This window comes from Rhizobium sp. 01L419 (assembly GCF_056400025.1).
On sequence record NZ_JBFTSM010000003.1, the window covers coordinates 560446 to 607710 of the forward strand.

At 58.6% G+C, this 47265-nt stretch carries 39 protein-coding genes, 1 tRNA gene and 2 pseudogenes (1 of these 42 only partly in view); 20 read left to right on the forward strand and 22 right to left on the reverse strand.

Annotated elements, in window-relative coordinates:
- The 7 genes from AC1DUP_RS09785 to AC1DUP_RS09815 all read right to left on the reverse strand — a co-directional run.
- On the reverse strand, window positions 1-1811 hold the 5' portion of the coding sequence (locus AC1DUP_RS09785) for a GcvT family protein (RefSeq protein ID WP_477832538.1). Its footprint begins 640 nt before the window's first position; only the first 1811 of its 2451 coding nucleotides appear in the window; it begins with the start codon at window positions 1809-1811; its stop codon lies beyond the left edge, outside the window.
- Window positions 1812-2687 carry a phosphotransferase gene (locus AC1DUP_RS09790; protein WP_477832539.1) on the reverse strand — a complete coding sequence of 292 codons (876 nt, stop codon included), beginning with the start codon at window positions 2685-2687 and terminating at the stop codon, window positions 1812-1814.
- A gap of 70 nt (window positions 2688-2757) precedes the next feature.
- Entirely contained in the window at window positions 2758-3834 is a 1077-nt protein-coding gene (locus AC1DUP_RS09795) for an ABC transporter ATP-binding protein (RefSeq protein ID WP_477832540.1), read from the reverse strand.
- 16 nt (window positions 3835-3850) lie between these two features.
- Window positions 3851-4924: a Gfo/Idh/MocA family protein gene (locus AC1DUP_RS09800; RefSeq protein ID WP_477832541.1), complete on the reverse strand. Its 1074-nt coding sequence runs from the start codon at window positions 4922-4924 to the stop codon at window positions 3851-3853.
- Between the two features lie 36 nt (window positions 4925-4960).
- Window positions 4961-5839 carry a carbohydrate ABC transporter permease gene (locus AC1DUP_RS09805; RefSeq protein WP_018114858.1) on the reverse strand — a complete coding sequence of 293 codons (879 nt, stop codon included), beginning with the start codon at window positions 5837-5839 and terminating at the stop codon, window positions 4961-4963.
- Between the two features lies 1 nt (window position 5840).
- Entirely contained in the window at window positions 5841-6800 is a 960-nt protein-coding gene (locus AC1DUP_RS09810) for a carbohydrate ABC transporter permease (RefSeq protein WP_162748416.1), read from the reverse strand.
- Window positions 6801-6806: 6 nt separating this feature from the next.
- Window positions 6807-8093 (reverse strand): ABC transporter substrate-binding protein, encoded by a 1287-nt coding sequence (locus tag AC1DUP_RS09815; protein WP_477832542.1) that lies wholly within the window; start codon window positions 8091-8093, stop codon window positions 6807-6809.
- Between the two features lie 208 nt (window positions 8094-8301).
- On the opposite strand from AC1DUP_RS09815, the gene AC1DUP_RS09820 reads away from it, so the two are divergent.
- The 5 genes from AC1DUP_RS09820 to AC1DUP_RS09840 all read left to right on the forward strand — a co-directional run bounded on the left by AC1DUP_RS09820 (window position 8302) and on the right by AC1DUP_RS09840 (window position 13607).
- Entirely contained in the window at window positions 8302-8976 is a 675-nt protein-coding gene (locus tag AC1DUP_RS09820) for a TetR/AcrR family transcriptional regulator (protein WP_477832543.1), read from the forward strand.
- 133 nt (window positions 8977-9109) lie between these two features.
- Complete coding sequence (locus AC1DUP_RS09825) at window positions 9110-10258, forward strand: Gfo/Idh/MocA family protein (protein WP_113307156.1); 1149 nt, start codon at window positions 9110-9112, stop codon at window positions 10256-10258.
- A 3-nt stretch (window positions 10259-10261) separates the two neighbouring features.
- The gene (locus AC1DUP_RS09830) at window positions 10262-11425 is read left to right on the forward strand and encodes a dihydrodipicolinate synthase family protein (RefSeq protein WP_477832544.1); all 1164 of its coding nucleotides are present in this window, start codon (window positions 10262-10264) and stop codon (window positions 11423-11425) included.
- Window positions 11426-11455: 30 nt separating this feature from the next.
- A complete protein-coding gene (locus tag AC1DUP_RS09835; RefSeq protein ID WP_115035987.1) occupies window positions 11456-12286 on the forward strand; it encodes a sugar phosphate isomerase/epimerase family protein in 831 nt (276 codons plus the stop codon).
- A 46-nt stretch (window positions 12287-12332) separates the two neighbouring features.
- Window positions 12333-13607 (forward strand): Gfo/Idh/MocA family protein, encoded by a 1275-nt coding sequence (locus AC1DUP_RS09840; protein ID WP_477832545.1) that lies wholly within the window; start codon window positions 12333-12335, stop codon window positions 13605-13607.
- 6 nt (window positions 13608-13613) lie between these two features.
- Here AC1DUP_RS09840 and AC1DUP_RS09845 read toward each other — a convergent pair whose 3' ends face one another.
- Genes AC1DUP_RS09845 through AC1DUP_RS09855 form a run of 3 tightly spaced genes read right to left on the reverse strand, consistent with a single transcriptional unit; the run spans window position 13614 to window position 17515 of the window.
- Window positions 13614-14624, reverse strand: coding sequence for a hydroxyacid dehydrogenase (locus AC1DUP_RS09845; RefSeq protein ID WP_477832546.1), 1011 nt, complete (start codon window positions 14622-14624; stop codon window positions 13614-13616).
- Window positions 14621-16477, reverse strand: coding sequence for a DUF2264 domain-containing protein (locus AC1DUP_RS09850; protein WP_477832547.1), 1857 nt, complete (start codon window positions 16475-16477; stop codon window positions 14621-14623). The genes AC1DUP_RS09845 and AC1DUP_RS09850 overlap by 4 nt, the downstream gene beginning before the upstream one ends.
- Window positions 16478-16486: 9 nt before the next feature.
- Window positions 16487-17515, reverse strand: a complete 1029-nt coding sequence (locus tag AC1DUP_RS09855; protein WP_477832548.1) for a LacI family DNA-binding transcriptional regulator — start codon at window positions 17513-17515, stop codon at window positions 16487-16489.
- A 158-nt stretch (window positions 17516-17673) separates the two neighbouring features.
- Between AC1DUP_RS09855 and AC1DUP_RS09860 the strand changes: the two genes are divergently transcribed.
- Entirely contained in the window at window positions 17674-18957 is a 1284-nt protein-coding gene (locus AC1DUP_RS09860; RefSeq protein ID WP_113298574.1) for an ABC transporter substrate-binding protein, read from the forward strand.
- Window positions 18958-19023: 66 nt separating this feature from the next.
- Here the strand turns inward: AC1DUP_RS09860 and AC1DUP_RS09865 are convergent.
- From AC1DUP_RS09865 to AC1DUP_RS09885, 5 genes and pseudogenes are all read right to left on the reverse strand, one after another.
- Window positions 19024-19976: pseudogene (locus AC1DUP_RS09865) on the reverse strand (glycoside hydrolase family 26 protein).
- A 22-nt stretch (window positions 19977-19998) separates the two neighbouring features.
- A complete protein-coding gene (locus AC1DUP_RS09870; protein ID WP_113298048.1) occupies window positions 19999-20502 on the reverse strand; it encodes a DUF995 domain-containing protein in 504 nt (167 codons plus the stop codon).
- A 12-nt stretch (window positions 20503-20514) separates the two neighbouring features.
- The gene (locus tag AC1DUP_RS09875; RefSeq protein WP_477832549.1) at window positions 20515-22398 is read right to left on the reverse strand and encodes a glycosyltransferase family 2 protein; all 1884 of its coding nucleotides are present in this window, start codon (window positions 22396-22398) and stop codon (window positions 20515-20517) included.
- Window positions 22395-23378 carry a UDP-glucose 4-epimerase GalE gene (galE, locus tag AC1DUP_RS09880; RefSeq protein ID WP_113507273.1) on the reverse strand — a complete coding sequence of 328 codons (984 nt, stop codon included), beginning with the start codon at window positions 23376-23378 and terminating at the stop codon, window positions 22395-22397. Before galE ends, AC1DUP_RS09875 begins: the two co-directional genes overlap by 4 nt.
- A gap of 1 nt (window position 23379) precedes the next feature.
- Window positions 23380-24402: a UDP-glucuronic acid decarboxylase family protein gene (locus AC1DUP_RS09885; RefSeq protein WP_113507272.1), complete on the reverse strand. Its 1023-nt coding sequence runs from the start codon at window positions 24400-24402 to the stop codon at window positions 23380-23382.
- A 541-nt stretch (window positions 24403-24943) separates the two neighbouring features.
- Here AC1DUP_RS09885 and AC1DUP_RS09890 point away from each other — a divergent pair.
- The gene (locus AC1DUP_RS09890) at window positions 24944-25201 is read left to right on the forward strand and encodes a hypothetical protein (protein ID WP_477832550.1); all 258 of its coding nucleotides are present in this window, start codon (window positions 24944-24946) and stop codon (window positions 25199-25201) included.
- Window positions 25202-25205: 4 nt separating this feature from the next.
- Here AC1DUP_RS09890 and AC1DUP_RS09895 read toward each other — a convergent pair whose 3' ends face one another.
- Complete coding sequence (locus AC1DUP_RS09895; protein ID WP_113298043.1) at window positions 25206-25988, reverse strand: response regulator transcription factor; 783 nt, start codon at window positions 25986-25988, stop codon at window positions 25206-25208.
- Between the two features lie 873 nt (window positions 25989-26861).
- Here AC1DUP_RS09895 and AC1DUP_RS09900 point away from each other — a divergent pair.
- From AC1DUP_RS09900 to AC1DUP_RS09925, 6 genes are all read left to right on the forward strand, one after another.
- Window positions 26862-27872 (forward strand): MSCRAMM family protein, encoded by a 1011-nt coding sequence (locus AC1DUP_RS09900; protein ID WP_113298042.1) that lies wholly within the window; start codon window positions 26862-26864, stop codon window positions 27870-27872.
- A gap of 137 nt (window positions 27873-28009) precedes the next feature.
- Complete coding sequence (locus AC1DUP_RS09905; RefSeq protein ID WP_477832551.1) at window positions 28010-30076, forward strand: hypothetical protein; 2067 nt, start codon at window positions 28010-28012, stop codon at window positions 30074-30076.
- Between the two features lie 25 nt (window positions 30077-30101).
- Entirely contained in the window at window positions 30102-32378 is a 2277-nt protein-coding gene (locus AC1DUP_RS09910) for a type I secretion system permease/ATPase (protein ID WP_477832552.1), read from the forward strand.
- A 5-nt stretch (window positions 32379-32383) separates the two neighbouring features.
- The gene (locus tag AC1DUP_RS09915; RefSeq protein WP_477832553.1) at window positions 32384-33733 is read left to right on the forward strand and encodes an HlyD family type I secretion periplasmic adaptor subunit; all 1350 of its coding nucleotides are present in this window, start codon (window positions 32384-32386) and stop codon (window positions 33731-33733) included.
- A 79-nt stretch (window positions 33734-33812) separates the two neighbouring features.
- Window positions 33813-34301, forward strand: coding sequence for a hypothetical protein (locus AC1DUP_RS09920; RefSeq protein ID WP_113298038.1), 489 nt, complete (start codon window positions 33813-33815; stop codon window positions 34299-34301).
- A 135-nt stretch (window positions 34302-34436) separates the two neighbouring features.
- Window positions 34437-36083, forward strand: coding sequence for a GNAT family N-acetyltransferase (locus AC1DUP_RS09925; RefSeq protein ID WP_477832554.1), 1647 nt, complete (start codon window positions 34437-34439; stop codon window positions 36081-36083).
- Window positions 36084-36147: 64 nt separating this feature from the next.
- On the opposite strand, the gene AC1DUP_RS09930 is transcribed toward AC1DUP_RS09925, so the two are convergent.
- The 5 genes from AC1DUP_RS09930 to AC1DUP_RS09950 all read right to left on the reverse strand — a co-directional run bounded on the left by AC1DUP_RS09930 (window position 36148) and on the right by AC1DUP_RS09950 (window position 39848).
- On the reverse strand, window positions 36148-36924 hold the full coding sequence (locus AC1DUP_RS09930) for an anti-sigma factor family protein (RefSeq protein ID WP_477832555.1): 777 nt from the start codon (window positions 36922-36924) through the stop codon (window positions 36148-36150).
- On the reverse strand, window positions 36921-37448 hold the full coding sequence (locus AC1DUP_RS09935) for an RNA polymerase sigma factor (protein WP_115036000.1): 528 nt from the start codon (window positions 37446-37448) through the stop codon (window positions 36921-36923). The genes AC1DUP_RS09930 and AC1DUP_RS09935 overlap by 4 nt, the downstream gene beginning before the upstream one ends.
- Window positions 37449-37510: 62 nt before the next feature.
- On the reverse strand, window positions 37511-38968 hold the full coding sequence (locus tag AC1DUP_RS09940; RefSeq protein ID WP_477832556.1) for a YncE family protein: 1458 nt from the start codon (window positions 38966-38968) through the stop codon (window positions 37511-37513).
- Between the two features lie 12 nt (window positions 38969-38980).
- Window positions 38981-39466 (reverse strand): DUF305 domain-containing protein, encoded by a 486-nt coding sequence (locus tag AC1DUP_RS09945; protein ID WP_477832557.1) that lies wholly within the window; start codon window positions 39464-39466, stop codon window positions 38981-38983.
- Between the two features lie 220 nt (window positions 39467-39686).
- Window positions 39687-39848 carry a hypothetical protein gene (locus tag AC1DUP_RS09950; RefSeq protein ID WP_477832558.1) on the reverse strand — a complete coding sequence of 54 codons (162 nt, stop codon included), beginning with the start codon at window positions 39846-39848 and terminating at the stop codon, window positions 39687-39689.
- Between the two features lie 336 nt (window positions 39849-40184).
- Between AC1DUP_RS09950 and AC1DUP_RS09955 the strand changes: the two genes are divergently transcribed.
- From AC1DUP_RS09955 to AC1DUP_RS09985, 7 genes and pseudogenes are all read left to right on the forward strand, one after another.
- Window positions 40185-41345, forward strand: coding sequence for an HlyD family secretion protein (locus AC1DUP_RS09955; protein ID WP_115036649.1), 1161 nt, complete (start codon window positions 40185-40187; stop codon window positions 41343-41345).
- On the forward strand, window positions 41338-42909 hold the full coding sequence (locus AC1DUP_RS09960) for an MFS transporter (RefSeq protein WP_477832559.1): 1572 nt from the start codon (window positions 41338-41340) through the stop codon (window positions 42907-42909). The genes AC1DUP_RS09955 and AC1DUP_RS09960 overlap by 8 nt, the downstream gene beginning before the upstream one ends.
- Before the next feature lie 79 nt (window positions 42910-42988).
- On the forward strand, window positions 42989-43930 hold the full coding sequence (locus AC1DUP_RS09965; protein WP_477832560.1) for an aldo/keto reductase: 942 nt from the start codon (window positions 42989-42991) through the stop codon (window positions 43928-43930).
- A 112-nt stretch (window positions 43931-44042) separates the two neighbouring features.
- Window positions 44043-44600 carry a TetR/AcrR family transcriptional regulator gene (locus tag AC1DUP_RS09970; RefSeq protein ID WP_477832561.1) on the forward strand — a complete coding sequence of 186 codons (558 nt, stop codon included), beginning with the start codon at window positions 44043-44045 and terminating at the stop codon, window positions 44598-44600.
- A gap of 136 nt (window positions 44601-44736) precedes the next feature.
- Entirely contained in the window at window positions 44737-45288 is a 552-nt protein-coding gene (gene mug, locus AC1DUP_RS09975; RefSeq protein ID WP_113298029.1) for a G/U mismatch-specific DNA glycosylase, read from the forward strand.
- 71 nt (window positions 45289-45359) lie between these two features.
- Window positions 45360-45743 (forward strand): annotated as a pseudogene (locus AC1DUP_RS09980) (nuclear transport factor 2-like protein).
- Between the two features lie 422 nt (window positions 45744-46165).
- Window positions 46166-46789 carry a DUF1684 domain-containing protein gene (locus AC1DUP_RS09985; protein WP_477832562.1) on the forward strand — a complete coding sequence of 208 codons (624 nt, stop codon included), beginning with the start codon at window positions 46166-46168 and terminating at the stop codon, window positions 46787-46789.
- A 328-nt stretch (window positions 46790-47117) separates the two neighbouring features.
- Here AC1DUP_RS09985 and AC1DUP_RS09990 read toward each other — a convergent pair.
- A tRNA-Met gene (locus AC1DUP_RS09990) sits at window positions 47118-47194 on the reverse strand.
- Between the last annotated feature and the right edge of the window lie 71 nt (window positions 47195-47265).

Genomic DNA, 47265 nt, shown 5'->3' on the forward strand with positions numbered 1-47265 from the left:
GAGACGTCGCTGGTCGTGACCTTCTCCAGAATGGAACGGGAATTCGGCCCCATCAGCGAGAGCACGGTATAGGCGGAGGTAACGTCAACGAGTTCGGCGTGGAGACCGTCGGGGATGTTGCGCGAGATCCAGTCGAAATCATGCGTGGCAAAACCGGTGCCTGTGACGATGTAATATTCGTTTTCGGCGATGCGGGCGCAGGTGAGGTCGCATTCGATGCCGCCCTTGTCGTTCAGCATCTGCGTGTAGATCAGCGAACCGACGGGCTTTGCAACATCGTTGGCCGCAAGCCAAGACAGCGCCGCTTCGGCATCCCTGCCCTTCAGCATGAATTTGGCAAAGGAGGTCTGGTCGAAAATGACGGCCGCCTCGCGCACCGCCTTGTGTTCGCGGCCGACGGCATCGAACCAGTTCTGGCGGCCATAGGTATAGATATCCCGGGGCTCTTCGTTGGCGAAGAGATCGGCAAACCAGTTCGGCCGCTCCCAGCCGAGTTTCTCGCCGAAGCTCGCGCCCTGCGCCTTCAGCCTCTCGTAAAGCGGCGACTTCCGGCAAGGGCGGCCGCTTGTATATTCCTCAAGGGGGAATGCCGGCGTGTAGTGCTTGCCATAGGCCTCGAGCGTGCGGGTGCGGACCCAGTCCGTATCGAAGTGCGGGCGGCCGAAGCGGCGGATATCGACCGGCCAGAGATCATAGGGCGGCTCGCCCTTCGTGACCCATTCGGCGAGCGCCATACCGGCACCACCGGCCGATGCGATGCCGAATGCATTGAAGCCGGCACCGACGAAGAAGTTCTTCAATTCCGGTGCCTCGCCGAGGATGAAATTGCCGTCGGGTGTGAAACTCTCCGGCCCGTTCAGAAGCTGCTTGATGCCGGCATTTTCGAGCGCCGGCACGCGGCCGAGCGCCTGTTCCATGATCTGCTCGAAATGGTCGAAATTGCTGTCAAGGAGGGTGTAGTGGAAACCCTCAGGAATGCCGTCCAGGGCCCAGCCAATCGGATTCGGCTCATAACCGCCCATGACGATGCCGCCGACCTCCTCCTTGTAGTAGGTCAGGCGATCGGGATCGCGCAGCGTCGGCAGATTGGAGGGCACGCCGAAGGATTCGGTGATGATGTATTGATGCTCAACTGACACCAACGGCACGTTGACGCCGAAGCGGCTGGCGAAGCTGCGCGTCCATTGGCCGGCGCAGACCACGACGCGCTCGCATTCGATGCGGCCTTGCGCGGTAATGACGGCGCGGATCCTGCCCTTGTCGATTTCGAGATCGAGAACTTCGGTATCCTCGAAGATCGTCGCGCCAGCCATGCGGGCGCCCCTGGCGAGAGCTTGTGTGATGTCAGACGGATTGGCCTGGCCATCCGTCGGCAAGTAAGCAGCACCAACGAGATCGTCTGTTGTCATCAGTGGCCACAGATCGAAAGCTTCCTGCGGGCTCAGGATATGCATTTCGAGGCCGAAGGATTGGGCCGTCGTCGCCTGGCGTTTGACCTCTGTCCAGCGCTCCTGATTGCAGGCCAGCCGCAAGCCGCCATTCATCTTCCAGCCTGTGCCGAGGCCTGTCTCGGCTTCCAGCTTCTTGTAGAGATCGACGGAGTACCCGAGAAGCTGGGTGATATTGGCGCTGGTGCGCAACTGGCCGACGAGGCCCGCGGCGTGGAACGTGGTGCCTGATGTCAGCTTCTTGCGTTCCAGGAGCACTGTATCGGTCCAGCCGAGTTTTGCCAGATGATAGGCGGTGGAGCAGCCGATGATGCCGCCGCCGATGACCACGGCCTTTGCCGTCTTCGGTAATTCCTTCGTCATTCAATGATCCTGTTCAAATGCCCGATAGGCGCGCTCAAAACGGCTAAGATTTTCGGCCGTATAGGTTGCGTAGTCGAAATCGATGGCCGAATGGATTTCGGAGATCATGCTCCACAGCGTCTCGCGCAGCAGCGAGGCGCATTTCATAGCCTGGTAGCGGCGGCGCAGATCATCCGTCAGCGGTCGCTCGAAATAGGTCTCCAGCATGAGCCACTCCGCCTCCCCGGAAAACTCGCTGTTGGAAGCGAGACCACCGAGATCGAAGAGCGGCGTGTTGAAGCCGGCATAGTCCCAGTCAATCAGCCAGAGCCGTTTGCCATCATCCAGGAAATTGGCAGCGAGCAGGTCGTTATGACCGAAGGCGATCTCGAAGGGCCCCGCAGCTTCTTCGAGATACTCGGCTTTCCCCAGCAAGCCATCCAGCAATGGCGCATAAATGGTGTTTGCTGCCTTCAGGTTTGCGACATAGTCGCGGATCACGTGGAAGACCCAGAAGATCATCGCCTGACCGCGAAAATGGCGGGCCATGTCGTAATGGCAGGTGCGGATCAACGGAATGAGGCGAGCAAGCGTTTCCGGCTTGCTCACATCGCCGGGCGATAGCGGCGCGGCGTCGATAAAATCAAGAACCAGCACACCCGGCACGTGATGGATAACGGCAGGCGAGATGCCGGCCGCATGTGCGGCGCGGCTTGCGGCAAGCTCGTTCTGCCTGTTGATATGATGGACCGGAATATCGTTGCCCAGGCGGACGACCCGCCGCAGCGCACCATCTCTCACCAGGTAGTTCCGGTTGGTGAGGCCGCCGGTGATCGGGACTATGTCGATCGGGCCCTGCCAGATGCCAAGCGCATGAATCCTCTCTTCAGGCGTCACGCATATCCCCCTCGTAGCCCTCAAGGAAATGATGGGCTTGAGAGGGATCGGCTGTCAAGCTGCGGCTATTTCAGATCGTCTTGCCACTCGCGTCGAAAACGTGACAGCGGGCGGGATCGAAGGAGGCTTTCACGTTTGTGCCGCGCTCGACCTTCTGCTGGCCATCGAGCGCGATGGTCAGCGGCTGGTTGTCCGGCGTCGTGGCGTACAGCATCGTGGCGCCGCCGAGGTTTTCGACGAGATCGACATTGACGGTCGAAAGGGCAGTGCCGCCTTCCATCAGGGAGAGATGTTCCGGCCGGACGCCGAAGGTGACGTCCTGGCCCGGCTGACCTGCAAGCCGGCGGCCGAGTTCGATGGAGTTGCCGCAGACATTGATGGTCGAGCCGGCATCGCCAATGCGCTCGATTTTGGCGCTGAGAAAATTCATCTTCGGGCTGCCGATGAAGCCGGCGACAAAGCGGTTCGCAGGATTGTTGTAAAGATCGAGCGGGGCGCCGACCTGTTCGATGCGGCCGGAATTCAGCACGACGATCTTGTCGGCCATCGTCATGGCCTCCACCTGGTCGTGGGTGACGTAGATCATTGTGTTTCCAAGGCTGCGATGCAGGCGGGAAATCTCCACGCGCATCTGTACTCGCAGTTCGGCATCAAGGTTGGACAGCGGCTCGTCGAAGAGGAAGATACGCGGCTCGCGCACGATGGCGCGGCCGATCGCAACGCGCTGGCGCTGGCCGCCTGATAGCGCTTTCGGCTTGCGTTCGAGCAGCTTCTCGATCTGCAGGATCTGTGCGGCGCGGCGCACTTTCGGCTCGATCTCGGCTTTCTTGTAGCCTGCCGTCTCCAGACCGAAGGCCAAGTTCTTGTAGACCGACATATGCGGATAGAGAGCGTAGGACTGGAAGACCATGGCAATGCCGCGCTTGGCGGGGGTCACCTCGTTCATGCGCTCATTGTCAAGCAGCAGAGCGCCGCCGGAAATTTCCTCAAGGCCGGCGATCATGCGCAGCAGCGTTGACTTGCCGCAGCCCGAAGGGCCGACGAAGACGGCGAATTCACCGGGATCGATCGTCAGGTCGATGCCGTGGATGACATCCAGTTGGCCATAGCGCTTTTCGACCTTCTGAAGAACGACACTCGTTGCCATGTTCCGAAATCCCCTCTTATTTGGTTCTTGCACGCCAATCGGCGTATTTCGGGCTGTCTGGACCGATCGGCAGGGCGACATCGGCGCCGCTATCGGAGGATTGATAGATGGCCGTGACCAGTTCCAGCGCGCGCCTTGCATCGGCGCTCGTCACCGGAAGCGGACCCTTGGCCATCAGATAATCATGGAAGCGCAGCATCTGCGTGTTGAAACGCAGCGGCACAGGCTGCCAGTCGGCGATGACGGCATCGATCTTCGCCTGCACTTCATCGTCGGCAGCGATGATCTGCCAGGGGTCTTGGCCGGGCGCATAGGCCTCATGATTGCTTTCGAAGGTGATGTTCTCGAAGTTCAGCCTCAGCCGACTGATCTCGTTCTGCGAGCCGAGCGTGCAGGAGAGCGAAACAAAGGCGCCATTCTGCATCTGCAGGCTGACCGAGGCGCAATCTTCGACCTCGATCTCGTTGACGCGGGTCGCGACGCGGCCGAAGACACGGGTGGCGGGACCCGCGAGATAAAAGAGCATGTCATGCAGATGGAGCGCGTGAGTGACGAGCACGCCGCCGAGTTCGGATGCCCATTTGCCGCGCCAGGGAACGGCGTAATATTCCGGCTTCCTGCGCCAGAAGGTTTCGACCGAACCCATGTAGAACTTGCCGGCGAGACCGGCATCGATGATGCGCTTGGCCTTTTCGACGCCATCGCCATACCGATACTGAAAGATCGGCATCAGCGTGCCCTTGGCGGTCTTTTCGGCCTCGATGATTTCGTCGGCGCCGGCGAGCGAGCCGGTAAGCGGCTTTTCGCAGACGACGTGCTTGCCGGCAGCCAAGGCCGCGATGACCTGCTCCTTATGGATACCGGGGGGCGTGCAGATATCGATGATGTCGATACTGTCGTCGGCGAGCAGCTCAGCGAAGGAGGTGGTGCGCCGTTCGATGCCGAATTCGTCGCCGATCGACTTCAGGCGCTCCTCGTTCAGGTCGCAGATCGCTGCGACCTTGAACTTGTCCGGATGCGGCAGATAACCCTCGACGATGTGGGAGCGGCCGATACCGCAGCCGATGATCGCGACTGTCTTGATGCTCATGTCATTCTTTCCTGTCTGGCTTTCCTGTCCGATCCATCAACGCTTCATACCGGTCGTGGCAATGCCTTCGATCAGCAGGCGCTGGAAGAACAGGAAGAAGAAGAACACGGGCACGAGTGTCAGAGTCGACATGGCAAACAGTCCGCCCCAATCGGATGCGCTGGTGGAGTCCACGAAGGTGCGCAGGCCGAGCTGGATCGTGTAGGTGTTCATGTCGTTGAGGTAGATCAGCGGACCGAAGAAATCGTCCCAGGTCCAGATGAAGGAGAAGATCGCGGCCGTGGCCAGAACCGGCAGCGACAGCGGCAGCATGATCTTCCAGTAGATGCGCCAGGCACTGCAGCCGTCCATCATCGCGGCCTCATCGAGTTCGCGCGGGATGCCCCGGAAGAACTGCACCATGAGGAAGATGAAGAAGGCGTCGCTGGCCAGGAACTTTGGCACGACCAGCGGCAGGATGGTGTTGACCCAGCCGAGGTCGAGGAAGAGCACATATTGCGGGATCAGCGTCACGTGATAGGGGATCATCAGCGTGCCGAGCATGATCGCGAACCAGAAATTCCGGCCGGCAAAACGTAGCCGCGCGAAGGCGAAAGCCGTCAGCGAACAGGCAATGACATTGCCTGCCACGACCAGCAGCGAGATGACGAGCGAATTCCAGAAGAAACGGCCGAAGCTAATGTCGAGGCCGGTCCAGCCGCGCACATAGGAGGAGAAATCGACCGACGACGGGATGAGCGAGGTCGAGGAGAAGATCTCGTTTTCCGGCCTGACCGACGCCGATACCATCCAGAGCAGCGGATAAAGCATCAGCAGAGAGGCGGCGATCAGCAGCGCGTGGATGACGAGCGTTGCCGGCAGGCTGCGCTTGGTGATGTCAGATGGCGGCCTGGCCGCAGTGACGGAAGCGGTCATCTCAGTCATCGTAATGCACCCAGTAGCGCGAGGTCAGGAAGGAGAAGGCGGTGAAGATCGCAATGATCACCACGAGGATCCAGGCGAGTGCCGAGGCATAGCCCATGCGGAAATTGCCGAAGGCTTCCTGATAGAGATAGAGCGTGTAGAACAGCGTCGAATTGATCGGGCCGCCTGTGCCGCCGGAGATGATGAAGGCTGGCGTGAAGGCCTTGAAGGCATCGATCGTCTGGACGACGGCGTTGAAGAAGATCACCGGTGTCAGAAGCGGCAGGGTGATCTTGTAGAACTGGCGGAATTTCGAGGCGCCGTCGAGGCTGGCGGCCTCATACATATCCTGCGGGACCTGCCGCAGGCCGGCAAGGAAGATGATCATCGGCGAACCGAACTGCCAGACGGAGAGCGCGACCAGCGTGTAGATCGAATAGCTCGGATGCGAGATCCAGCTCGGGCCGACGATGCCGAAATGAGAGAGTGCAGCATTGACGAGGCCGTCGCTTGCAAAAAGCTGGCGCCACAACACAGCAATCGCCACGCTGCCGCCGAGAAGCGACGGAAGGTAGAAGATCGCACGGTAGACCGGCAGCCCGCGGATGCCCCGGTTCAGTGCGAGTGCGACGAGCAGTGCAAAGGTGAGCTTGAAGGGAACCGACAGCACGACGTAAGTCAGCGTGACGGTCATGGCCGACGCGAATTTCGGATCGGCCGTGGCGATGCGCACGTAATTTGCCGCTCCTACCCATCCAGGCGCCCTCAACATGTCGAAGTCGGTGAAGGAGAGATAGAGCGAGATCAGGGCCGGGCCGAGCGTCAGGCCGAAGAAGCCTACCAGCCAGGGGAGCAGAAAGAGATAGCCGGGAGCATTGGCATTCCACAGCCGCCGGAAGCGTCCGTCAGCCCGTACTCCCTGATATCTTTCAACAGTTACCGTCCCTGCGGACGTGCGCATCGCATTTGTCATATAAGATCAACCCCGCGCGAGAAGTCGCGTGATTTCGTCCACGAGCTGCTTGCCGGCATCGGCCGGAGTAAGCTGGCCGAAAGCGACCTGTTCAGAGATGGTGCGCAACACGACCTGGCCTTCACCAGCGCCGGTCGGCGGCGGGGGCGGAAGCGGGCCTGCGAGATCGCCGAGACCGCTGACATATTCGAGCGGGACCTTGCCGGTTTCATCGAGCGTGCCGGCAACGACGTCACGCATCGCCTTCGATTCCGGAATGCCCCGTTCGACATCGAGAATCTTGGCAGCATCAGGGTTCTTGACGAAAAAGTTGACGTAGTCGACAGCCTGATCGACCACCTTCGACTGGGCGGAGACCGAGAAGAACATCGAAGGCTTGCGGTAGTGGCCGCCCTTCGAGTCCGGATTGATCCTCATGTAGTTGCTGAGCATCAGCTTGTCCTTGACCATCGCCTGATAGCCAACGAACTGGTTGGAGTGGGCGTAATCGCAGGCAGCCTTGCCGACGGTCAGCGGGCTGGTGTCGATCGTATCCTTGTAGAGCGCCTGAATGTCGGGCGTTACGCAGGCTTTAGCTTCACGGAACTTGGCCCACATGTCGAACCATTCGGAAGCATCCTCGGCACCGAAAGCGATCTTCGAATCGGCCGTATACAGCGCCTTGCCGCGCTGGCGCAGGTAGTTTTCCAAGAGCGGCTCGCCGCCGCTGCCATCGGCAAAGCCGAAATAGCCCTTGCGCTTGCCGGCCTTGGTGATTTCGGCACCGATCTTGCCGAATTCTTCCCAGGTCGTCTTGTTGGTCGGGACGTCGATGCCGGCTTCCTGGAAGGCGACGGTATTGATGACTGTCGCTGCTGAGTTTGCACCAAGGCTGACGCCGTAAAAGTGGCCGTCGACCTTGCCGCCTTCGATCTGTGCCGGATCGAAATCATCGATCTGCAGTTTCGACGGCATATAGGATTCCAGCGGGGCAAGCGCGCCGCGCCGAGCGTATTCGACGATGTAGCGATAATCCATCTGGATGATGTCGGGCGCGTTGCGGCCAGCCACCTGCGTGGCAAGGCGCGGCCAGTAATCGGCCCATCCGAGGAATTCGCCGGTAATCGAAACGCCGCTATTCTTGGCTTTGAAAAGGTCCGAGACCTTGTTGGTGCGGTCAGCGCGCGGCTGAGAGCCCCACCATATGAGGCGCAGGCGGTTTTCCTGCGCAAAAGCGCTGTTTCCGAGCGCTGACAGCGAAAGGAGCGTGGCTCCGCCCGCCATGAAATTACGTCTGCTTACACGAAAAGTCATATTGGTTTTCCTCCTCCCAACAAGAAGCGCCTCCACACGCTTCCGAATTAGCTATCTTGCAACAAATAACTAATTGGTTACAAGTTATGTTCAAAGCCTCCGGGCTGTCAAGCGGTGTTGGTGGTCCGGTTGCGCCTGCCAATTTGAGTTTTTACATTGTCCCGCTTTGGCCGTATGAGCGCAACATGGGGAAAATAGGGGAAATCCGATGAACGACACCGGGGAGAGCGCAAAAAAGAAAATCAGGCGCCCATCCACCGAGCGCACCGCCCAACGCGATCCGGAGCGCACCCGCGCGGCCATTCTGGAAGCCGCTACGCGGGAATTTGCCGAAAACGGCATGGGGGGAGCACGTGTCGATGCCATCGCCGAGCGGGCCGGCACCAACAAGCGGATGCTTTACCACTATTTCGGCGACAAGGAGCAGCTCTATCTGCGCGTTCTCGAGGAGGCCTATGTCGGTATCCGCACCGCCGAGCGAGCGCTGAATATCGGCACCCGCAGCCCGGAGGAAGGCATTGGAGAGCTTGCGCTCTTTACCTGGCGCTACTTCCTGCAGCATCCGGAATTTCTAAGCCTGCTTGGCACGGAAAACCTGCACCGCGCACGCTGGCTGCGCCAATCCGTTCGGCTCAAGGAGCTGCATTCGCATCTGATCGGCGAACTTTCGCAGGTGCTGGAAGAAGGCAAGAAGGCCGGTGTCTTCATCGAGAGCGCCGATCCGCTGCATGTCTATCTGACAATTGCCTCGCTCGGGTATTTCTATCTCTCCAATCAGTACACGCTTTCGACGATCTTCGGTCGGGACATCATGACGTCAGCCAATCTCGACGCCTGGGAACACCAAATAGTCCACGTCACGCTCGCCTCGATAAAGCGCTGATTTTCAAAAAACCGAAATGGCTATTGACAGCAATATTCCACTTCTGCCATCAAGTAACTGTTTAGTTACTGGCACGGGAGGGCCGGGCTGACTGCCCACTCCCGACGCGGAAGAGCTCGCAGGGAGAGAACAAATGGCACGCTTGGGGATCATTTTGCACGGCGTCACCGGCCGTATGGGCTATAATCAGCACCTCGTTCGTTCGATCCTTGCCTTTCGCGATCAGGGCGGCATCACGCTGAAATCGGGCGAAAAACTGGAAATCGACCCCATTATCGTCGGCCGCAACGGCGCGAAGATGGAGGAGCTTGCCAAGAAGCATAACATTAAGCGCTGGTCGACGGACATCGACGCCGCGCTTGCCAATCCCGATGATACCGTCTTCTTTGATGCCGGGACGACGCTGATGCGCGCCGAGCTGCTGTCGAAGGCGCTCGACGCCGGCAAGCATGTCTACTGCGAAAAGCCGATTTCCGATGACCTGCAGGTGGCGCTCGACCTCGCCCGCAAGGCGCGCGCCTCCGGTCTCAAACATGGCGTGGTGCAGGACAAGCTCTTCCTGCCAGGCCTGCGCAAGCTGGCGCTGCTGCGCGATTCAGGCTTCTTCGGCAAGATCCTCTCCGTGCGCGGTGAATTCGGCTACTGGGTCTTCGAAGGCGACTGGGGCGTTCCGGCCCAGCGCCCCTCCTGGAATTACCGCAAGGCCGATGGCGGCGGCATCATCCTCGATATGCTGTGCCACTGGCGCTATGTGCTCGACAATCTCTTCGGCGAAGTGAAGTCCGTTTCCTGCCTGGGTGCTACGCATATTCCAAGCCGTATCGACGAACAGGGCAAGCCCTACGACTGCGACACCGACGATGCAGCCTATGCGACTTTCGAGCTGGAAGGCGGCGCGATCGCGCAGATCAACTCATCCTGGGCGGTCCGCGTTCGCCGCGACGATCTCGTGACCTTCCAGGTCGACGGCACGCATGGTTCTGCCGTTGCCGGCCTGACGAAATGCTGGAGCCAGCACCGCGTCAATACGCCGAAGCCGGTCTGGAACCCGGACCAGCCGCAGACGATCGACTTCTACAAGACCTGGGACGAAGTGCCGGATACGCAGGCCTTCGACAACGGCTTCAAGGCGCAGTGGGAAATGTTCATTCGCCACGTCGTCGAGGATGCTCCTTGGCCCTACGGCCTGGAAGCCGGCGCCAAGGGCGTCCAGCTTGCAGAACTCGGCCTGAAATCCTGGGCAGAGCGCCGCTGGCTCGACGTTCCGACGCTGGAGTTCTAAGCCGTGACGACGATCAATCTTCCCCTCGACGGCAAGATCGCTCCTTATACGCTGACCGGTGCGCCGATCGAGCTTAAGAAGCGGGACGCTAAGAGCTTCCCGCGTGTCGCTTTCGCCGCCGCTCATGTGGTGGCCGATCCACTAGCCGACAATGATCCGTGGCTGACGCCGGCGATCGACTGGGAACGGACACTCGCTTTCCGCCACCGCCTGTGGGATCTCGGCCTTGGCGTCGCCGAAGCGATGGATACGGCCCAGCGCGGCATGGGCCTCGGCTGGCCGGAAGCCCGCGAGCTGATCCGTCGCGCGCTTGCCGAAGCTGCCGGCCGCAAGGACGCGCTGATTGCCTGTGGCGCCGGCACCGACCATCTGACACCCGGCCCCGACGTGACAATCGACACGATCATCCGGGCTTACGAAGAGCAGATCGAGACGGTGGAAGCCGCCGGTGGTCGGATCATCCTGATGGCAAGCCGCGCGCTTGCCGCCGCCGCCAAGGGGCCCGACGACTATGTCAAGGTCTATGACCGGATCCTTCGCCAGGTAAAGGAACCTGTCGTCATCCACTGGCTCGGCGAAATGTTCGACCCGGCGCTTGCCGGATACTGGGGCAATGGCGACCATCTGAAGGCAATGGAAACCTGTCTGCAGGTGATCGAAGCCAATGCAGCGAAGGTCGATGGCATCAAGATCTCGCTCTTGTCGAAGGAGAAGGAAGTGACGATGCGTCGGCAACTGCCGAAGAGCGTGCGCATGTATACCGGCGACGACTTCAATTACGCCGAACTGATCGCTGGCGACGAGCAGGGCCATTCGGATGCATTGCTCGGCATCTTCGATGCCATCGCACCGGCAGCCTCCGCAGCACTTGATGCGCTCGGCCGCAAGAGCGACCACGAATTCTTCGACCTGCTCGAGCCGACCGTTCCGCTGTCCCGCCATATCTTCAAGGCACCGACCCGTTTCTACAAGACCGGTGTCGTTTTCCTCGCCTATCTCAACGGGTTGCAGGATCATTTCACGATGATCGGCGGCCAGCAGAGCACGCGTTCCCTGACACATCTGGCGGAGCTTTTCCGCCTGGCCGACAAGGCTCGGGTTCTTGCCGATCCGGAACTCGCAACCGCGCGCATGAAACAGGTGCTTGCCATCAACGGCGTTCACTGATCGCCCGCACGGCAATGGGAGGGGAATGACATGCAGGTCGAGGGACTTTCGATCAACCTTGCGACGATCCGCGAGCAATGCGGCTTTGCCGAAGCCGTCGATATCTGCCTGAAACACGGCATCACCTCGATCGCGCCCTGGCGCGATCAGGTTGCCAAGGCAGGCCTCGACGAGGCGGTGAGGATCGTCAAGTCGAACGGTATCAAGCTGACGGGGCTCTGCCGTGGCGGCTTCTTTCCGGCCGCAAACGATGCCGACTGGCAGAAGAACCTCGACGACAACAGGCGCGCCATCGATGAGACGGCAGCGTTTTCTGCTGATTGCCTGGTGCTCGTCGTCGGCGGATTGCCAGGCAGCTCAAAGGATATCGTCGCGGCCCGTCAGATGGTGTTCGACGGCATTGCCGCCGTGCTGCCGCATGCGCAGGCTGCCGGTGTGAAGCTCGCCATCGAGCCGTTGCATCCGATGTATGCCGCCGATCGTGCCTGCGTGAATACGCTCGGCCAGGCGCTCGATATGTGCGAAGAGCTCGGCGAGGATGTCGGCGTTGCCGTCGATGTCTATCACGTCTGGTGGGATCCCGATCTTGCCAATCAGATCGCCCGCGCCGGACGCTTGAAGCGTATCTTTGCCCATCACATCTGCGACTGGCTGGTGCCGACCAAGGACATGCTGCTTGACCGCGGCATGATGGGCGATGGCGTCATCGATCTCAAAGGCATAAGACGGATGGTGGAGGCTGCCGGCTTCTTCGGCGCGCAAGAGGTTGAAATCTTCTCGGCTGAGAATTGGTGGAAGCGCCCTGCCGACGAGGTGATTGCCACCTGCGTCGAGCGCTTCAGGAACTGCTGCCAGGTTTAATTTTAAAGTCCAATCGTTTCATCACGTATGAAGGAGGAATCATTCGATGGAGAAACGCCGTTTTGCCCTGATCGGCACCGGTAACCGCGGCACCACGATGTGGGGCAAGGATCTCTTGGCGGGCTGGCGCGAGCATGTCGACCTGACCGCAATCGTCGAGACGAATTCGCTGCGTGGCGAGCGTGCCCGCACCATGATCGGCAGTAATGCGCCGCTCTACGAAAACATCGATTCGATGCTGACAGAGCAAAAGCCGGATCTGGTCATCGTCTGCACGCCCGACCATACGCATGACGACATCGTCGTGCGTGCCTTGGAATCGGGCATCGACGTCATCACCGAAAAGCCGATGACCACTTCGGTGGAAAAGATTCGCCGGATTCTGGATGCCGAAAAGCGCACTGGCCGCCGGGTCGACGTCTCATTCAACTATCGCTATGCGCCGACGGCCGCCAAGATCAAGGAACTCTTGAATTCGGGGGAGATCGGCCGCGTCACCTCAGTCGATTTCCACTGGTATCTCAACACCAAACATGGTGCTGATTATTTCCGCCGCTGGCATGCCTATACGGAAAATTCCGGCAGCCTTTTCGTTCACAAGGCGACACATCATTTCGACCTTCTGAACTGGTATCTCGACAGCGATCCTGATGCCGTGACCTCTTTTGCCGACCTGCAGAATTACGGCCGCAAGGGGCCTTTCCGCGGCCCGCGCTGCAAGCTCTGTCCGCATATGCAGGAATGCGACTACTATCTCGATCTCGAAAAGGATCCCTTCCTCGATACGCTCTATGAGGACCCCTCGAAGATCGATGGCTATTTCCGCGACGGCTGTGTCTTCCGTGAAGATATCGACATTCCCGATACGATGGTCGTTTCGCTCCGCTACCGAAACAATGTCCACGTCTCCTATTCGCTGAACACGTTCCAACCGATCGAGGGACACCACCTGGCCTTCAACGGCACCAAGGGCCGCATCGAGATCCGCCAGTATGAGGCGCAGCCCTGGGAGGAGCCGCGGGAGGATACGATCCTGCTGATCCGCAACTTCCCGCATGGCAAGGAGGCGGTGGAGCGCATCACAGTGCCGCATTTCTCCGGCGGCCATTACGGCGGCGACGACCGAATGCGCAACATGATCTTCAAGCCCGACATGCAAGACAAGCTCGCGCAGCGGGCCGGCACGCGCGCCGGCGCCATGTCCGTGCTTTGCGGCATCGCGGCCCTGACAAGCTCGCGCACTGGCAAAGTCGTCAATATTTCCGACCTCATGCCGGAACTTGCCAATGACGGCTCGCCCAACTCGCTGAAGACGTCGTAAGACGCCTCAGGCGATGTTTTCGAGACTTTCGAGGGTGAGCCCGTAAAGCAGGGGTTCACCCTGGATGAAGCGTTCAGCTTCGTCTGCCGCCATTTCGCCGAGGCGGGTGCGCTCCAGGCCGACTGCGCCAGCAATATGCGGCGTCAGGAAGACATTCGGCAGATCGTAAAACGCCGATTCCGGTCCCGGTATCTCGGGATCGGTCACATCGATGATGGCGTCGACTCGTCCGGTTTTCAGCACATCAAGCAAGGCATCCTCATCGATCAGCACGCCACGCGCGGTATTGATCAGTGTTGCCCCATCCTTCATCAGCACCAGCTTTGCGGCATCGATCATATGCCGGGTGGAGGGTAGCGACGGGGCGTGAATGGAGACGATATCCGACTGGCGCAGGAGATCGTCGAGTTCGACCTTCCGGGTGCCCATGGCACGTGCCTGGTCCGGATCGACGGTCGGATCGAACAGCAGCACCTGATAGTCGAAGGGCATCAGCAGATCGATCACGCGGCGGCCGATGCGCGAAGCGCCGATGATGCCGACCGTGCGGCGATAATTGCCGATAGCCTCGCTCTGCATCGGATGCGTACGGTCGCGATTGCGATCACCGACATAGAGGTCACGGAAGCGGAAGACATGCTTACCGGCAAAGATGATGGCGGCAAGCGTGAATTCGGCGACCGGTGCGGCATTGGCCTCAGCCGCGTGGCTGACGGCGATGCCGGCATCGAAAATCTCGGCATCGATGAGGCCTTTTACCGTTCCAGCCGCATGAACGACAAGTTTCAATTTCGGGGCAAAGGCCAGAACCTCACGGCCGACATAGGGCGCGCCCCATCCCGTGATCAGGATTTCCGCCTCGGAAAGCAGGCGTTTCGCCCGCTCGTCATCGAAGCGCTGGAGCGGTTCGGCATCAAGCAGGCGCCCAATACCATCCAGCCGGCGAAGAACCTCCTCGGGTAGCACATGCTCCGTGCGGGAAGGCTGCATGGCGAGGACGATGGCGGGACGGTTCATCGCATATGTCCCGGCGCTTCGATGGCGCTGACAGTGATGCCCTTTTCGCTGACCAGCTTTTGAAGGGTGGCGATATCAGGCGCTTTCGGCGGCGTGGTCCATGCCCCCGATACGGCAGCCGGATCGTTCAACGCCAGTACAGCCGTGACCAGAACCGTTTCGCCGGCCGGAATCTCACCACGGAGTTGAGGCACGAGCGTCTTGGAAACGATCAAGTTGGTATTCGGCAGTGCCTTCTGGACAAGGCCGTTTCGCTTGATCGAAGAACCGAGGTCAAGGATGCCGGTGAAATCCATTTCGCCGATCGCATGAGCAGAGCCTTCGGTCGCCGAAAGCGGGTCTGCATCGAGATCGCGCTTGGCAATCGCGAAGCCGCCTTCTGCCGTCTGCAGCGGGCGTGGTGTTGTTATGCGGTGAACGCGGATATGCCACGCGGCCGATGGCACGAGCCAGGTTTCGACCTTCACGTCCCTGAAAGCCGACCATCTGGAGTAAAGGATGTTGCCGGCGATCTTCGCTTCTTCATTGGTTTCGCGGACGCGGTAATGCAGGCCGTCATCACTGAAGGCGAGCGCGGAATCGAAGGCGCCAAGTGCGAAGGCTCGCTCGTCGGCCTCGACGCTGAACCCATAGCGAGCAGAATAGGCGAATTTTGCGTATTTCTCCGTGCCGAACCGCATCTGCAGGTTCTCCTGGCCGGAAGACAGCGCCACGACATCATCGCCGGCGCGCATGAGCACCATACCCGGATGACGCTGCGGAACGACCTCGGGGGCTTGCTCAGGCGCCTTTTCTTCTGCCGTCCAGAAAGGGTGATCCTCGGCAATGGCAAGCGGCAGGAATGCCTTGAAGGCCCAGTAGGGCGAGCCGGCGGAATTATAGCTCTCCGACATCAGGAGGTTCGGATAGCCGAAGCCGATGGAGAGCACGCCATCGTGGCTGGCAATCGGCTTGTCCCGCCACCAGCGCAGATGCTCGAGGCAGAGATGCTTGATCTCTCCCCAGGGCAGCGCCTCCAGATCGGCAAAGGCGAGCGCCGACCAGAACCCTGCGCATGCGAAACGATAGGTCAGGCTGCGGCCGAAGGGAATGGTGGCGCCGTCAGGCGCAAACCAGTGACGGAAATCTTTCGCGAACAGGACGGCGCGCTCGCGGTAGCGCTTGGCGTATTCATCGTCGACCAGCTTGGAATAGATCAGGCCATAGAAATGCATGGCAAAGGGAATGTAGTGGTCGATACGGCGAATATTGCCGTCGCGATACCAGCCGTCACCGATGTAGAAGCCTTCCAGCTCTTCGAGATATTGCTTCGTCAGGCTACGGTCGAAATCGGCGCCGAGGCGGTCGAGGGCAATATCGACGAAGATGCGGAAGAATTTCCAGTTGTTGTCGGCGTAATCGAACTGTCGAACATGCTTGAAGTAAGCGACGATGTTGCCGCGGGCGCGTTTGTCGAGCGGCTCCCAGATCTTCTCCGGCACCAGCGCCAATGCAAAACCGAGGGCTGCCAGTTCCACCATACGCTGGTCGCGGGCGTTGACCGTACCCCAATATTCCGGATGGGACGGATCGCAGCCATTCGCGAGACCCTCGGCAAAGCGGTGCCAATGGGCGAAATCATTATTGCCGGCGCCGAGCGGCGCAAGCCCCCAGAGCGGACGAGCAAAACCTTCGAGATCGGCAGCGGCCCGGTCGAAATGAGCGCCGGCGCCGTCGAGCCGGACGCGAGCATTGCCATCCGAGAAGAAGGGAAGCAGCGGATCGAAGAGATCGTTGACGGCGCGGATCATATCAGACCGCGTCTTCAGCGGATTGCCTGCGAGCGGGTTGGCGCTGGCGGGATCATAGGTCATCGGCATCACTCACAGCTTGTCGGTATTGGGAACGGTGCCTCCAACGACAGGAATGACCGCCTGGCAGATGTGCCGGGCGGGAGCAGTCCTGTCGCGGTAGCGGGACATCATCAGGGAAACGGCCTCGCGGCCAAGCGCTGCGCGGTCGACGCGCATGGTGGAAAGCCGGGGATTGGTCATGACGGCGCAGGGAAGATCATCGAAGCCGACAATCGCAAAATCCTCGGGAACCCGAAGGCCCGCTTCCGTGACGGCTTCCAGCACGCCGACGGCGATGAAATCATTCATGCAGAAGGCCGCCGTATAACCCGGATCCTCCGCGAGCATTGCGACCGTTCGCTCATGTGCCTCGCGGCTCGCGCTGCCCTGGAAGGTAAGTGGAACAAGGCGACCCTCGGCCCCGGGAACCGCGGCAATGGCCGCCTCGAAGCCGCGCACGCGTTCGCGGATCGTGTGGCGGTGCGAGCCGGTCAGATGCAGGATGCGGCGATGGCCGGCTTTCGTTAGCCGGCTCGTCGCCTCGTAAGCGCCGAAGAAATTGGAAGGTGAAACGCCGTCGAGGCGCAGTCGCGGATCGGTGCCGTTGACGAGAACGGTCGGCATTCCGGTCTCTTCCAGCCACGCCCGTAACGTATCACTAGGATCGATGCCGACGAGGAAAAGCCCTTCGGCTTCAGCCGTCTGCATATATTCGCCGACCACGTCGGGCGTGGTGCGGTCCTCCCGCACGAGACGAACCTCAAAGGGCATGCCGGCTTCGGCCGCACCGGCGCGGAGGCCTTCCACAATGGACTCGTAGAAGACGCTCAGACCGCCCGTCGCCCCATCGCTCGCAATCAGGGCAAGCCCGCCGGCAACATTTTCCGGCGTGACCTTCACCGGATAGCCGTGTTCGGCAGCGACTTTCAAAATATGCCGGCGCACACTTTCGCTGATGCCGGGCTCATTGGCGAGCACCCGCGAGACCGTTGAAACGGACACGCCAGCCAGGCTGGCAATATCGGCCTGGCGCGGTCGCCTGGTCTTGCTCTCATTCATTTTGATTTCATTCATGCGGCAAATATTATGCAAATTACGCAAATTTGCAAGATAATCATAATTTCTTGCAAAGAGAAATTTTTTGCGTACTCTAGCCGCCGGAACGCCTGGAAAGACCATTGGAGGATGGCACCGGGCATCAGACACAGGAGGAAATCATGCAGGTCAATCGCCGTTCATTCTTGATGGGAACCGCAGGCGCCGCGGCCGGCCTCGCCTTCGGCGCCGGCAGCTCGATCCCCGCATTCGCCGAGGATGCTTCGCTCCGCGCCATGTGGTGGGGCTCGAACGATCGCGCCAAACGCACGCTCGATGTCGCCAAGCTCTACCAGTCGAAGACGCCGGGCGTCAGCATCGTCGGTGAATCGCTGGCCGGTGATGGCTACTGGACGAAACTCGCAACGCAAATGGCCGGTCGCGCGATCGCCGACGTCTTCCAGCTTGAGCCGGGCACGATCTCGGACTATTCCAAGCGCGGCGCCTGCCTGGCGCTCGATGAGTTCGTGCCTTCGACGCTGAAGGTCGATAGCTTCGGCGCAGACATGCTGAAACTGACAACCGTCGACGGCAAGCTCTATGGCGTGGGCCTCGGCCTCAACTCCTTCGCGATGTTCTACGACACCGTGGAATTCGAAAAGGCCGGTATTCCGCTGCCGACACCCGATCTCACCTGGGATGAGTATGCCAAGCTCGCCGTAGAGCTCGGCAAATCCTCCAGCAAGAGCGGCCCCTACGCGGCACGTTACACCTATGTCTTCGACGCCTGGCTGCGCCAGCGTGGCAAGAGCCTCTATGACAAGGAAAGCCCAACCCTCGGCTTCACGGTCGATGATGCCAAGGAATGGTTCGATTACTGGGAGAAGCTGCGCAAGGCCGGCGGCACCGTTGCTGCCGACGTGCAGACACTGGACCAGAACAATATCGACACGAACTGCCTCACCCTCGGCAAATCGGCCATCAGCATGGCCTATTCCAACCAGATGGTCGGCTACCAGCTGATCATCAAGAACAAGCTCGGCATTGCCATGCTGCCACGCGAGAAGAAGGGTGGTCCGTCGGGTCATTATTATCGTCCGGGATTGATCTGGAGCGTCGGCGCCACGACGAAGCAGGGCGAGGCAGCTGCAAAATTCATCAGCTTCTTCGTCAACGATCCGGAAGCCGGCAAGATCCTCGGCGTGGAGCGCGGCGTGCCAATGTCGCCGGTGGTGCGGGAAGCCATTCTGCCGCAGCTCAACCCGACGGAGCAGGAAACCGTCAAATACATCAACCTGCTCAAGGACCAGGTTGGTGACTATCCCCGGCCGGCACCAATGGGTTCCACCGAATTCGACCAGCGCGTCCTTCGCCCGACCTGCGACGAACTCGCTTTCGAGCGCATCACGGTTGCCGATGCCGCGCAGCAGCTTGTCGAAACCGGCAAGGCCACCATCAAGGGCTAATCATAGCCCATATGAACGCGCGAGAAGGCCCGCCACCGGCGGGCCTTTCTTTTGGATTATACCGGCTCAGTTGCTCGCATCCTCTATAACGCGCCAGTTGGGTCTGCCGAGATTGAACGGCCAGGCGTGCACCTCGCGGTCATTGAAATAGACGACCTCCTGAAGCTCAGGAAAGTCGCTCTGTTTCATCGTCGCGGTCTCCATCCACGGCTTGATGTAGACGTCACCGCCCTCATAGCCGAGCTCGGCGACCCAGATGGGCTTGTTATACAAGGCGACAAGGTCGTAACCAGGCTTCAATGCCTCGGTGAAGGTTCGCGGGCCGTTGTGAGCGATCTTGTCGTAGGCCTCCAGTCCGAAGACCGAGAGACCCACGAAATCCACGTAGGTGTCGCCGGGGTAGTAGGCATTGAGGCCGGGCTCTCCCTTGGGCGACCACATGAGCCTCGTACCGGGCGCTTCTTGCCGCACGATATCCATCATGCGCCTGTAGGCAGCGATATAGTCCGGAGGATTCCAGCCGGACCAGGAAAAGCGGCCGGATTTGTCTTCCATTTCCTGCCCCCAACGGACGATGACCGGGCTCTTCAACTCATCGATCATTTTGGCAATCGCGCGCATGTTCGCATCGAAATCGCCGCGGAGCAGCTTTGCGCGAAGCTCCGTCGAGGTCAGCCGCCAGTCCACATCCAGGGTTCCACCGTGATCAGCAGGTTGCGACCTCTCGCCAGCGCATAGGCATCCGCCACGCGCAGCGTTTCGAGATCGACGTCTTCCCACGGAAGGAACAGGTGCTCCGTCGTTACGCTCTGCTGCGCGCCGAAATCGCCATGCGGATCGTAGGCACCGAACTTGATGCCATCGGCGTGAATAGTGGGCCGCTTGTCGGTGATCGTCTGCGCACCCGCATTCATGACGGCAGTGGCGTTCTGCGCCTCGCTTCGATGCGAAAGATCGGCAACGCCAACCAGCAGCATTGCTATCGCTGCAGTCGAAATTCTCTTCGCCAGGGTTTTCATGATCCTATCCTCCGCCCTCCGGCTATTTGCCGGTCGCAAGAACCTGTTTCAGCTCCTTGGCTTTCAGGCTCACCGTATCTGCCGGAACCAGCTTCCGGAACTCATCGTCGGGTTTTGCGGAAGCGTGCCGGAACACGTACCAGTCCCCGTTCGGCTGACGCCGCTGATAGATCGTGTTGCCGATCTTGCGGTGGCCGAAGCAGGTACTGGCACGTGCCGCCCCCTCATTATTGGTCCATGTAGCCCGCATGCACATCTGACCGAAATCGTCGACGAACCAGCGGCCTTCGGCGAAAGACTGCTTGCCGCCATCGTTGACCCAGGCGACGAAACGCCTGCCCTCGCCGATGAAACGGCCGCCACCGGTATCCCAGGTCCAGGTCCTGTCGGCGTAGATCGCGTAGAGCTCGCCGGCGTTAAGCGGCGCCGGTGCTTTTTTCTGTTCCACTGCGAGTGCGCTCATCGGGAAGACAAGGACGAGGCACAGAGCCAGCGCTCCTCCCGTCAATCGTGTTGCCATGCTCATTTTTTACCCTCCTCACGCATTTCTGCTCTCCCAAATACCCCTTCCCGTGCGGTCGGCTTCGGCAAGGCCGTGCCATTTGAGACGGAACTTCACGATCCTGGTTTTGCCGCCGCCAAGCCCCGCACCCGCCACGGCAAATTGTGACTGGGTGAAGGTAACGAAGGGCTGGCCGTGCGAAAGCGCTTCAAGGGCGTTCAGCCCATGATTGGCAAGCTGTGCGCCGCCGACAAGGCAGGCAACGAGACCACCGGCGGCGGCGAGCCTGAGCCCCTGCGACTGCGGCAAGAGCGGCTGGTTGTTCTCGATGGCGTGGCGGGCGACAATCAGAATTGCGAGCGACGCGTAGATCAGCAGATTGATCGCCGCGAAGATCTGGAAGCCCCGTGCCCTGTCGCCGTCGACGGCAAAAGCCATGGTGGCAGCGCAGATGCCTGTCAGCACGATGTAAGGTGCGATGATGCGCGCCGGTAGTTTGCGTTGTCCCTGATCACCCTTCGGGGTGATGCGGAAATCCACGAAGGAGCCGCTCATATGATCGCGCGCGGCAGCGAGGCTGCCGGCAAGCGACCAGGGCCAGCGCAGGAGGACGAAGACCACCCCTTCCCAGCCGAAGAGCTTCGCATCGTATGGCCGGAATGTGCCTGACGCGCGCCAGAATATGGCGAATGCCGTCAGCACGATCGAAAGCGGCAACGAATGCTGCAAGAATTCCGGGTAGGTGACATTGACGAAAACATGACCCGTGAGCAGAGCTGCGACCGGCAGCAGGAACATCGCGGCCATGAAGGTCGAAAACAGCGGATACCAGAGTTGTGAAAACACAAACTGGAACTTCAGCTTCAAGGGCAGGCGGGCGACATGCCTGCGGGAATATTTCAGAAAAATAGTGACCAGGCTGCGCGACCACTGGTACTCCTGAACCACCAGATCGGTAAAGGTCGCCGGCCCGTCGCCATGGGCAATTGCATTGACCGCATGGACCCCGCGCCAGCCGCCCGCATTCATCATCAGCGTGGTCGAATGGTCTTCCGCAAGTTCGGGGCCGAGCCCACCGATCTCTCGCAGGGCAGCCGTGCGGACGGCATAATGGGAACCGATACAGAGCGGCGCCCAACCATTGTTATAACCTGCCTGCAGCGAACCATGCAGGCTTGCTTCGGCGTAAAGCCTGCCGCGGGCAGCCCAGCTTTCCGCCGCGTTGGCATCGCAAATGCTAGGTGCAGAGACGTAGCCGACTTCGGGATCGCGAAAGGGCCGCAGGACTTCGCGAAGATAGGTCGGCGTCGGCACATGATCGGCATCGAACTGGGCGACGAAATCATAGCGCTCATAGCCGAAGCGATCATAAAAGTAGGCGAGATTACCTTCCTTGCAGCGCGTGCGGCGCGGCCAGACGGGGCGATGATATTCGCTCACGCCCTTGCGGGTGGAGATCATGACGCCATGCTGCCCACACCACCTCTTGGTCTCCTCGGAAGGGTCTTCGTCGGCGAGCCAGATATCGAATTCGACGCCCTTCTGATCGAGCATCGCAAGAAGCGTCTTGCGCAGGACGGAGAAAGGTTCTGATGGAGCCTTGGTGACCACCATGGCGACGCGGCCCTTCGGCAGGTCGCCGGACGATTTGACCTGCCTTGCATCCAGGAAGATCAGGATGAAATAGGCCGGTATCAGGGTGACCCAGGCAAGGATGAGGGTGACGAGCAGGAATGCCGGCCATGAAACGATATGAGTGGGCTGAGCCCACCAGAGCCAGAAATAACCGAGCGCCGCCAGCCAGAAAACTATGCCAATACCATAGGCAGCTCGATTCCAGCCGGTAAAGACGGGCTCGAACATCCCGGATTTGGAGGCTGAAGACTGATGCGTACGGTCGATTCCGGCTCTGGTGCTCATGCGATCACCTCCAGTCCGAAAGTCGGGCCGGCCGTGCGGATGATCGTATCGATATCCGAAAGCGCCGGCATGAAGTCCAGTTCCAGGCGAGCCCTTTTCGTATCGGCGAAAAGCGCAGGCGGATCGCCGGCGCGGCGCGGCTGACAACGCACCGGCACCCTGTGGCCTGTCTTTCGTTTGACGGCATTGAGAATCTCGCCGATCGATGTGCCGCGGCCGGAGCCGAGATTGACGCTCAAGGAGTCGCCGCCAACCAGGAGATGGCGAACGGCAGCAAGATGCGCCGCGGCGAGATCGCTGACATGGATGTAATCCCTGACGCAGGTGCCGTCTTCGGTCTCATAGTCGGTGCCGAAAATATCGAGGCTGTCGATACGGCCGCTGGCGGCAAGAAGGGCGCGCGGGATCAGATGGGTTTCAGGATAGTGCCGCTCGGCAAGCTGACCCTCCGGATCGGCGCCGGCAGCGTTGAAGTAACGAAGCGCGGCGAAGCGAATGCCATAGGCGGCCGCATAATCCTCCAGAGCCATCTCAAAGATCAGCTTGGTCCGACCATAGGGATTGACCGGGTGTTGCGGCGTTTTCTCGCCGATCGGCAGCATCTCCGGGATGCCGTAGGTCGCGCAGCTGCTGGAAAAGACGATTCTGTCGATATTGCAATCGAGGCAGGCGTCCAACAGCGACAAGCTGCCGACGACATTGTTGCGATAATAGAGGCTTGGCTTTTCGACAGATTCACCGACATAGGCATTGCCACCGCAATGGATGACACAATCCGGCGAATACTCCGCCATGACCTGCCGCAGCCTTGCGCCATCGGCGATATCCGCCCGGATCAGCGGCCCCCACCGGACACAATCGATGTGTCCGGTTGAAAAATTGTCGTAGGTGACCGGAACCATGCCGGCGCGCGCAAGCGCCTTGCAAATGTGGCTGCCGATGAAGCCGGCGCCACCTGTAACCAGGATGTAGCGGGGCATCTCATACGGCCTCCGCCACTTCCTTGCGGGTCAGCAGTGCATCGAAATAGGCTATCGTGCGCTTCAGCCCGGTCTTCAGCTCCGTCGTCGGCCACCAGTTCAGCTCTTCCCTGGCTCGGGAAATATCCGGCCGACGCTGCTGCGGATCATCCGCGACGGCCGGCAGGTAAATGATGCGCGAACGTGAATTGGTCAGATCGAGAACGATTTCGGCAAGATCCCGCACGGTGATCTCCGCCGGGTTGCCGAGATTGATCGGGCCGACGCAGCTCGGATCGGTATCGGCGAAACGCAGAAAACCATCGACGAGATCGTCGACATAGCAGAAGGAACGGGTCTGCCGGCCATCACCATAGATCGTTATGTCGGTGTTGGAGAGCGCCTGGACGATGAAGTTGGACACGACCCGTCCGTCATCCGGGCGCATGCGCGGGCCGTAGGTATTAAAGATCCGGCCAACCTTGATATCGACGCCATATTTGCGGTGATAATCGAAGAACAGGGTTTCGGCAGACCGCTTGCCCTCGTCGTAGCAGCCGCGCGGGCCGATCGGGTTGACGTTGCCGAAATAGGTTTCTCGCTGCGGACTCTGATGCGGATCCCCGTAGACTTCCGAGGTCGAGGACTGGACGACCGTTGCACCGCTGCGGCGTGCCGCATCCAGCGTATTGACGGCTCCAAGCACGTTGGTCAGCAAGGTGCCGACGGGATCGCGCTGATAATCCGGCGGCGATGCCGGCGAAGCGAAGTTGAAGATGACGGAAGCTTCGACATCGTAGGGCTGGCGAACATCATGTTCCAGAAGCCGGAAACGGGAATGCCGTAGCAGGGGCTCGATATTGGCGCGGCGGCCCGTGTAGAAATTGTCGAGACAGATGACCTGATGGCCGCGCTCGAGAAGCCGCGTGCAAAGGTGGGAACCCAGAAAACCGGCGCCTCCGTTGACCAGCACGGTTTTTGACCGCTGTCGTGGCGATGCGGGTACAGATTCTGAATGGCCTTCGGTGGGAATGAAACTACGCACTACAAACTCCTTCCCATGTCGTGGGGTCTTTAGACCCTTCTATACTTTCAGCTCTCCCTCACCCGCTTCGATAGCCTCAACATAAAGTAGCATCGTTGGAATAACAAACTTGGCTATTCTTCAGGTAATTGTATAAGCGTCTAAAACGATAAGAGAATATTAGTGAAGGTCAACTTCAAAACACGGGCGCAATTCTAAATAGCTACAGTATTAAATGCCCGAATTCGCTTGATTAATCCCTCTTAAGGATTAAGGTACCTGAAGCGCCGTGCGTTCATTCGGACGCACAAAGGACGCTCCAACTCGTTGAATCTACGCATCGGGCCTTCCGAAAAATCGATTCCGATTTTCAGGTCGATGCGGTCGCTTTCCGTCCCGCCGCTCCAGCTTCAATCAATGAAGCTAATATAAGGGGTGGCCAGACACTGGGTGTGCAGGGGCGCGTCGCTATTGCCCTGATGATAGAGGGGGTCCTTCAATGAAGGCTCGTGATCGCATGCATGGCAGAGCGCCATGCAGTTTCAGCTCTCTGGCTTTGGCTGTGACCATTGTTTTCTCGGCTGTCGGACCGCTGTCATGTGCGGTCGTCGACACGGCGATCGTAGGAAGCACGGAGAAGAATGTCGTAGTGGCAAGTGTGCCACATGCCGCGAAGGACTTCGCCTATGCTGCCGGACCGAAGACCGCCCCGACTACTGTCGGCGCCGCGGTCTATCCCGGTTCTGCCCCTTACATCTGCTCGCCGAGCGGTTTCGGCCAGAAATCGCGCTGCTTTGCCCGCTCGTCCCGGATGGATTGATGGCCTAGTGCGGCCACTTGCCGGAGAGATCGCCGTTGTCCGAAGTATCGTTGAAGAAACGTGAGGCCGCTTCCGTGCGATTTCTCACATTCATCTTCTTATAGATATTGCGAACATGGACCTTCACCGTGTTTTCGGACAGGTGAAGCTTGTCAGCGATGATCTTGTTCTGGGTGCCCTTGCAGATGAGGTCGAGAATCTGCACCTCGCGCGTGGTCAGAGTCGCCATGCTGTTGCGGCGAAGCTTCAGCGCATTGGCGCGCGCCGCGTCGACCGACTTCGTCTGGTACAGCGAGGGCTCGAGCTGTGCCGTCGCCCGGTTGGACAAACGGCCGAGAAGCGCGGATGGAAAATGCTCCCCGCCCTTCATCAGCAGATCGATCGCCGCCATGAAGACATCCAGACGCAGATTGAGCGGCAGGACGCCATCGATGACGCGCGCCTCGACGAGGCGACTGATATAGGGCTCCATCATGTCGATGGCTTCGACGACGAGGCCGATCGATGCATCCGGACGGTTTTCACGAACGGTCTGCATCGCATCATGCAACTCGGCGCCGGCGACATGATAGAACAGGACAAGCCGCATGTCGTGAATATCCTTCTCGGATATGGACTGCGCGCTCGGTACGCTTACAACATCGAAATTCGGGAATTTCTTCGCCAGTGCCTCAACCATGCACTCGGAGAACAAGTCCGCCTTGGCGATTACCAGGACTGTTTCTCCATTCGGACCCAGTCTTCTTGCCTGATCCGAATCTCCTACTTCCGACCCAACCATGAACATATACGCCTCCCCTAGCGCTACACTATACTCAAACACGGAGCTTCTACTCCCATTGGCGCGATGGCGGGTATTACATGCCGACGAACATTGCCCCTAGGCATGTGGCCGCCTTATCTTTTAGGCATTTCTTAATTATGGTAATATGGATTTCAAAGGAAAGAAATGGCCCAAATGGGTTAGTTGTCGCGAAGTTATATTTATTTTTTGCCACTTTATGGTTGCATTTCGGACAAGAAACATACTGGTGGGCGGTATTTCAACTAGATCACGGTATAAAGCACCATGTATTAGTTCGAGACATACGAAAGCAAAGCGGTAAAGGGCAGACGATATTTCAAAATAAGACGGAGAACCTTTCGGGCTTAACTTCGCGATACCGCAATCAGTCGAATCCGGCGGATTCCGAGGTATGGGACGCCGTCCCGAATTCATACACAGGTTTCCGGGCCTGCCGCCCGGCACAGGCTTAACCAGAGTATTGAACCGGCTTTCAACTACCTTAGCCCGAATTGATATCTATCGGGACCCACTTTTTTCCATCAGTCTGTGATGGTCGCCAAAGCGGCGACGTGAAAACCGAGTATCGGCATGTGTTTTTGATACTTGGTCTTCTTTCGAGGGAACTCAAAAAGAAGTTCGACTGCCTTGCTCGCGCTCATATCGAGTCCGGGACCGGATTTGTGCGTCTTTGTACTGCATAGGCACAATCCCAATACAGAATTTGGCCAACAAATCACTATGAAGCTGCAGGTGAAAAGGTATCGAGTCCATCTGCCGATATTAACGCATTGGAGCAAGCGCGAGCAAAGATCCCATTTGAGATGAGAGGGACTTCGAAAGCTGCTCCAGTTTTTTTTCTGGAGGAAAACTGAAATGCCTTATGATCCCAAGCCCGGTCCACAGGGCTCCGACGACGACACCGTTAAGGTGGGCGCCCTGGCCGACGGCCTTTCCAGCGCTATCAACTCGACCGAAATCGATGACGATTCTACGGGTTACGTCGGCGGCATCGCCAACGGCGACAATCGCAACAACACCGACAATAGCACAGATGTTGATGTCAAGGCCAACGTCGATGTCGATGTGAAGACTGACAACGGCGACAACCGCGACAACGAATACGACTGGAGCTACAAGTCGGACGACGATACCAATATCAAGACCACCAATATCAACGACAACGATACGACCACAACCACGAAGTCGGACTACGACTGGAGCTACGATTCCAAATCCTACAGCGACGACGACACCAAGACGATCAACGACAACGACACGACCACAACCACGAAAACGGATATCGACACCGACATCAAGACGGTTAGCGATAACGACACCAGGACGGAATCGACCAGCAACAGCCACAACACCAGCGACAGCTTCAACAAGACGGACACGGATTTCGCCGTCATTGACGATGTCAAGGACTTCGGAAACCTCGGCGTTGCCGGTCATGACCTCACCTTCGACATCGGGGACGACTTCTCCTTCACTCTCGATATCGACAACATCCTCAACGGTTCGCTCGCCGGCGGAGGCGCCGACTCAGTCTTCAACACTGTCCAGGCGAACCATCTGGCGGACCAGGATCACGCCTGGAACGTTGCGCAGAACAACACCGACGCTCAGAACCACTTGAATGCAAACGCCGGCACCGCCCATGGTGCTGACGGCGTCGATATGGACGGCAAAGGCTGGGACCTCAAGGCAGGCGACGACGTCGCAGGTACATCGACGGCAGATGCTTCCGCAATTCTCGCCAACTCGGGCTTCCATCTGGAGCTCGTTCAGGGCGCGAACATGCTCAGCAATGCTGTGGACTCTAGTGTGATCGGCGGCAACTCGCACGTCTCCGATGTCGGCGAAGATACCAGCGGACACTAACCTCCAAGACCAAGAAAGGGCTGCACCGGCTTCGGTCGGTGCAGTTTGAATGCTTGCGTGCGAATTGACGAACAGCGCGGCCCCCGCAGAAGGATGCCGCATGGCCGGTTGTCTTTTCGAAGGGGAGGGCCAAGGCAATGCAAATTGAGAAATTCTCGGAAATCATCGCCCATTTCGTCGGCATATTCGAAACGACGACCGAAGAGATGAGGCTGCGCGCGGAGCTGGCGGAGGGTAAAGGCCCTGCCGAAAATAATCCGGCGCTTGACGATCTGGTCGCCAACACGCCCACTTTCGCCTCCGATCTCGCGCTCCAGGACTACGATCCTGATGTCAACTACAGAAGCGTCAGCTATGAGATCGTTTATGGCGGCGCCCGCCGGTTCGGCCGCCCCTTTGAGGAAAGCATCGAAAAGCTCTCCGAGATCGCCCACCGCGACGTATCGCTGCCCCGGTTCGGCAGCCCACAAGACATCGACATCGGTATCGAAACCGAAGAAGAGCTGCAGGTTTTCGACGGGTCCGGCTCGGCAATCCGCTTCACCACACAGGTCAACGTTCTCTACGACGACGATTACCTCGATATGACCGGTGGCAATCATGCCCCGCGCGATACGAGTTTCGTCGTCGAAAAACTGGCGGAATTCAGCGCCGAGGCCGAGATTTTCTCTCCGTTTGCCAATTTGCAGCGGACGGACACGCTCGAGGGGGTCAAGCAGATCGCCGGGGATATGGAAACCTATATCCAGGAGACAAAGGATTCCGGCCAGACATCGCTCGGAACGGACGAACCGCCGGCAGACAATCCAAATGATCAGGTCCATGATTTCGTGCTGGCCGGTGACGAGATCACCGCCGGACCCTATATAAATGGCAAGCTCGCTTCCGAAATTCCTGTTCTCGACGACCTGCTGCCGGACCGGGGCCTAGCCAAGTTGGCTGAGGAACCCGACGAAACCCAGACATCCGTCGAACAGCATGACCCGGCTGGAAGCAGCCTGGAGGTCACCGCGGGCGCAAACCTCGTCGCCAACATTGCTTCCGTCGTCAATACCGCTGTGATCTCTTCCGTGACGGCTGTCATGGGTGACTATCACCAAGTCGATGCGATCACGCAGGTCTATGTCTACAGCGACAATGACAGCATCTCCTCGGTATTCCATTCCTCAGCTGAGGCAGCCGAAAACGCGGGCGTCACCGCCTACAACATTGCAAGCTTCGAACGGGACAGTTTCCAGTCGACGCAACCGCAGACGACGGTCGATGCACATGGCGACCCGATCTTTCCGATGGCCTGGCGTGTCAGCGTCATCGAGGGCGATGTTTCCTTCGTGAACTGGATCGAGCAGTATCATTTCGTGACCGACAACGACACCATGACCGTGATGACGAGCGGGTCGGAAACGACGGTGCTGACGGGCGGCAATACGACGCTGAATTTCTCTTCCTACTTCCAGATGGGCCTGCAGTACGACCTGGTGATCGTTGGCGGAAATGTTTACGATATCAATAGTATAACGCAGATTTCACTTCTTTACGACAATGACTGGGCCCGCGCCGAGGATGGTGTCGACGATAGTGCCACCATCCAGTCCGGCAATAATCTCATCTGGAATCTCGCGGCGATCCACAATGTCGGCGCCAATGACCGGTTCGAGGCCATGCCTGACTATATGTCCCAGGCAGAGAAGGGGATCCAGGAGCGCGATCCGACAATGCCCGAGGGCTTGTCTACCGATTCCAATTTCCAAGGCTATGTCGGCCTGAATGTTCTCTACATCACCGGCAATCTCTTCGACATGACGATCATCAAGCAGGTCGCGGTGCTCGGAGATTCCGATGACGTGACCCTGGCTGCAGCCGCGATTCTGAAGAACAACCCGGACGCTGTGGTCACGATTGATACGGGCAGCAATACCGTCGCCAATATCGCTGAGATCGTCGATTACGACAGCTTCGGCAACACCACCTACGTTGCCGGTCAGCTCTATTCCGACGCCATTCTCATCCAGGGCGGCATCATAGACCATGATGTCAGCCAGCCCGAGACGGCAGGCGAAAGACTTGCCAATGAAGTCATCGCCTTTCTCGACGACGATAGCCTCCAAGGCGGGGACAGCGGCGATGGCGTCATCAACGGCGGGCATGACCTTTCATGGTCCTCCGCTCACCCCTCAGATGTAATGCAAGCCGTGGTCGCGTGACCTGCGTATATTGGGAGAGACCGCGATGAACCAAATCTCAAAACAGATTTTTGCCAATGGCAGCGCACTCGATCTGCGTGGTGACAAACCATCCCCGACCGCCGCAAATCCTCAGGATTTTCTGACGCAGGCCTGCGTTTCGGCGATCGACCATGCGGTGGACCATCTTCGCCAACTGACGCGCAAGGCGCCTTCCTATCCCCACGAAGTCGAGGCTGTCGAGGCTGTCGCTGAAGAGAAAGTGGATGACGTGCAAACCGTAATGCCGACCGAACGATCTGAAAGGCAGCTTTCCGGCCACGACCTACCCGTCGTCGATGCTATAGAGCCGAAAACAAAGCCGCAGCCGGCTGAAGAACTTTGGGCGACGCCCAATATCGAGGCGCGGCGGGCACCCGATGAAATCAACGAACTCAAGGCCAAGCCGGATATTCCTTTCGCCAAGACGATCGACGGCGACACCGGGCCGGTGAAAGATAATGAGCGCCGCCTGCGTGCAGGCGGCGGTGGTGGGGGCGGCAAGGAACCGGATTTCGGTGGCGGCGGCGGTGGTGGCGGCGGAAACAACGGCTTCCACAAGCGCAGCGAGCCGGTGAATTTCGCTTTGAGCCTTGCGAGAGGCGTCGCGGTCATCAGGCGCAACCTCGCAATCGTGATGGTCTTCACAATCGCGATCAATGTGCTCCTGCTGGCGATCCCGCTCTACCTCTTCCAGATTTCCGACCGCGTCCTGACCAGCCGCTCCATCGACACGCTGGTAATGCTTTCCATCGTGGTGGTCGGCGCCGTCCTCTTGCAGGCCTTCATGGATTCCATCCGTCGCTTCATCCTGATGCGGACTGCCGTGGAACTGGAAGTCCAGCTGGGTGCACCCATCCTCAGTGCCGCCGCTCGCGCCTCGCTGCATGGAAGCGGCAAGGATTACCAGATTCTGCAGGACCTACAGTCTCTCCGCAGCTTTTTGACTTCAGGAACGCTGATTGCTTTCCTCGACGCGCCGCTGATGCCGCTGTTCGTGGTCGTGGTCTATCTGGTGCATCCGCATCTCGGCATCATCATCATGGTCTGCTGCGCGGTGCTGTTTCTGATCGCCTTCCTGAACCAGAAGTTCACGGCCAAACAATTCGCCGAATCCAACAGCTATCTCAGCCGCGCGAATTTCCATCTCGATTCCATGTCGCGCAATTCGCAGATCATCAACGCACTCGCGATGATCCCCGAGGCGGTGAAGATGTGGGGTCGGGAAACCGCCGGCTCGCTGAAATCCCACGTCCAGGCGCAAGACCGCAATATCATCTTCACCGGCGTTTCCAAGGCCTGCCGCATGATCACCCAGGTCGGGCTTCTCGGCTGGGGCGCACATCTGTCGCTGTCTGGAGAGTTGACGGGCGGCATGGTCATCGCAGCCTCGATCATTTCCGGCCGCGCGCTGGCGCCGATCGAAGGAGCAATCGAAGGCTGGCATCAATTCAACCGATCGGCTGCTGCCTATGGCCGCATCAAGAACCTGCTTCTCACCTCGCCGCTCAACTTCCCGCGGCTGCGCCTTCCCAATCCGGAAGGCAGGCTCGATGTGGAACGGCTCCTCTTCGTTCCGCCGCCGCAGAAGAAGGTGATCCTGAACGGCATTTCCTTCTCGCTGAGGAAAGGTGAATCGCTGGCGATCATCGGCAATTCCGGTTCCGGCAAGACGACACTTGGTAAAATGCTGGTGGGCTCCATCCTGCCGACCTCCGGCAATGTGCGCCTCGACCTCATGGATCTGCGCAACTGGGACCAGCGGCAATTTGGCGAAAGCATCGGCTATCTGCCGCAGGACGTGCAGCTCTTCCCGGGAACGATCAAGGCCAATATCTGCCGCATGCGCGATGACATCGAAGACCGTCAGATCTATGAGGCCGCCGTTCTTGCCGACGTGCATGAGCTGATCGCTGGCTTCCCACAGGGCTATGAGACCGTTGTCGCGTCCGATGGCTCGCCGCTTTCGGGCGGCCAGAAGCAGCGCATCGCGCTCGCACGCGCCTTCTTCGGCGATCCCAAATTCGTCGTGCTCGACGAGCCCAACTCCAACCTCGACACGCAAGGTGAAGCCGCTCTCGCAAAAGCGCTGATCCACGCCAAGAAACAGGGCATCACGACAGTTACGATCACGCAACGCCCCGCCCTTCTGCAGTGCGTAGACAAGATCATGGTGCTCAAGGACGGCACGGTCGCCATGTTCGGCGAGCGAATGGAAGTCTTGCAGGCAATATCCAAAGGCAATGGCCGAACTGGCCAACAGTCACCGCGTATCGAAGGATGAAGGCCATGGGAAAGAAGAAGCAGGAATCCACCGGGCCGGTGCAACTCGAATGGTATGGCGACGTGCCGCGCTCCATCCGTTTGCACAGCTTTGTCGGCCTGACTGTCCTTTTCTGCTCGTTCGGCGGTTTCGGATACTGGGGGGCAACCGCGCCGCTTGCCTCCGCCATCATCGCCCAGGGCAGCTTCGTGGCTACCGGCAACAACAAGGTCGTCCAGCACCTTGAAGGCGGCATCATCAAGGAAATGCTCGTCAGCGAAGGCGAGAGCGTCAAGGAGGGCGACGTCCTGGTCACTCTCGATCAAACAGCCGCCTTGACCAACGAGCGAATGCTGACGCTGAGGCGGCTGCGCCTGGAGGCAGTCGTCGGACGCCTCAGGGCCGAAGCACAGGGATCGCGCGAGTTCAAGCTTCCTGACATCGTCATGGCAGAGGCGAGCGACCCCGACATCAACGCCATCATCCAGAGCCAGAACGTCGTCTTCCACAGCAAGCAGGTCAAGCTCGAGGAGCAGCTCAACCTCATCGAGAAGAACATCAAATCGCTGGAATACCGCTTCGAAGGTTACAAGGGCCAGCGCGAGTCCTTCGAACGGCAACTGGCACTGCTTACGGATGAGCGAGATTCCAAGGCACGGCTGGTCAAGGTCGGCTACATGCGCAGGACCGACCTTCTGGCCATCGAGCGCGCCATTGCCGACGCGATGGGCGATATTTCACGACTGAACGGCGAACTGAACGAGAGCGAGGCGGAAATAGCCAAGTTCCGCCAGGAAGCTGTCATCGCCGTCAATTCCAACAAGCAGGCGGCGCTCGATGCACTGGAAACCGCCGAATCCGACCTCGACAGCGTACGTCAACAGATGCACGAAGCTGCCGGCGTTCTGGAGCGCACAGTCATCCGTTCGCCGGTGACAGGTACCGTTGTGCGCTCCTACTATCACACCGCCGGCGGCGTCATCACCACCGGAAAACCGATCATGGAAATCCTGCCGGCCCATGTGCCGCTGATCCTGGAGGCGCAGGTATTGCGTACCTCCATCGATCAGCTTCATGAGGGGCAGACGGCGGCAATCCGCCTGACCGCCCTCAACAGGCGCACCACGCCGGTTCTGGAAGGGAAGGTCTTCTATGTTTCGGCCGATTCCATCGAGGAAAATTCCGGCTTGTCCGTGAAGGACGTGTACATCGTGCGCGTACAGATCCCGGACTCGGAAATTGCACGCGTTCACAACTTCCATCCGGTTCCCGGCATGCCTGCTGAAGTGCTGATCCAGAGTTCGGAGCGCACCTTCTTCGAGTATCTGAGCAAGCCGATCGCCGACAGCATGTCGCGTGCGTTCAAGGAGCGCTGAGCGCAGGAAATCGCGACGCGCTGACGGAATGATCTGATATAGTCCATGTATCGTTAGCGTTGAAGCGGAGGAGTCCAGCATGCCGGCCATGTCTGATGTCTTATTGAGTGTTGGCCGGTTAAACTATGTCTGGACGAATACGGAAAGCCTGCTGATCTATATTATCGCCCATCTTCTCAAGGTGGAGAAGGAGGCGGCGATCGTGGTCTTCCTGACGCTTAATACGACGCGCGCGCGCATAGATCTCGTCGAGCGTCTCGCAAAGCTCACTTCGACGCCTGCTGCGGACCGCAAGGCCGTTCTCTCGGCCATGTCGCGCCTGAAGAAGGAATCGAAGATGCGCAACAAATACAACCACTGCATCTATTCCTTCGACGAAAAGGGCGAGATCTCCAGCACGCAGCTCATGCGGCTTGTCGAGGACGACAAGGAAATCCGCTACGGCAAGATCGAACAGATGGATGACCGGGAAATGGAGCTTCTGGATAAATCGATCGGCGAGATCGTCAATATCAGCAAGGCGCTCTGGGCTTTCATCCATGCGAGCCCGCGGATTGTGGCACTCTAGCATTGCAGGCCGAAAGCGCGGCTGCGGACTAATCCCATTTCGCGCCGATGAATCACCCGGACGGTTTATTTGAAGATCGATATTCCCCACTAGACTGAAATATCCCGAATTGCGTACGGAGTATTGGGAGGGGGCATGCACATCGATATCATTGATACCGTAGCCGGCTACGAGGCCGTTCGCGACAACTGGGATCAGGTCTATCGGGACGATCCGGATGCCCAACATTTCCTCTCCTGGACATGGCTCAGAGACTTTCTTGGGCGTCGCGGCCGTTGGTTCGTCCTGGCGCTGCGCGAGCGGCAGCCGGATGCTCCCTATGTCGCCTTTTTGCCGCTGAGATTGCTCACGAAACTCGATGAGCAGAGCGGGCTTTTCTACGATGAAATCGTCATGGGCGGAAATTATTCGGCCGACTATACCGGCTTCATCGTCATGCCTGGCTACGAACAAAAAGCTATCGACGGCTTTGCCGCCTACCTCAAACAGCAGAACTGGACGCATCTCCGGCTGGAGCATTTCAGCGGGCCACCGGAACGGCGGGAGAAGATGATCCTGGCAGTTCAAGGGCCGCTCGTCATGTTCCGTGACAACGTCCCAACCAGCCATGATAATATCGACAATACGATCTGCCCGGTCGTCATTCTGCCTGCAAGTTGGGACGACTATCTGGAGCGGAAGATGAGCAGCCAGACGCGCCAGAAGCTGCGCCGCTTCCTGCGCAAGCTCGACGGCGACGAAGGCTACCGGATCACGATGGCAACGCCCGAGACCATTGACCGCGACCTCACCATTCTCTTTGATTTCTGGCGCATGCGATGGACGGAGCGCAAAGGACCGGAACGGACGGAGCGGCTCATCAATTCTACCCGCGAAATGCTGATGGACTGCTTCAAGAACGGCACACTCGACGTTCCGGTCTTCTGGTTCGGCGAGCAGCCGCTCGGCGCGCTCGCCAATATCATCGACCGCCCGAAAAAGACGATCCTTTTCTATATCACCGGTCGTGACGAGAAATGGAAAACGCCGTCTCCCGGTCTCGTCCTGCATGGATATTGCATCCGCCGTGCGATCGAAGGCGGCTTCCGATTCTATGATTTCCTGCGCGGAAACGAACCTTACAAATATGTCTTCGGCGCTGACGAGCGACGGATCAGCTATACGCTCTTCAGGACCCGCGATGGGCGCAATCTCGGCGGCGTTCTGCATCCGCGCAGCGTCAACTATGTCTACGAGCAAGCACTCGAAATGTATCGAAAGGGGGAGAAGGGAAAAGCCGAGATCGTCTTCGCCCAGGTTCTGCAATCCTCGCCGGGCCATGTCGGTGCCGAATTTGGCCTTGCCAACCTGCTCTTCGATCGGGGAAAGCTGACCGAAGCCCTTGCCGCCTATCAGTCGCTGCTGGAGCGCACCGCCGAGCCACTGCCGATTGCGCTTCGCCTTGGAGATACGCAACTGGCGCTGAAACTCTATGAGGATGCAGCCGTAACCTTCCGTCGCATCGGCGAGCAGGCGCCCCATGTGGTGCAGGCCCGCTACAAGGAAGGCATCGCCCTCATCGCAACACGCCGCCTTACGCAAGCCGAGACGGTCCTTGCAGCGATCCAGGATATCCATACCGACGATCCGGCTACTATTCCCTATACCGAGCTTGCTTCCGTGGCGCTTGAGCGTCTACGCCAGCATAATGCGGCATTGGCTGCCGATGAACAGATCCCTCAAGGCATGATGGGGTTGCCTGGAAGGCGCGGCGGCGAGAAACGCCGTCCCCGCATGCACTAAATATGCATGTTGTTACCGCAAGACCCTGCACACTTTGCGCAACATGCGTTCGGCATGACAGAGTTCAGACGCCGGTTTCGGTCTGGTGCCTGATATCATCGGCGAGAGGATGCAAGGTATCGGCCGGCAGGACGCCGACCAGGCTGTAACCCATGCCGCCGGACGCCCAGCTCCAGCCCTCAACATTGCCCTGCGCATGCGGCGCCAGGGGTTTGTTCTGATCGGCGAGCATTGGCCGCGTCAGCATAACGAGACGCGTTCCCCGGTCATCATCATACATCAGCATCAACCCGGCGCCATGAGACGTCGCGATCATCCTGCCGCCCATCAGACGATAGCCCGACTTGGAAAGATCCGGCAGCACCGGCTTACGGCCCATTCGTTCGGTCGCCCAGTCAACAAGCTCGACCATCTTGTCGGCGCGAAGCTCGACCGGCCTCGTCCTGTCGGACGCATAAGTAGCAAAGCTGTCGGCTGCTTCATCGGCCAGCGCCACCATGCCCTCGGTCGATTGCCTGTACATGCCATGCAACATCCAGCCACCCGAACCGCCAGCAATCAGAAGAAACACGGCGGCGGCGGCCATGCGCCAGAAGGGTAGCCGGCTTTTCTTACGCATATCCACCAGGTGGCTCAGGTTCAGTCGGCTTGGAACCGGTTCTTCCGCCACCGGGTTGAGCACGGCCCGCAGATCCAGCCGTTGCCTGCCGTAGCTGTCGATTCGCGCAGCGATTTCGGGATGGGTTTCAAGGTAGACAGCAACCTCGACTTCACGCACCTCGTCGAGCGCGCCGTCCACAAAGCCGTGAAGATCATCCTCGGTTATTGGTTTTACGCTCATTTTACTCTCCGAAGATGGGCGTATGGCCCCTGCACTGTCTGCCCCGGGTTCTCCAATATCTGACGCAGCCGCTCACGCGCCCGCGACAGGCGCGACATGACAGTGCCAATCGGAATGGACAGGACTTCCGCCGCTTGCGAATAGGACAGATCCTCGACCGACACCAGCAGCAGAACGCTTCGCTGCTCCTCGGGAAGCTGCTCCAGCGCCTGAATTACATCGCGACGTATCAGATTGTCTTCCTGTGTCGGTTGCCGGGCAAAGGCGCTTTCGTCCACCTTTTCAAAGGGCAGATGTTCGCCACGGCGTGCGGTCTGCTTCAACCGGTTGACCGCCAGATTGTGAAGGATGGCGAACACCCAGGTGCGCGGATCGTCGTTTCGGCGATGATGCCAATGGGCGATAACCCGCTCCAGGCAATCTTGGACGAGATCGTCGGCTGCCGTCGCATCCCGCAGCAGTCCACGGGCATAGCGGCGGAGTGCCGGTATCATTGGTTCGACGAGCTGCAGAATGTCACTCATGAGAGGCTTACCTTCAGAAGCTTCCGCCCGCCACCCTATCACAGCCGGCGGGCTGAACGGATTTACTTCGCCTGGATCTGGACGACGTCACCCGGCCCTTTATCCCCTGCCGCAGCGACAACGAGATAGCGGCGCTCAGCCTTCTCGCTGCTCTGGATGATTTGTCGGATGGGGCCGACCGCGTTGACGATGGCCGAGCCGGCCGGATTCGTCATGAAGGAAGCCAGAGGCTGAAGATCACCCGTACCGTCGGCCCGCGTGGAGAGCGCAAGAATGTAGGGCTTCTTTGGTTCCAGACCCGTCACGGACGCCTGCAACACCTGCGACAGGCCTTGATCGAAAAGAGAGACACTGGTTGGAGCAATGCCATCCTGCTTTGACCTGGGCGCCTGCAGGGCAAGATGCGCCACCTGGCCGGCAATACCGAGCGGCTGGAGGTTCTGCATGCCGTCGCCCTCAGGGACTGCGTCTGGGACATAGTTGACGGCCTGTGGCGCCTGGCCGATCGGTATCGTGGCAATCACCTTGTTCGTCAGCGTGTCGACCACTGCGAGCGCGTCGGCGTTTTCGAGGCCTACATAGACGCGCGTGCCATCGCCTGATGGCCACACACCGTGCGGAAGATTACCGACCGGGATCGTCGCGACCTGTTCGAAATTATCCGTCCGGTAGACCTTCACCTGGTTGAGGCCACCAACGGTGATGTAGGCAAAGTCGCCATTGGTGTTGTGAACGATGTTGACGTGATTGGTGATCGGCCCGGTATCGATCGTCTTGATGAGATCAAAAGGCGCGTCAGCGTCGAAGACCTGCGTTTTGCCGATATCCTTCAGAGTGAACCAAACCTGCTTGCCATCAGGCGTCGCCGCAATGTTGGGGCAAAAGGGGCTTTCCTGCTTGATGTGGCCAACGATCTGATGATCGGCGACGGAAACGACGACGGTCTCCGGATTGAACGAGGAACAAATATAGCCGTATCTGCCATCCGGCGAGAATATCTGCATGCCCGGTCCGGCCGGCACCTTGATCTGCAGCTTCTCCCTGTAGGTATGCGCGTCGATGACCGAAATGTAATCCTCTCCGCGAACGGTGACCCAGACTTCGTTGCCATCGGGCGTAAAAAATGCCTCATGCGGCGAGCGGCCCACATAGGTGGTGTGCCTCACGGCGTTGGTCGCCGTATCGATGAACGTCACCGAATTCGAGCCGATCGAAACGACAGCCAATGTCTTGTGATCGGGCGAAAAGCCCATGCCGTGGACCAGGATCTGCCCCCGGTAGAGCGGACTCAAATTGCCCGGCTGCGGATCGCCGAGACGGATAACGCCGAGCAACTTATTGGTGGATGGATCGGTGACTGAAACCGTATTCGAGAATTGTTCGGCCGCATAGACGCGATCCCTGCCGCTGATCGGGATATCCGGATCGGAGGCCGCACTCGGCGCCTGTCCGGCAAAGCTCGCTGATGGCGCCAGCATCGTGCCGGCGAAAAGGCTGAGGGCGAGAAGGCTAGACTTCATAACGGGGTCCTTTCAATTGCCCATTTTCATGTTCGGATCCGTAGCCGGCATCATCGACATGCCGGCTCCAGAAGAGCGGGGATTCTGCGGGGAAACTTGTGTCGGTGCCGGCTCCGAAGGCGGAAGAGGATCGCCGAGAGCCAGCCGCATCGCGGCGATTTCCTGCTGCTGATCGACGATGATTTCCTGGGCTATGCGCTTAAGCTGCTCATTGCTGCCATAACGCAGATAGGTCTGCGCCATATCGATCGCGCCCTGATGGTGAGGGATCATCATCTCGACGAAATCCCTGCTGACGTCGCCTGTTGGCTTGACCGCCATGTCGTTCATCATGCTCGCCATGGCTGCATCGTTTTCCGCCAGGAACGGCGTCTCGTCGGTAACCGGGGAGGTAGTGTGTTCATGCGATGCTGAATCGTCCGCAAACGCGGAAACGGACAGGATCACCAAGATCGATGCCGCCAGGGGAAGGGATGTTTCTCGAGGAAAGACGTTCATGCGGGCTCCTTGTCATGCAGAGCGGTTTCATGAACGTAGACAACGGAGCTGGCGATTTATTCCGCTACGGTTTTTCGAGGATCAGATAAATTTTGGCGTGTGGCAGGCTGCGGTAGCTCAGACGATGGCGTGGTAGCCTCCCGCGACAGGAATAAGCCCGCGATGTAGCGGCCCGAACGTCACTTGTTGAGCTTTGGTTTATTGGGGATGGCCTGCTCGGTTAGGCTTTTACTTTGGTCGCCTGTTTTTTCGGCAGATCGATCTTTTGCCTGCTCCTTACGTCGGTGGCGAGCATCTGTCCCGCTTCGTCGGCTTGCGCCTTGTCGGTGGGGCTTGTTTTGCCCTGCGCTAGAACGTCGAAAGGCCCGCAGGTTTTGACCATGCGGGCTTTTTGTTTGTTAGCTCGATATGGAAGATTGGTTGCGGGGCCTGATGGCATGGAGACTTGTAGATTTGGGGCCTTGAAAAGGCCTGCGTTACTGGCGCCCTGCCAGCTTCGTCCTATGCTTTGACGTGAAACTTGCGCCTGTGGGCTCCCGATTTCTCTTTGCCATCTTATCGACGGCTGGTCTGACGGGAATGACGCCCGAGCCACAAACGCTCGCGTCGTCGCCAAAAATTTTCGATCCACTTTTTACCAAACTTGACGAAACGATACGTATCGTCCATATAAAGTGCACCTACTGTTTTTTTAAGATTGAAAGCAACGGTGAAGAACATGGCCGTCTTGAATGAAAACCACCCGGGTACGCAACTCGCACGGTCCGGCAATGTGACAGCGTTAATCTCCGGCGCCCCGGAAAATACCGTGGCTCCGGTTCATTCGCCGATCAGATCGTTGATCGTACCTGGCACTGCAATCCTCATCGCACTGACTGCGATTGTTGCTGCCGGAGCAAACTGGGACTCTTGGGTCGCGAACCGGGCCGTTCAATCAACAGATGACGCCGCTATAATTGCCGACGTGTCTGCGATAAGTACTCGCGTAAGCGGCGCAGTGCAGGCGATCGCGGTTGGCGACTATGCCCACGTCAAGGCCGGAGACCTTCTGTTCTCGATTGATCGTGCGCAATATGAAATCGCATTGCTTTCATCGAAGGCCAAGCTCGCTGCGGCGCGTGCACACCTCCAAAACAATGATAGCCAACGTGCGTTTCAGCTCGCGCAAGTCGATGTTGCAGTCGCGCAGCAGCAAGCGTCTGCTGCCGACGAGGTTCAGACAAGCAAGGAGATGGAACGTCAGCTGAAACTGACTGGCGATATTCGCGCAAGTTCAATTCAGACGCTGGAGAAGGCAACTGCAGCTCATGAGCGTGCTCTCGCCAATACGAAGATGAACGGAGCGGTGGTGAACGCGCAGAGAGCCCAGCTTGATGTGCTTGCCAAGCAACGAGAAGCCTTGATTGCGGATGTCGATTTAGCCGCTGCAGAAGTGGCCGCGAACGAACTGGAGTTGGGCTATACGGAGATCCGCGCGCCCTTTGATGGAGTCGTTGCAAAACGCAATGTCCAGCTCGGCGCGTATGTCACAGCTGGAACGAGCCTGATCTCCGTCGTGCCGCTGCCGCAAGTCTACGTTCTGGCCAACTACAAGGAAAATCAACTGGCTCGGGTTCGGGAGGGGCAGGATGTCGATATATCGGTCGATATGCTGCCTGGAGAGAACCTTCACGGGACGGTCTCCAAAATCTCGCCGGCGAGCGGATCGACCTTCGCACTGCTTCCGGCGGACAATGCCACCGGGAATTTTACCAAGGTCGCTCAACGTCTGACGGTACGCATCGAACTCGATCCTCACCAGGCAAACTATGATCGCCTCCGTCCTGGCATGTCGGTCGTAACCCGGATCGCCACAGGGGAAGGAGAAAGTCATGGCTGAGAATGTCTCGTCCCGACAGGATCTCGCCCGACAGGGGTTTGTTGCGATCGCCGTGTTAATGGCATCGATTTTGACCGCTCTTGACCTTCGTATGTTCGGCATCGGGCTTGCGGATCTGCGAGGCGCATTTGGCCTGAGTTCCGACGAGGGTTCCTGGCTTGGGACCTTCGCCACGGCTCCGCAGGTTCTTGTTGCTCCGTGCGTAGGGTGGATGATCGCCGTCTTCGGGGTAAGAAGGGTGTTGGCTGGACCGACTGTCGTTTACTCCACCGCATCCATTCTCATCCCCTATTGTCAGAGCTTCGAGGTACTCATTTCGCTGCATGCGATCAGGGCCGCGATGATGGGAATGTTTGTCGGTGCGACCATGATGACGGCGTTTCGAAACCTCGATCGCAGGTACTGGATCGTAGCACTTGCGTTCTACGTCATTCGGATCCCGTTCTCGCAGAACCTCGGCCTCTACACGGCAGGGAGCTACGCTCAGAGCATAGGCTGGCAATGGATATATTGGCAGGGTGCGATCGTTGCGCCTATCATCGGCATGCTGTTCTGGTTTGGCGCAAAACCGGTCGAAGTCGATCGAGCGCTTCTCAAACGGGGCGACTGGGGCGGCATGATGATCTTCGGCGTTTCACTAACGACGCTCTACTTTGGGCTCGATCAGGGGAACCGGCTGGATTGGTTTCAATCCGGCTACGTTATCGCTATGCTTGGCGCGGCCGCTTTTCTCGCCGGCGTCTTTCTGTGGCACGAGTCCCGCGTCGCAAATCCCTGGGCGCATGTTTCCGTCCTGTTGTCGAGAAACATAGCTCTCGGTTTTGTTGCCATCTTCTGTTTTATGACCGCCAGCCTCGGAAGTTCGCTGCTGAAGCCAAACTTTCTGGTGACTGTCGCGCATTTGCGCCCGGAACAGATTGGTGACTTCTCAGGCCCTTGCGCGATCCTGCTGCTTGCCGGCGCGACGGTCACGGCGGTAGCACTGGTGCGGATAGTCAAACAGCGCTTTGCATTGATAATAGGGTTTTGCTGTTTTGCTCTGTCCGCCTGGCTCGGAACGCAGTTGACCAGCCAGTGGTCTCTGCCGGAATTCAAGCTCATCGGCATTCTGCAGACATTTGGCGAAGAGATCGTCTTCCTTGCCGCCGTTGCCACCTTGCTCAGCAACGTCAATCCGGCGCGCGTCATCGCCCTCACCGCCTACGTGCAGGTCGTTCGGCTGATGTGTTCGGAGACGGTGGGAGCGATCATGGCGACTTGGATACGCCAGCGCGAGCAGTTGCACTCCTATCTCATCGGGCTCCACGTCACGAGCCCGACGCGCGGACTGGGTTCGATGTTGCTTGTGTTAGGCCACGGATCGGGATCTTCTGGCACACAGGCAAGCGATGCGAAGTTGGGCATTGGCTTGCTGGCTGGTATCGTGCAGCGGGAAGCGAACGTCCAGGCTTACATCGATGGCTTTTGGTGTACGTTTCTGGCCGCCATCCTGGGGTTGCTCGTCGTCTCGCTGATGACCAAGTCGCCAGCGCATCCGCTCACCACCCAGACTCTGTTCTCGTGACCTCAGCTACCCAGACCAGCTCGACATCGAACTGTCCAAAGTGTTTCACCGCCTCGAACTCGAAGATGGGAGATAGAAAATGACAAACTCCGACTTATTTCGCCACCGGACAATTGGTCTTTCCAACGGAGATACCGCCATTCCGGCTGTGGGATTTGGGACACTAATCCCTGATCCCGTCGCGGCAAAAGAGGCCGTTCTGACGGCACTGAAGGTCGGGTTTCGGCATTTCGATTGCGCGGAAAGGTATCGCAACGAACAGGTTGTCGGAGAAGCGCTGCAGGAAGCGTTCGCCGCAGGCATTGTTCAACGAGAAGACCTCTTCATCACGACCAAGCTATGGAACACCAATCACCGTCCGGCACGGGTGAAACCCGCCTTCGAGGCGAGCTGCCGCCGATTGCAGGTCGACTACATCGATTGCTATCTCATTCACACCCCTTTCGCCTTTCAAGCTGGCGATGACCAGGACCCGAGAGACGAGCACGGCCAGGTCATTTACGATTCCGGCGTAACGCTGATCGAGACATGGCGCGCGCTGGAAGGTCTCGTTGACAGTGGCCGCTGCAAGTCGATCGGGCTATCGGATGTGACGCTGAAAACGCTACGGGAAATCGTTGCAGTCGCACGGATCAAGCCCGCCGTCGTCCAGGTCGAATCGCACCCCTATCTGCCGGAATGGGAAATGCTGGAATTCTGCCAAGAGCATGGAGTAGTCCTGCTTGCCTTTGCGCCCCTGGGTCACAACATGGAACCCAACCTGCTGGACGATCCCGTCATTAAAGCCATCGCGGCACGTCTCGGCAAGACACCGGCACAGGCCGCGCTGGCCTGGGCGGTGCAGCGAGGCACCGCGTTTCTAACAACTTCAAAGACGCCACATCGAATTGAAGAGAACTTTGACATCTCGGCTCTGCCTGAAGATGCAATGCGGGAGATGCGAGACGGGATCAAGACCAACATCCGCTTCAACAGCGTGGTGGAGACCGGTGTACCCGGCTTCATACCTCAAGTCCGGTAGATATCCGGTAGACGGATATTCGCATTCCCGGTGTTGATCGACCCCCGCGAGTCAAGCTAGGCCATTCAACATGATGATAAAGCACTCTGCCCCTCAAAAGAAGCGGACCTCGGTGGGGTCTCGTCGTAGTCCGGAAGCTGAAGCCGCCGTACTGGCGGCAGCCAAGGAGCTTATTGCGGAGAAAGGCTACGCCGGGTTTTCCGTCGATGAAGTGGCACGCCGTGCCGGAGCAGGAAAAACGACGATTTATCGGTGGTACCCCACGAAAGCGGATCTGTTTCTTGCGATCTATGCCACCGAACGCTCGACTTTCGTCCTGATCCCTGACACGGGAAACCTCGTCGAGGATCTTGTGCAATACACCACGAGCCTATGGCGGTTTTGGGCGTCACAGCCCGCCGGAGCCGCTTTGCGCGGCCTGATTGCCGAGGCGCAGGGTACTGCGGAGGCTTTGAGTGCCCTACGTGACCGGTTTCTGCCCGAGCGCACTGCCGATGTGAAGAAGATCATGATGGACGCGGCCTCTCGCGGCGAGATCCGTGCCGAAGAAGTCGGTGACAAGGTTTCGCTATGGGTCGGCTATAGTTGGCTTCGGCTTCTCACCCGCGAGTTGGATCGGGAGGATGGGATCTCCCCCGTGATGCGCCAGATTGCGGGCGTGCGAGCGTGATTGCTACTATAGTCATCATCGCAGCGGCATAGCCACTGTTTTGGGAAACCATGGCGGCGCAGATACGCAACTTGGTCAAAAGCAGCTTTCGGTATAGTGCAGCCGAGGGATATGCGTCAGGCTAGGAGACCCGGGAATGCCATCCATTGCAGGTTTTGGCAAAGCTGTTTCCGTCGACGCGGCGGAAGTGATTGGACCACCAGAGATCCTCGCGCCGGGGTTATCCGTCATCTTCTGTGGGCTAAATCCCGCGCTTTCAGCTGCGCGTGACGGGCACAATTTTTCCCACCGGGGCAACCGCTTCTGGCCGGTTCTCCATCTTGCCGGTTTTACGCCACGCCAATTGGCAGCAAACGAAGAGCGGGAACTTCTGGCTTATGGCCTGGGCCTGACTTCCGCTGTGGCAAGGCCAACGAAAAGTGCAGGTGAGCTCAAAAGGCACGATTATCTCAGTGCTGCTCCCGCCCTCGAAAACAAGATAAGGACATTTGCGCCTGCTACACTCGCCTTCCTGGGAAAGGCGGCATATGCAGCGATCAATAACGACGCGTCGATCAATTGGGGCAGGCAGCCAGATCTTTTTGCTGGAGCCTCAGTCTGGGTCTTGCCAAATCCCAGCGGACTGAACAGGGCCTTCGACCTGGTACGGTTGGTGGAACACTACCGCGAACTCTGTCTCAGCCGGTGAAGCGACCATCAAGCGACAGAATGAATGGGAGCTTACCAAGACTACAAGCGCGGGCTCTCGGGAGGAGCTAGATGGAAGAACAACTCATAAAAGAAGCCCTAGAGCTGCATTGGAAAGCGTCGGACGCGGGTGACTTTGTCACCGAACACGAGATTTACGATGAAGATGCCGTGCTGGATTACCCACAATCGGGCGAGCGTATTCGTGGTCGGTCGAACATTGAATCGAGTCGGGTCGCATAACCGAACACAAAACGGTTTGCTGTTCGGCGAATCTCAGGCGCCCGCACGCTCTGGGTAACGGAATATACGCTCTTCTATGACGGCAGGCCGTCTTACGTCGTCAGCATTATGGAACTCCAGAAGGGGCTTGTTGTCCGCGAAACACAATACTTTTCGGACGGCTTCGAGCCCTCGCCCTCGCGCGCGCAGTTTATCGAGAGGCCGAGTGACTAAATTTCCGAACTTCCCAGGAATGGCGCATCAAGAACGGCACTTTTTATCGAGTTTTTTCGTCGCTGCAGTACGTGACACTCACAGAACCGATCGGGTCACCTCCGCTCTTGGAGGCAATTGGTCATCATCAATCCCTATCAACTGGGACGCCTTGATGGGATTTGAACCCACGGCTTTCCAAGCTTTTGCCGAGGTTGTTGTTTCACCTCATGCTGCGTCAGCCTGACAAATCCAAAGCCGCATGTCTCCCTGCGCAACGGGACGGAACGGGACTTTTGGCTGTGGACTCGTCGTGTGGCGCAATAGGATTCGGCAGGAGCATGACGACGGTATCGTAAGCAGGAAATATATAGCAATTGTACCGAAAAAATGGACAGGATTGACGCAGGCCCCGGCAAACCGGCGACAAGAAAGGATATCAGATGACAGAAGCTGAACAACTTTGGGACTGGCGGCAGAAGATCGCCGACCTTTACTACGCGATACGTTCCAACTCGGACGTCGTCGCTGCCTGGCACCTCTGGTGCGACACGCGGACATCTCTGTTCCTCGATCATTCTCAGTCGCCAATTGAAGTGGGGGAACGCCAAGCGTTCAAAGGACCGACAACATTTCCGTATGACCCCTCATTGCGCCTGACGGTACGGCTTGAGCCTGTGATGCCGGAAGAGATGACAGTTGAAACTGGAGCGGATGGCGACCTGTCGATATGTTCGTTTGCACGTACTGAGGGTCTCATGACCAGATTGGGTGGTGAATTGACGCTTTACTGGATCCAGGGATATGGCGGTGGCGTCTTCCTGCCTTTTGTCGACGCGACTTCAGGCACCGAGACATATGGTGGTGGACGATATCTCCTCGACACAATCAAGGGAGCGGACCTGGGAGCTGCCGGCCCAGATGGAACATTGGTCCTTGATTTCAACTTCTCCTATTTTCCTTCGTGCGCTTATTCCTCGCGCTATGTGTGCCCGTTGGCACCATCAGGAAATCGATTGAGTGGCGCGGTAAGAGCTGGAGAACGGCATCCGATTTCGAAAGCGTGACCCTCTAGCCTTGCAGCACCGAGTTCCCGGCAAATGCAGGAATGGTAACGCATCGCCCGCCCACATCTTGCGCCTGCATTACCTCTACCGTTTCAGAGCGGGCTACGGTTCGGAGCCCTGCTATCAAGATGCTTTCGAACAAAGAGCTTCGTTTCATGACGGATCTTTTATCCTCAGGGATGCCTCCGATTTAACCGCCTCCCCGCTTGACGTCTTATCTCGTCGTACTGGCTGGCTGCCAAAGTTTATGCGAAGGGCGAGAAACGCAGATAGCCCCACGGATGGGGATGTTTGTCATGTCGTTGCTGTTTGTATGTGTGATGTGATTTGGTTGCGGGGGCAGGATTTGAACCTGCGGCCTTCAGGTTATGAGCCTGACGAGCTACCGGGCTGCTCCACCCCGCGTTATCCAGGCGACGCTAGCGTCGTCCGTCCAGGTATTTTGCCTATTGGCAAAATGCCGATTTGCACAAATC

What these genes read in the sequence shown, in the direction of transcription:
- AC1DUP_RS09985 (WP_477832562.1), top strand. Translation starts at nt 46,166, where the DNA reads ATGACAGAAGCTGAACAACTTTGGGACTGGCGGCAGAAGATCGCCGAC.
- AC1DUP_RS09820 (WP_477832543.1), top strand. Translation starts at nt 8,302, where the DNA reads ATGAACGACACCGGGGAGAGCGCAAAAAAGAAAATCAGGCGCCCATCC.
- AC1DUP_RS09875 (WP_477832549.1), bottom strand. Translation starts at nt 22,398, where the DNA reads ATGAGCACCAGAGCCGGAATCGACCGTACGCATCAGTCTTCAGCCTCC.
- AC1DUP_RS09940 (WP_477832556.1), bottom strand. Translation starts at nt 38,968, where the DNA reads ATGAAGTCTAGCCTTCTCGCCCTCAGCCTTTTCGCCGGCACGATGCTG.
- AC1DUP_RS09960 (WP_477832559.1), top strand. Translation starts at nt 41,338, where the DNA reads ATGGCTGAGAATGTCTCGTCCCGACAGGATCTCGCCCGACAGGGGTTT.
- AC1DUP_RS09860 (WP_113298574.1), top strand. Translation starts at nt 17,674, where the DNA reads ATGCAGGTCAATCGCCGTTCATTCTTGATGGGAACCGCAGGCGCCGCG.
- AC1DUP_RS09900 (WP_113298042.1), top strand. Translation starts at nt 26,862, where the DNA reads ATGCCTTATGATCCCAAGCCCGGTCCACAGGGCTCCGACGACGACACC.
- AC1DUP_RS09925 (WP_477832554.1), top strand. Translation starts at nt 34,437, where the DNA reads ATGCACATCGATATCATTGATACCGTAGCCGGCTACGAGGCCGTTCGC.
- AC1DUP_RS09905 (WP_477832551.1), top strand. Translation starts at nt 28,010, where the DNA reads ATGCAAATTGAGAAATTCTCGGAAATCATCGCCCATTTCGTCGGCATA.
- AC1DUP_RS09810 (WP_162748416.1), bottom strand. Translation starts at nt 6,800, where the DNA reads ATGACAAATGCGATGCGCACGTCCGCAGGGACGGTAACTGTTGAAAGA.
- AC1DUP_RS09915 (WP_477832553.1), top strand. Translation starts at nt 32,384, where the DNA reads ATGGGAAAGAAGAAGCAGGAATCCACCGGGCCGGTGCAACTCGAATGG.
- AC1DUP_RS09910 (WP_477832552.1), top strand. Translation starts at nt 30,102, where the DNA reads ATGAACCAAATCTCAAAACAGATTTTTGCCAATGGCAGCGCACTCGAT.
- AC1DUP_RS09935 (WP_115036000.1), bottom strand. Translation starts at nt 37,448, where the DNA reads ATGAGTGACATTCTGCAGCTCGTCGAACCAATGATACCGGCACTCCGC.
- mug (WP_113298029.1), top strand. Translation starts at nt 44,737, where the DNA reads ATGCCATCCATTGCAGGTTTTGGCAAAGCTGTTTCCGTCGACGCGGCG.
- galE (WP_113507273.1), bottom strand. Translation starts at nt 23,378, where the DNA reads ATGCCCCGCTACATCCTGGTTACAGGTGGCGCCGGCTTCATCGGCAGC.
- AC1DUP_RS09835 (WP_115035987.1), top strand. Translation starts at nt 11,456, where the DNA reads ATGCAGGTCGAGGGACTTTCGATCAACCTTGCGACGATCCGCGAGCAA.
- AC1DUP_RS09945 (WP_477832557.1), bottom strand. Translation starts at nt 39,466, where the DNA reads ATGAACGTCTTTCCTCGAGAAACATCCCTTCCCCTGGCGGCATCGATC.
- AC1DUP_RS09845 (WP_477832546.1), bottom strand. Translation starts at nt 14,624, where the DNA reads ATGAACCGTCCCGCCATCGTCCTCGCCATGCAGCCTTCCCGCACGGAG.
- AC1DUP_RS09815 (WP_477832542.1), bottom strand. Translation starts at nt 8,093, where the DNA reads ATGACTTTTCGTGTAAGCAGACGTAATTTCATGGCGGGCGGAGCCACG.
- AC1DUP_RS09965 (WP_477832560.1), top strand. Translation starts at nt 42,989, where the DNA reads ATGACAAACTCCGACTTATTTCGCCACCGGACAATTGGTCTTTCCAAC.
- AC1DUP_RS09840 (WP_477832545.1), top strand. Translation starts at nt 12,333, where the DNA reads ATGGAGAAACGCCGTTTTGCCCTGATCGGCACCGGTAACCGCGGCACC.
- AC1DUP_RS09800 (WP_477832541.1), bottom strand. Translation starts at nt 4,924, where the DNA reads ATGAGCATCAAGACAGTCGCGATCATCGGCTGCGGTATCGGCCGCTCC.
- AC1DUP_RS09805 (WP_018114858.1), bottom strand. Translation starts at nt 5,839, where the DNA reads ATGACCGCTTCCGTCACTGCGGCCAGGCCGCCATCTGACATCACCAAG.
- AC1DUP_RS09855 (WP_477832548.1), bottom strand. Translation starts at nt 17,515, where the DNA reads ATGAATGAGAGCAAGACCAGGCGACCGCGCCAGGCCGATATTGCCAGC.
- AC1DUP_RS09825 (WP_113307156.1), top strand. Translation starts at nt 9,110, where the DNA reads ATGGCACGCTTGGGGATCATTTTGCACGGCGTCACCGGCCGTATGGGC.
- AC1DUP_RS09950 (WP_477832558.1), bottom strand. Translation starts at nt 39,848, where the DNA reads ATGGTCAAAACCTGCGGGCCTTTCGACGTTCTAGCGCAGGGCAAAACA.
- AC1DUP_RS09930 (WP_477832555.1), bottom strand. Translation starts at nt 36,924, where the DNA reads ATGAGCGTAAAACCAATAACCGAGGATGATCTTCACGGCTTTGTGGAC.
- AC1DUP_RS09870 (WP_113298048.1), bottom strand. Translation starts at nt 20,502, where the DNA reads ATGAGCATGGCAACACGATTGACGGGAGGAGCGCTGGCTCTGTGCCTC.
- AC1DUP_RS09895 (WP_113298043.1), bottom strand. Translation starts at nt 25,988, where the DNA reads ATGTTCATGGTTGGGTCGGAAGTAGGAGATTCGGATCAGGCAAGAAGA.
- AC1DUP_RS09920 (WP_113298038.1), top strand. Translation starts at nt 33,813, where the DNA reads ATGCCGGCCATGTCTGATGTCTTATTGAGTGTTGGCCGGTTAAACTAT.
- AC1DUP_RS09795 (WP_477832540.1), bottom strand. Translation starts at nt 3,834, where the DNA reads ATGGCAACGAGTGTCGTTCTTCAGAAGGTCGAAAAGCGCTATGGCCAA.
- AC1DUP_RS09955 (WP_115036649.1), top strand. Translation starts at nt 40,185, where the DNA reads ATGGCCGTCTTGAATGAAAACCACCCGGGTACGCAACTCGCACGGTCC.
- AC1DUP_RS09850 (WP_477832547.1), bottom strand. Translation starts at nt 16,477, where the DNA reads ATGACCTATGATCCCGCCAGCGCCAACCCGCTCGCAGGCAATCCGCTG.